Source organism: Gilliamella sp. X-23, from assembly GCF_057063545.1.
This window is the reverse complement of the sequence record NZ_JBXSQG010000004.1, coordinates 57,672-115,342: the sequence shown is the minus strand read 5'-3', so window position 1 is coordinate 115,342 and position 57,671 is coordinate 57,672. Positions and strand designations below refer to the sequence as shown.

Sequence of the window (57,671 nt, the reverse complement as noted above, 5' to 3'; positions counted from 1 at the left end):
AGGCGCAGGTGCTCGTGAGGTATATTTAATTGAAGAGCCAATGGCAGCTGCTATTGGTGCTGATTTACCGGTATCTGCGCCAACAGGTTCAATGGTCGTTGATATTGGTGGTGGAACTACAGAAGTGGCAGTTATTTCATTAAATGGTGTTGTATATTCTGCATCTGCGCGTATTGGCGGGGATCGCTTTGATGAAGCGATTATTAACTATGTTCGTCGTAATTATGGTGCCTTGATTGGTGAAGCAACAGCTGAAAAAATCAAACATTTTATTGGTAGTGCTTATCCTGGCGATGAAGTGCTTGAAATAGAAGTCCGTGGACGTAATCTTGCTGAAGGCGTGCCTCGCAGTTTTACTTTAAATTCTAACGAAATTTTAGAGGCGCTACAAGAACCTTTAAGCGGCATTGTCAGTGCAGTTAAAGTGGCGTTAGAGCAGTGTCCTCCAGAACTTGCTTCTGATATTTCAGAGCACGGTATGGTTTTAACTGGTGGTGGAGCTTTATTACGTAATATTGATAAATTATTATCGGCTGAAACTGGTATTCATGTTGTAGTGGCTGAAGATCCATTAACATGTGTTGCAAGAGGTGGTGGAAAAGCGCTAGATATGGTTGACATGCATGGTGGAGATCTATTTAGTGAAGAGTAATTGCTACCTTAATCGTTGCTAAATTTCATATTGGTGAAACGATTAGTAAGTAAATATCTCATATTTTCATCCGCCGACATTGTCGGCGGAGTCGTATCTTAAAATAATTAGATCTTGAGCATAAAACAGGTAAGTACTGGACAATGAAATTACTTTTTTCTAAACGTTCCCCCCTCAGTGTACAATTATTTACTTTTTTAGCATTAGCTTTAGTACTAATTGTATTAGATGTCAACTATCGACCATTTAAAGAAATTCGTTATTATTTAGATACTATCATTTCGCCTCTTTATCATGTGTCGAATGCGCCAAAGTCATCATTGGATTCTCTTTACGAGATGACAAAAACAAGAGAAACCTTGATCAGTGAAAAAGAAAAATTGCGTGCAGACTTGTTGCAACAAAAAAATGATTTATTATTGCTTGAACATTTAAAACATGAAAACACTAGGCTTCGTGAATTACTTGGTTCTCCATTAAGGCCTGATGAGCATAAAATGGCAGCACAAGTATTGCTTGCTGATACAGATCCTTATGTTTATCAATTCGTTGTAAATAAAGGTAAACAAGATGGTGTTTATGTCGGCCAGCCAGTAGTTGATGAAAAAGGGATAGTCGGACAAATTTATGAAACTGCTCAATCAACTAGTCGCGCTATTTTAGTGTGTGATTATCAGCATGCAATACCGGTACAAGTGCTAAGAAACGATATTGGTATGGTTGCTGTGGGTAACGGATGTAGTAATGATTTAACATTAGAGTTTTTGCCTAATAATGTTGATATAAAAGTAGGAGATGTTTTAGTCACCTCAGGACTTGACGGTCGTTTTCCAGAAGGTTATCCAGTAGCAATAGTAAGTTCAGTAAAACTTGATATTACTGATTCAACTCCAATTATTTCGGCTACACCAACAGCAGATTTAAAACGTTTACGCTATTTATTGTTATTGTGGGGAAATCAAGGGGTAAAACATGAGGGGTCGTAATCGGATATTGATTATTTGGATAACGCTATTAATTGGCTTATGTTTGCAAATTATTCCATGGTCACCATCATATAGTATGTTTAAACCGCATTTGCTGATTCTTATTTTTGCTTATTGGTTAATTGCTCTTCCTCATCGAATTGGAATTGGGACTGCTTTTATATTTGGAATCGTAATAGATCTGTGTTCCGGTTCAATCTTGGGGGTACATGCTTTTATTTATTCATGTATTGCTTATTTACTTGTTTTTAAATTCCAATTGATACGTAATTTAGCTTTATGGCAACAGTCGTTTATTATTTTTGGTATTTCGGTGTGCTACAATTTACTTGTGTTTGTATTTCAAGTTAGTATTTATCATACTATAACAATATCGCCATTGATTTTACTATCAAGCTGTATTGATGGCTTATTATGGGTTGTGATCTATTTATTTTTACGATTAATAAGACGAAGTTTTGCCATCAATTAAAAGGAATTTTATGTCTGTTGAATTATTAATGAATGTAACGCCATCCGAAACTAGAGTCGCTTATATTGAAGATGGTGTATTACAAGAAATCCATGTGGATCGTGAATCTAGGCGAGGTATTGTTGGGAATATCTATAAAGGCAAAGTGATCCGTATTTTACCTGGTATGCAGGCTGCTTTCGTAGACATAGGTCTTGAGAAAGCAGCTTTTTTACATGCATCTGATATTATGCCCCATACAGAGTGTGTATCAGATACTGAACAAGAACAATTTCAAGTAAAAGACATATCTGAACTTGTTCGTCAAGGACAGGACTTAATGGTGCAGGTGGTTAAAGACCCTCTGGGAACAAAGGGAGCGAGGCTAACAACTGATATTACTTTGCCGTCGCGCTATTTAGTATTAATGCCAGGACCTAATTCTGCTCATGTAGCTACTTCGCAAAGGATAGAAAGTGAACAAGAGCGTGAAAGACTAAAAAGTATTGTTGAACAATATGTGACAGCCGAAGGTGGTTTTATTGTTAGAACGGCTGCAGAGGGCGCAAATGCTCATGAATTAGAGCAAGATGCCAATTTTTTAAAACGTCTTTGGAGTAAAATCCAAGAAAGAATGGCTCGACCAGTAAGTAAAAATCTAGTTTATGGTGAATTGGCATTATCACAACGTGTATTACGTGATTTTGTGGGTGATCCTATTGAACGAATTCTGGTAGACTCAAAATTAACTTATGATTTATTAGTTGAGTTTACGCAAGAATTTATGCCCGAAGTGACTAGTAAATTATCACATTATCGAGGTAATATTCCGATTTTTGATCTTTATGATACCGAAAACGAAATTCAAAGAGCATTAGATCGTAAAGTAAAATTGAAATCTGGCGGATATTTAATTATTGACCAAACTGAAGCTATGACGACAATTGATATTAATACTGGTGCATTTGTTGGTCATCGTAATTTAGAGGAAACTATTTTTAATACCAATATTGAGGCAACAATAGCAATTGCTCGACAATTGCGTTTGCGTAATTTGGGTGGCATTATTATTATCGATTTTATTGATATGCAAGAGGATTTGCATCGTGAGCGAGTATTACAATCGCTCCAAGATTTTTTATCTAAAGATAGAGCTAGAACTACTGTTAATTTATTTTCTACTTTAGGCTTAGTAGAAATGACACGCAAACGAACGCGTGAAAGTATAGGACATATTTTATGCGAAGAATGTCCTGCATGCAAAGGCCGTGGTATGGTCAAATCTGTAGAAACAGTTTGCAACGAAATTTTACGTGAAATAGTTCGTGTTTATAAAGCACATCACTCAGAGTATTTTTTGGTTTATGCATCTGCTGCTGTGGCTAATGCTTTAACTAATGATGAGTCTCACGCTTTAGCTGAAGTTGAGGTGTTTGTGGGTAAACGTGTTGAAGTAAAGATTGAACCACTTTATATTCAAGAACAATACGATGTGGTATTAATGTAGTTACCAAATGTTTGATTATAAAAATATTAAAGGCAAAAAAATATTATGATCAAATACTTGTATGATCATCAAAAAAACTTGCATCCACAATTAAAATTTAAGGAATTTATGACACTAACTCAAGTGAGTGAACGATTGCTCAATCCAAATAATCTAAACCAACAAGATCTTTTGCATTTACTTGATATGCTAAGTTCAAGGCAAATTTGTTTTGGTGATTTGTATTTTTTATCTGGCTATTATGAAAGCTGGTTACTTGAAGATGGCATTATAAAAAATGCTTCATTCCATCGAGATCAAGGTGTTGGAGTTAGAGCTATTGTTGGTGAAAAAACGGGATTTGCTTATACTGATCAGCTTTCATTAGCGCGTTTGGAACAAAGTGTATTAGCGGCAAGCTCAATCACCACACTACAAACATCCATCGCTGTGACTCCATTTAGAACTACTCAAACAGTGTCAATATATCCATCAATCAATCCGATTAATTTGTTTTCTCAAGAGCAAAAAATTTCGCTGTTGCAACATATTGATCAATTAGCTCGCTCACTTGATCCTAGGGTTATTGAAGTCTCTGCTAGTTTAACTGGAAGTTATGAAGATATTTTAATTGTGGCAACAGACGGTACATTATGTGCTGATATTCGCCCTTTAGTTCGTTTATCTGTTTCTGTTTTAGTTGAAAAAGAAGGTAAACGTGAACGTGGCAGTAGTGGTGGTGGTGGGCGATTTGGATATGAATATTTCTTAACAATCAATCCAAAAACATCAGAAAGTTACGCTGATAGTTATACGCGAGAAGCCGTACGCCAAGCACTCGTATCCCTTTCAGCGAAAGCTGCACCTGCTGGAACAATGCCTGTTATTTTAGGGGCTGGTTGGCCCGGGGTATTATTACATGAAGCTGTAGGCCATGGGTTAGAAGGTGATTTTAATCGTAAAAATAGTTCAGTTTTTTCCAGAAAAATTGGTGAACAAGTTACCTCAGAATTTTGTACCATTGTCGATGATGGTACGATCGAAAATCGCCGAGGATCACTCTCTATAGATGACGAAGGTACACCAAGCCAAAAAACAGTCCTTATTGAAAATGGTATCTTAAAGGGCTATATGTTTGATAAACTCAACGCAAAATTGATGAATACGCATTCAACGGGCAATGGGCGTCGTGAAGGGTATGCTTACTTACCTATGCCAAGAATGACAAACACCTATATGCTGGCGGGGAATTCATCTTTTGACGATATTATTAGCAGTGTTGATTACGGGCTTTATGCACCTAATTTTGCTGGTGGTCAAGTTGATATCACTTCCGGTAAGTTTGTTTTTTCAACCTCAGAGGCCTATTTGATTGAAAAGGGTAAAATAACAACGCCAGTAAAAGGTGCAACACTAATTGGTTCTGGTATTGAAACCATGCAACAAGTATCTATGGTAGGCAATGATCTTGAACTAGATTCAGGTGTAGGCGTTTGTGGTAAAGCAGGCCAAAGTGTTCCTGTTGGGGTTGGGCAACCTACTTTAAAAGTGAATAATTTGACCGTTGGTGGTACCATTAATCACTAATAACGATACATTAATGGGATTTCAAAATAGATGGAAACAATAATTACACTTTATCATGCGTTTATTAATTTGGATATTGCAACGCTCTCAAATCCTAATGTGCTATGGGCACTATATGGTATGTTGTTTGTTATTATCCTTTTAGAAAATGGCGTTTTACCAGCAGCTTTTTTGCCTGGAGACAGCCTATTATTCTTAACAGGTGTACTAATTAGTCAAAATGTATTTCATTTTGGTCTAATTAATCTTATTTTAATTGCTGGCGCAGCTTTAGGAACTTGGTTAGGTTATGCACAAGGTTTGTGGCTTGGCAATACTAAGCTTGTACAAGGTTGGATGGCGCATATTCCTGAAAAATATCATCATAAATCTGAAGTATTATTCCATAAGTATGGATTACAGGCGCTATTTATTGGACGATTTATTGCTTTCGTACGTACATTATTACCAATGATGGCAGGATTATCAGGATTACATAGTCGAAAATTCCATATCTATAATTTGATCAGTGCAACATTATGGATTTTCTTGATTGTGACGTTAGGTTATTTATTTGGATTATCGCCAATTTTCAAAGAGTATGAAAAGCAAATTATGTCTTTGCTAATGTTAATACCTGTTTTTTTATTGGTATTAGGATTGCTATTTTCAGTTTTTCTTGCTGTCAAACGCTCGATAAATAATAAAAGACAATCTAAAGCGACATCAAACCACAATAAAAAATAGAAAGTGAAATTAACCGATAAGCCGGGTTCTGTCGTGGACAATCATTCCTCTAGGCTAATGCTCACGCATTAGCTCAAGCAGTCTACCCGGATTCAACGCGGGCCGCGCCAATGAATCCCTATTTGACCTTGCTCCGAGTGGAGTTTACCGTGCCACAACTGTTACCAGTTGCGCGGTGTGCTCTTACCACACCCTTTCACCCTTACCTGATCTTATAAAATAAGCCATCGGCGGTTTACTTTCTGTTGCACTAGTCGTGAATTTTAGCTCTCGCCAAAACTCCCCAGGCGTTACCTGGCACTCTGCCCTATGGAGCCCGGACTTTCCTCCCCTCTGTTTATCTCCACTAATAAAGAACAACAAAGCAGCGATTGTCTGGTTAATTTCATCAATAAGTATAAACTAAAGCACAATTTTGTCCAGAACTGTATGATCATTAGAGAATAAATGAATGATGTTTAAATGTTTTTAAGATAAATAGAATTATATAATAAAGATGATACATGAAATGAATAGCACATCTTAATGATGTGCTATAGTAATAATATTACTTTAATTTAATTACCATTTTTTTTGTTTTTGATTTTCGTCATAATTAAACCAAGTTACAACGCCTTTAGAAATAATAATATCGAGCTTGCCTTCAAGAATATTGTATTGTGTTTCACCAATTAACATATGACTGGTTGAGCTTTTTTTAGTATATTGGTATGTCCATTGTGTTTCGTTATTATTAAGGATTTTTTTACTTGTAGGTTCTCCAAATATAGATAAAATTTGAGATTCGGTGGACGAACCTTCAACAATTTTGCTTACTTTTTCGTTATTAAGTGGAGAGCCTTGTTCAATAAAATTTTTTTGTGCGCATGCGGATAGGGTAAGTGTAGAGCATAGAATTATAATAAATTTTTTTATATTTTTCATGGTATAGTTGCCTGTTAGGTTATTAAAAATGTGAGTTGATAATATCATATGTTTGATAACGTTCAATATGGAGTAACTAAGATGTGCTTAAAAAAGATAATTCGGCTAATTGTTATGTTTTTCTTTTTTTAATCTCTCTTAGTTTATAACCATAAGTATCTATGTTATGCTTTTCTAATACTAAAAACAGTAAGTTCAATATTTCATTGTGTATTCTAAAATAGAATGTTTTTATAATAGTATTTAGGATGTTATAACAATTATTAATGAACGAAAAAAAGATAGTTAGTGTTATTATATAAGCTGCGATATACTTTAACGCTAGTAAAATTTAGTTGCTATGGGATAACCAATGGAAAATCAGTTTCAATTAACAAATAGTAAAGAGATTATTGCTTATTTAGCTCAACAATTCCCAAATTGTTTTACCCTTGAGGGTGAAGCAAAACCATTAAAGATTGGGATTTTTCAAGATATTATTTCTCGTTTAGATGGTTGCCAAATATTAAGTAAAACTAAACTTCGTGTTGCATTGCGTTCATACACAATGAGTTGGCGTTACTTGTATAGTATAAAAAAAGGCGCTAATCGTATTGATTTAGATGGCAACCCTGATGAAATCATTAACCAAGAACAGATGGATCATGCTCAACAACAATTAAAAGAGAGCAAAGAAAAGGCTAAAGAACGTTTTAAAGAACAAGCAAAAGGAAAACGTAAAACTACTCAAGCGCCTTCTAAAAAAGTTAAATCTTTAAATAATGGTGATTTTGTTAAAGTTATAGTAGGTAATAAACCTATAAAAGTACAAATAATTAATATTGAAAAAGAACATATTAAAGTAAAAATTGGTTCAGGTATGGAATTAACGGTTAAACCTGAATATATTATCAATAAATAGAGAATTTGAATGAATAAATTACTGAAAGGTATTATTACATTTAGCCTTGTTTTGTGTATTTTTGACCAAAACGCTCAGGCAAAAACGCAAGCAAAAGAACAAATACCTATTTTAAAGCAAGATGAGATTCACCAAGTTGTTGCTAAGCGTGTGACAAATTTTTTTACTCAGTCACATTATCGTAATTTTGCTTTAGATGGTGCTTTTTCTTCTAAGATCTTTGATCGCTATTTCAAATTATTAGATAGCAATAAATCTTTATTTATTCAAAGTGATGTTGATAGCTTTCGAAATAGACAAGAATCTTTAGGTCAGGAATTAATTGATGGTAATCTAAAAACGGCTTATGACATTTATAACCTCTTTTTGCAAAAACGTTATAACCGTTATCAATACGCTCTTGAAGTTTTACAACAACCTATGGATTTTTCTACTAGCGATGAAGTTGATTTTAATCGTGAAGAAATTGCATGGCCTACTTCTGAAACTGAACTCAATGTCTATTGGGATAAACGAGTTAAATATGACGAGTTGAATTTATCTTTATCTGGAAAAAACGAAAAAGAGATCCGTGAAATATTAACTAAACGTTACAATCGCGTTTTAAAAACAGTAATGCAATCAAATAATGAAGATGCTTTTCAAATATTTATGAATGCATTTGCAAGAGAAATTGACCCTCACACTAGCTATTTAGCGCCACGCAAAAAACGAGATTTTGATTCTGAAATGAGTTTGTCATTTGAAGGTATTGGAGCAACATTAAGCCAGCAAGATGACTATACTGTGATTATGTCTTTTGTGACAGGAGGACCAGCTGAAAAAAGCAAACAGTTGACAGTTGGAGATAAAATTATTGGTGTAGGTCAACGTGATTCGGCGATTGAAGATGTTATTGGTTGGCGTTTAGATGATATTGTCGATAAAATTCGTGGACCAAAAGGTACTATAGTTAAGTTAGAAATTTTACCTGCAGGTAATAATAGTAAGGCCAAAGTCATTGAGCTTACTCGTGATAAAATTCATTTTGAAGATCGTGAAGCGAAATTGAAGATCATGGATAATCAGCGCGGTAAAGTAGGGGTTATTGAAATACCTAGTTTCTACATGGGATTAACCGAAAAAGTTGAGTCTCTTTTATCAAAAGCGAATAAAGAAAATTTGCAAGGTTTAATTATTGATTTACGTGATAATGGTGGTGGTTCATTAGCTGAAGTTATTACTTTAACTGGTTTGTTTATTGATAGTGGGCCTGTAGTTCAAGTTCGAGATAATTTGCAAAAAGTCATTACTTATGATGATAAAAATAAAGGTATTGAATATACTGGTCCACTTGTTGTGATGATTAATCGCTATAGTGCATCAGCATCAGAAATATTTTCTGCCGCTATGCAGGATTATGGACGTGCATTAATTGTTGGTGAAACGACTTATGGTAAAGGTACCGTACAAACATCTCGTAACATTTCCTATCCAGTTGATGCAAGGTTACATCCAAATTGGCCTGAACTAGGTGGTGCTCAATACACTATACAGAAGTTTTATCGTATTAATGGCGGTAGTACACAATTAAAAGGTGTTGAGCCTGACATTGAAATGAATAGAGTGAAATATGTTGATGAGACAGGTGAACGATTCTTAGATAATGCGTTACCTTGGGATAAAATACCATCAGCTAATTATTTGACTCTTGCCAATATCAAGTCGTTGTTACCTGATTTAGAATCGCAACATTTGGCTAGGATTTCAAAAAATCCTGAATTTATTTATATTGATGAAGATATTAAAATGTTTAATGATAAAAAAGATCATCAATATATTGTTTCGTTGAATAAGAAACAAAGAGAAGCAGAACAAAAAATTAATGATGAACGTAGTTTAAAAAGAATGAATGAACGTTTAAATAAAGCAGGTTTACCATCGATCTCTAAATTAGATGATTTACCTAAGGATTATAAACAACCCGATGCTTACTTAGATGAATCGATCGAGATACTTCTTGATTTTGCGTCTAAATATCCAAAAATTGAAAGTAATGGTTCTATTAACAATATTATTTCGTTTGATTTGCCAATCGAAAAAGCTAATTAATAAAAAATAATTGGAGATAATAAAATGTGTTCAGATTTAAAATATGCATTGATCGCAACAGCGGGGGTGCTAGCTGTTTTGGTAACTTTTGGTATCATTGTTTGTATGAATTAAAAAAGCTTGATTAATTATTTCGTGATTATTATAGTATGCAACCTGCTTAAAAAAGCAGGTGCTAATAATTAGGTGAGGTGTCCGAGTGGTTGAAGGAGCACGCCTGGAAAGTGTGTATACGGCAACGTATCAAGGGTTCGAATCCCTTCCTCACCGCCATATTTAGTCATTAAAGGGTCGAACATCAGGTTCAATATTGTTGTTAGAAGTATATTGTCAAGGTTACTTTAGCAAAACCCCATTGAAGGCAGTCGCCTAGAATGACAAGTAACGCCTTCCTCTCCTAAAGCATTTGGAGTCATTATGGAAAACTTACGCACAGTTCAGGACTTTATACGCTGGACAGCATCGCAACTTAATCTATCGGATGTCTTTTTAGGGCATGGTACGGATAATCCTATTGATGAATCTAAACAACTAATTTTAGCAACATTGGGGTTGTCGTTGTTTATCCCTACGGAATTTTATTCCGCAAATTTGACTAATGACGAAAAAAATCAACTTTTTGATGTTATTCAAAAACGAATTAAAGATCGTGTACCAACCCCTTATTTGACTAATCAAGCTTGGTTTTGTGGCCATTCTTTTTACGTTGATGAACGTGTATTAATTCCTCGCTCTCCTATTGGTGAACTCATCAATAAACATTTTGAACAGCTAATATTCGCTGAGCCTAAAAATATTTTAGATTTGTGTACAGGCAGCGGTTGTATTGGTATTGCTTGTGCTTATGAGTTTGCTGATGCTCAAGTTGATATCACCGATATTTCATTAGAAGCATTAGATATTGCACAAACAAATATTGAAATGCACGAAATGGATTTTCGAGTTACGCCTATTTTGTCAGATTTATTTAATGATGTGCCTGTAAAACAATATGACTTAATTGTCACAAATCCACCTTATGTTGATAGTGAAGATATGAGTGATTTACCAGATGAGTTTTTATATGAACCTAAATTAGCATTAGAGGCGGGTTTTGATGGTTTAGATTTGGTAAAAACAATTTTACGAGATGCGATAGATTATTTAGCACCAGCGGGTATATTAGTCTGTGAAGTTGGCAATAGCTGGATTAGCTTACAGCAACAATATCCAAATGTCCCATTTAATTGGATTGAATTTAAGCATGGTGGTCTGGGCGTGTTTGCGATCACTCGTGAAGAGTTGATTCAATATCATTACTGTTTTAAATAAGCTGCTTTCAATAATTGGAATAAATTTATTATGGCTGGAAACTCAATCGGAAAATTATTCAAAGTGACCACATTTGGTGAATCACACGGTGTAGCATTAGGGTGTATTGTCGATGGTGTTCCACCTGGACTTGCATTAACTGAATCAGATATGCAACATGACCTTGACCGTCGTAGACCTGGTTCATCTCGTTATACTACTCAACGCCGAGAAGCCGATCGAGTCAAAATCTTATCAGGTGTATTTGAGGGTGTGACAACAGGTACAAGTATTGGATTACTTATTGAAAACACCGATCAACGTTCTCAAGATTATAGCAAAATTAAAGATATCTTTAGACCAAGCCATGCAGATTATACTTATCAAAATAAATATGGTATACGCGATTATCGTGGTGGTGGTCGTTCTTCTGCTCGTGAAACTGCCATGCGTGTTGCCGCTGGCGCGATTGCAAAAAAATATCTGCAAGAAAAGCTTGGCATAACCATTCGTGGTTATTTGGCTCAGATGGGCGATGTAAAATGTGAATTAAAAGATTGGCAACAAGTTGAAAAAAACCCATTTTTTTGCGCTGATGAAAGCAAATTAGAAGCACTTGATCAGTTGCTCAGAACACTGAAAAAAGAAGGTGACTCAATTGGTGCTAAAGTCTGTATTGTTGCCGAAAACGTTCCAGTAGGATTTGGTGAACCCGTATTTGACAAATTAGATGCTGAACTTGCACATGCGTTAATGAGTATTAATGCAGTGAAAGGCGTTGAAATTGGTGATGGTTATGCGGTTGTTAATAAACGAGGCAGTGAAAATCGAGATGAAATAACTAAGCAAGGTTTTTTATCTAACCATGCTGGTGGTATTTTAGGGGGGATTAGCTCAGGACAAACGATATTAGCCAGTATCGCCTTAAAGCCAACACCAAGCATTGAAATTGCAGGGCAATCAATCAATATCCATGGCGAGACTGTTGAAGTATCGACCCATGGTCGACATGATCCATGCGTAGGAATACGAGCTGTGCCCATCGCTGAAGCGATGGTTGCTATAGTGCTAATGGATCATTATCTTCGCTATCGTGCTCAATGTAATGATGTCAATTCGCTATGACTTATGAGTTAATTATTTTACTGTTTTTTATTGCTATTTTAGCTGGTTTTATTGATTCAATTGCAGGTGGCGGTGGTTTATTGACTGTGCCCGCTTTACTTGCTGTTGGATTGCCGCCAGCCAGTGCCTTGGCGACCAATAAATTACAAAGCTGTGGTGGTTCATTTTCTGCTAGTTTATATTTTATCCGTCAGCGAATGGTCGATTTAAAGCAGCAAAAGTGTTCAATCATGTTTGCTTTTGTTGGATCGGCAGTTGGAACATTGTCGGTTATGCATGTCCAAGTTGATTTTTTAAAGCTATTACTGCCTATTTTAACCATTGGCGTGGGACTTTATTTTTTACTTTCTCCAACCATTGGTGAAAACGATTGTAAAAGTCGCTTTTCACTTATCCAATTTGCACTAATACCAGCTTTGGGAATTGGTTTTTATGATGGATTTTTTGGTCCTGGCGCGGGTTCATTTTATGCGTTAGCTTATATTACACTGGCTGGCTTTAATTTAACTAAAGCGACAGCGCATACCAAAGTATTAAACTTCACTTCAAATTTAGCCGGTTTACTGTTTTTTATTGTTGGTGGCGAAGTGATATGGTCAATTGGACTTATCATGTTAGTTGGTCAATTTATAGGTGCAAGACTTGGTGCTAAGATGGTCATTGCTAAAGGTCGCAAATTAATCAGACCAATGCTAATTACTGTTTCAACGCTTATGAGTATAAAATTAATTTACGAAAACTTCTTTTAATTGCTCACCATTTTAATTATTAACATTTGTTTTTAATCACTATTTTACAGAAGTGCAATAAAGTCGTTGTTAAAAATTTTCATAAAAGTATTTGTTTAAGTATAAAAACGATAACAATTATTTACTTCACTTTAATATCATTTAGTATATATTTGTGCTCAGCAAGATAGTTTGTGTTAAGGCATTAACTGATATTATGAAACTTCAACAACTACGTTATATTTTAGAAATTGCACGTTCAGGCTCAATTAATGAGGCAGCTAAAAATTTGTACATTACACAACCGAGTTTATCAACGGCGGTAAAAGATTTAGAAGCTGAATTTGGTATTGAAATTTTTGTACGTACCTCCAAAGGCGTTTCTCTTTCGACCGATGGTGTTGAGTTTTTAGGTTATGCTAAACAAGTTTTAGATCAGGCTGAGTTATTGGAACAACACTATTCAAAAAAAGCACCTTCTAAGCAGCTATGTAGTATATCTACCCAACATTATGCTTTTGCGGTCAATGCTTTTGTTAATTTAATAAAAAAAAATCATACGGATGAATACGAGTTTACACTCAGAGAAACAAGAACATATGATATTATCACCGACGTCGCCAATTTACGCAGCGAAGTTGGCATCTTATATTTGACTGATTTTAACCAAAAGGTAATTTTGCGACTACTGAAAGAACATCGATTAACATTTAATCCACTTTTTGAAGCGCATCCTCATGTATTTATTAGTACTCATCATCCATTAGCGGGAATGAAGTCATTAACATTAGATGATTTAGAGGATTATCCTTATCTCTCTTTCGAGCAGGGAGAATATAATTCGTTTTATTTTTCAGAAGAGATTTTAAGTACGGTGTACCATAAAAAAAGTATTCATGTGAGTGATAGGGCAACTTTGTTTAATCTATTGCATGGACTTAATGGTTATACCATTAGTACAGGGGTGTTAAGTACGGATTTAAATGGTTCTGATATTTTATCAATACCTTTAGATGTAGATGAAAAAATCTTAATTGGTTGGATCACATCACAAAAAGCTCAATTGAGTCTATCTGCTCAAAATTATATTGAGGCATTAAAAAAACTCATTCAAGAGGAGTATGGTTTTGAACTAAAGTAAATCTTGTGGTTAACTAAGTAAATCAAATTGCTATTTTAACAAATTTCAGTATAATTATGCAGTTCATATATTTCTATATGAATATTGAGGAATGTCTGAATTAGAGATCGGTCATTCCATATTTTATATTTATTTGAAGAGGTTTATTATGTCTCTAACTGTAGAAGCTAAAGCGAAAATCGTTGCTGAATATGGTCGTGGTACTAACGATACAGGTTCAACTGAAGTTCAAGTTGCTCTTTTAACTGCACGTATTAATGATTTACAAGGTCATTTTTCTGAGCACAAAAAAGATCACCATAGCCGTCGCGGTCTATTACGTATGGTGTCTAGCCGTCGTAAATTATTAGATTATTTACGTCGTAAAGATATTGAACGTTACAGCCAATTGATTAAAAAGCTAGGTTTACGTCGCTAATTCATCATCTACTTGAAAAGAGGCTTAGGCCTCTTTTTCGTTGTGAAAAATTGGCACTCTGATATAATACAGAGCTCGAAAAAATTAATATTTTATGAAGTCAACAAAGTAAAGATTGTATCTCATGTTTCGCGCGACTAATGAGAGCTCTATAATTTATAGATTTGTCATTAGTCGTGACAGTGAAATAATCTTTTTGTTGAATTTATCCCCACATTGTTGAAGAGAATATCAATAAGTGCAGCATAATGCTGCTTCCTGTCGAAATATCAAACTTCAACATAATAAATAACAAGAGGACATTATTTTGTTTAATCCGACTTATCAAAAATTCCAATATGGTCGTCATACTGTTACTTTAGAAACAGGCATTATGGCTCGTCAAGCAACTGCCGCGGTTATGGTTAATATGGATGATACCGCCGTATTTGTTACCGTTGTTGCCAATAAAAAAGTGAAAGAAGGTCAAGACTTTTTTCCACTAACAGTCAATTACCAAGAACGTACCTATGCAGCAGGGCGAATTCCCGGTGGTTTTTTTAAACGTGAAGGTCGCCCAAGTGAAGGCGAAACATTAATTGCACGTTTGATAGACCGTCCACTTCGTCCATTATTCCCTGAAGGATTTGTTAATGAAATCCAAATTATTGCAACCGTTGTTTCAGTAAACCCAGATGTGAGCCCAGACTTAGTTGCTATGATTGGTGCTTCTGCTGCGCTTTGCTTATCAGGTGTGCCATTCCATGGCCCTATTGGTGCTGCGCGTGTTGGTTTTATTAATGATGAATTTGTATTAAATCCATCTGTAAAAGAACTTGCTACAAGTCGTTTAGATTTAGTGGTTGCTGGAACTAAAAGTGCAGTATTAATGGTTGAATCTGAAGCTGATTTACTTACTGAAGATCAAATGTTAGCGGCGGTGGTATTCGGTCATGAACAACAACAAGTTGTTATTGATAATATTAATGAATTTGTAAAAAAAGCCAATTGTGAAAAATGGGATTGGGTAGCACCAGCTAAAAACGAAGTATTATATAATGCCATTATTGAACTCGCTAAAGAACGTTTAGGTGAAGCTTATCGTATAACCGAAAAACAAGCGCGTTATGCTCAAATCGATTTAATCAAAGAAGAAGTATTAGCCGCACTAAAAGAACAAAATGAAGAGATTGATGAAAACGAAGTGCTTAATATTATCGTCGATTTAGAAAGCCAAATTGTTCGTAAGCGTGTTATTGCGGGCGAACCTCGTATTGATGGTCGTGAAAAAGATATGATTCGTGCACTTGATATCCGCACGGGTGTTTTACCAAGAACGCATGGTAGTGCACTGTTTACACGTGGTGAAACACAAGCATTAGTCACGGCAACATTAGGTACAGAACGTGATGCACAAATTATTGATGAACTAACGGGTGAATATACTGAACGTTTCTTACTTCATTACAATTTTCCTCCATATTCTGTTGGCGAAACAGGTATGGTTGGATCACCAAAGCGTCGTGAAATCGGTCATGGTCGCTTAGCCAAACGCGGTGTTGCGGCAGTAATGCCAAGTCGTGAAGAATTTCCATATACTGTCCGAGTGGTATCAGAAATTACTGAATCAAATGGCTCATCTTCAATGGCTTCTGTTTGTGGAGCTTCACTTGCGCTTATGGATGCTGGCGTGCCAATTAAATCATCTGTTGCTGGTATTGCGATGGGCCTAGTCAAAGAAGGCGATCAATTTGTGGTATTGTCAGATATTCTTGGTGATGAAGATCATCTTGGTGATATGGACTTTAAAGTAGCAGGTACGCGTGAAGGTGTTAGTGCATTACAAATGGATATCAAAATTGAAGGTATCACTAAAGAGATTATGCAAGTAGCGCTTAATCAAGCAAAAGGTGCACGTTTACACATTTTAGGTGTAATGGAGCAAGCAATTAATAAACCTCGTCAAGAAATTTCTGAATTTGCACCGCGCATTTATACGATGAATGTTAATCCTGACAAAATCCGCGATATTATCGGTAAAGGTGGGGCAACTATTCGAGCTTTAACTGAAGAAACAGGGACTACTATAGAAATCACTGACGATGGTACAGTTAAGATTGCAGCTTCAGATGGCAATAAAGCTAAAGATGCAATGGCACGTATTACTAATTTAGTTGCTGATGTCGAAATTGGTAAAATTTATACAGGGAAAGTTACTAGAATCGTTGATTTTGGTGCTTTTGTATCTGTTATTGGCGGAAAAGAAGGACTTGTCCATGTTTCTCAAATTGCTGATCATCGAGTCGAAAAAGTGGCTGATTATTTAAAAGTAGGCCAAGAAGTGAATGTGAAGGTACTCGAAATTGATCGTCAAGGCAGAATTCGGTTAAGCATGAAAGATGCTGTTGAGTCGGCAGAAGACTTAGCTCCGACTGCAGAATAAAACTGTGATTCACTCTAGGGGGTAAAAGTGAAATTATTCAACCTGAGGATTGTATACTGCTTTTTGCTAGCTGTTATTCTTTTGTCGGGTTGTTCTAACTCTCAGCCTTTGCTGGCTGTTCCTGAGCAAGTTTCATATGATGACGAATTAAAAATTGCTCAGATCAGCCAACAGTTATCAAGAAAAGATCTTGATACTGTAACGCGAATGCAACTTATCTTTGAGCGTGGTATTGTTTACGATTCATTAGGTTTTAAAGCTTTTGCACAAAGTGATTTTTCGTATTTGTTAAATTTTAATCCAGAAATCCCGGATATTTATAATTTTTTGGGTACTTATGCGCTCAGAGAAGGTAATTTTGATGAAGCTTTAACATCGTTTAATACAACGTTAGAGCTTGATCCTACTTATGCTTATGCTTACTTAAATCGTGCAATTTCATTATATCGTACAGGGCATTATCAAGCCGCTAAGCGCGATGCATTACAGTTTTATCAATATGATGTGAATGAACCCATCAGGATTTTATGGCTTTATTTGATTGAGAAGGAAATCAACAATAAAGTTGCCCAAAATGAGCTACAAAAACGTTATGATCTGATTAATGATAAAACGATTTATAGTGGCAATATTATTGCATTTTATTTAGGCAAAATAAGCGAGTCTAAATTAATGCAGAATCTTCAGCAAGGTGTTGAAAATAATCGGCAGTTAGCCGAACGCCTTTGTGAAGCCTACTTTTACTTAGGTAAGTATTATCAAAGTAAAGGTGACAATGAGCGTGCCAAAATGTTATTTAAATATGCTTTAGCTAATAATATTTATAACTATGTTGAACATCAACAGGCACTCTATGAAATAAAGTTACTTGAAGAGAAAGAAAAGTAACAAGGGTCATGCCAGTTTTAAAAGTGAAAATATTGTTATAGCGTAGTTCTGATTTGCCAATAATATATTCTTAATATTTGATAATGTAGTTAGCTTTATCTTAGATATATCAATTATCTTAAAATTTATATTGTTTCTATATTGGATAATTGTTGGAGTTATATTGGCAGTTAGTTATTGGGGTGAGTTGTAAATTTTCAATTTAGTGAGCTGGCATAAATTTATATCTGCTTTCTTTATTTGGTTTAGCAAAAATAAGACATATTAAAATTGGTGTTAGTTAATAATCATCAATCTTTTTGTTAACTAAATAAGCAAGTTTATATATTCAAAATTTATAAGCGAGTTTACATGACAACAGAAGTTTCTTTTATTGACCTTGGTTTATCCGAAGATATTCTTAACGCATTAAATGATCTTGGTTTTAGCAAGCCATCACCAATCCAAACAGAGTGTATTCCTTTATTATTAAAGGGGAACGATGTATTAGGAATGGCACAAACGGGTAGCGGTAAAACTGCTGCGTTTTCAATTCCCTTTTTAATGAATATTGATGCAAACTTAAAAGCACCACAACTTTTAGTTCTAGCACCAACGCGTGAATTGGCTATGCAAGTTGCAGATGCCTGCTCTGAATATTCAAAATATATGAAGGGAATAAAAGTACTTGCTTTATATGGTGGTCAACGTTACGACGTTCAGTTACGCGCGTTGAAACAAGGTCCACAGATTGTAGTCGGTACACCTGGTCGTTTGTTAGATCATCTTAATCGTAAAACACTAGATCTTTCTAATCTGAAGGGTTTAGTGCTTGATGAAGCTGATGAAATGCTAAGGATGGGGTTTATTGATGATGTTGAAAGCATCATGGCAACGATTCCCGAAAATCATCAAACAGCATTATTTTCAGCAACGATGCCAGCACCTATTCGTCGTATTACTAAACGATTTATGAATAATCCAAAAGAAGTTCAAATTAAAGGTACTAATCAAACAGCACCTGATATTGACCAAAGTTATTGGCTTGTTCGCGGTATGCGTAAAAATGAAGCGATTGTTCGTTTTTTAGAAGCAGAAGATTTTGATGCTGCTATTATTTTTGTTAGAACAAAATCAGCTACTTTAGATGTGGCAGAAGTACTTGAAAAACACGGCTATAGTTGTGCTGCATTAAATGGTGATATGACACAACAATTACGTGAGCAAACATTAGATCGTTTACGGAATGGGCGTTTAGATATTTTAATTGCAACAGATGTTGCTGCTCGTGGTTTAGATGTTGAACGCATTAGCTTAGTGATTAACTATGACATTACATTGGATTCTGAATCTTATGTTCACCGTATTGGTCGTACAGGACGAGCTGGCCGTGCTGGACGTGCTATTTTATTCGTTGATAGTCGTGAACGTCGTTTGCTTAAAAATATTGAGCACACCATTAAAAAGCCAATTCCAGAAATTGGATTACCATCAAAAGAATTACTTGAAAAACGTCGTCTAGCTAAGTTTACCCAGCAAGTTCAAAAACAGTTAGAAAGTAGTGATTTAGAACAATATCAAACCTTATTATCACAAATACAGGCTAATAGTGGTACTGATCTGGAAACATTAGCAACAGCATTATTAAAATTAGCTCAAGGCGAACGTCCACTCATTCTTCCACCTGATCCTGTATTTAAACCATCACGAGATACCCGTGATTTTGATGGTCGTGGAGGAGAACGTCGTTTACGTGGGGATAACCGTGAAACACCAAAACGTCGTGAACGTCGCGATGTAGGCGACATGGATATGTATCGTATCGAAATTGGTAAAGAAAATGGTGTAGAAGTTCGTCATATCGTTGGCGCTATTGCTAATGAAGCCGATATTAGTAGTCGTTATATTGGTAATATTAAGCTTTATGAGACTTACTCTACAGTTGAATTGCCAAAAGGGATGCCAAAAGACATATTAAAACACTTTGAAAAAGTAAGAGTGCTTAATCAGCCAATGAAAATGAGTCTTGTTAGCGGAGCATCCTCTGATGCTAAGCGTGGGCGTAAAAGCAATAAATTTGATGCATCAGATAAAGCGGGCGCTAAAAAACGTGGTCGCCCTTCAGCACCTAAATTTTAGTTCGACTAACCTTTGCCCAAGTGGCAAAGGTTTTTTTATTCATTTCATACGTATTATTACCAGTCCCTTCCAGTAGAGTCATATAATCAATGCTAATCAAATATTGGTTCTATTTAACTTATAGTTATTAAAAAATAGAGGTTCTTAATTGTATTACTTTAACTGAAATAATAGCATTTTGCCCTAAGTTATGATTGAGAGTATACTGTTAGCAATATTAACTAGGAAATTGAGGTATAGAATGACAGATTCTTTAAACAAATGTAAAGCAAACGAAACTGCAGCGTGTTGTTGTGTGGATGTTGGCACAATCATTGACAACGAAGATTGTAGCGCAGAGTATGATCACGTTTTTGCAACAGAGTCAGAAGCTCAAGCCAAATTAGCTTTATTGACCCAAGCAGCCGAAGATGTTGCAACTGAACCATGTGAAATCACAAGCCGCCTTGAAAAGGTTAACAATGGTTTTAAATTAACTGCTAAATTCACTTTTTGTTGTGGTGCTGAATGCATGATTTTTCAATTAAAATTACGCTAATTAAATATTTATGAAAGTTTGTATTATGAGACACGGTGAAGCAGGATTTTCAGCTTCATCGGATTCAAGTCGCACGTTAACGAATTATGGTATCGAGCAGTCAAATCAAGCAGGAATATGGCTTAAACAGCAAAACTATCGATTTGATTTTGGTTTAGTTAGTCCTTACCTACGAGCTCAACAAACATTAACCGAATTATCGTCACACGTTAGTGTTGCAAGCGTTGAAACTCATTCGTTTTTAGTGCCCGGTGGTAGTCCATCTGATGTTGCCGATGTGTTAACGCTGTTGTTAAATGATGGTGTTGAAAATGTGATTGTGGTATCGCATTTGCCTTTAGTGGGCTATTTAGTTAATGAACTGTGTCCGCAAGTTTCTCCCCCTATGTTTCCTACTGCTGCAATTGCTTGTATTAGTTTATCGCCCAACTCTGCAGGGAAGTTTGAATGGTTTCATCAAGCGGAGTAAAAAAACTTAATCTTTTTGATTTACCTTTAACTGGTCGAACTTTGATTGAAGCATCAGCTGGAACAGGTAAAACTTATTCGCTTGCCTTCATTTACTTAAGGTTATTACTTGGCATTGGTCAAAATAGTCACCCAATACCTTTAGAAGTTAATGAAATTTTAGTGGTTACCTTTACCAAAGCGGCAACTCAAGAACTACGCTCGCGGATAAGACAAAATATTCAAGAATTGCGAATTGGATTGCTAAAAGGGCAACATCAAGATCCTATTTATCAAAAATTAATTGATTTAATTGTTGATCGTAAGTTGGCTGTACAACAACTTACAGTAGCTCAACAATCAATGGATGATGCAGCAATTTATACTATACATAGTTTTTGTCAGCGAATACTTACTAGTCACGCCTTTGAATCTGGCGTTTTATTTGAACAAACGCTTATTTCTGATGAGAATCAACTAAAATTGCGAGTGGTACAAGATTTTTGGCGACACTATTTTACTCCACTTGATAAACCGCTTGCTCATTTAGTACTTGCTACATGGCAAGATCCAACCTCATTATTGAAAGATATTAGTCCATATTTAGGCCTAAATCTTAACGATGATACCAAGGTAAACTCAGATATTAGTGTAACAATTAAGGCATTCTACCAAAAGAATTATCAAAAGATTGAAGATATTAAACAGTCGTGGTTAGCATCGACAGATGAATTAGTTGATATCATCATTCAATCGGGCATCAGTAAACAATCTTATAGTAGTCGATATTTGCCTAATTGGGTAAATAAGGTGTCTACATGGGCTAGCAATCCAACGCTAACGTTTGAATTACCAAGCGAACTTGAAAAATTTAAGCAATCAGTTTTAATTGAAAAAACGAAAGAAGGAAAAGTTGCGCCATGTCATTTTGTTTTTGAACAAATTGACAACCTATATCAACAGCCATTTAATTTACGCAGCCAAATCTTAATGGATATTGTTAGTGTGATTCAAAAAGGGATCTATAATGAAAAAATCAAACAAGGAAAAATGAGCTTTGATGATCTTATTTGGCAACTTAACCGAGCATTACAAGCAAAAACAGGCGAACGATTAGCGAAAAGTATAGCTTCGAAATACCGTGTTGCCTTGATTGATGAATTTCAAGATACCGATCCTGCGCAGTATCAAATTTTTAATCGTATTTATGGCAACCAACAGTCTGAACAAGGTTTGCTGTTTATTGGCGATCCAAAACAAGCGATTTATAGCTTTCGGGGCGCTGATATATTCACTTATTTAAAAGCCAAGCAATCAACGGGAGAAAATTATTTCACTATGGATGTAAACCATCGTTCATCTGCTTCGATGGTTAAAGCTGTTAACCAATTATTTGCTAATAATGATAATCCATTTATATTTAAAGATATTCCTTTCTTACCCATGGATGCTGCAAAACGAAACCAGCAAAAATCTTTACAAATTAATAACCAAGAAGTTGCTGCATTAGCTGCTTATGTATTGCCTGATGATATTGTAACAAATGATGATTATCAAGAACTCATAGCAAGCTGTTGTGCCAACCAAATTGTGACTTTGTTATCTAACTCCTCGCTATTAATTGATAATGAAAAAGAACAACGTCCTGTAACTACTGCTGATATTGCAATCTTAGTGCGTACAGGGCGAGAAGCTAGCATTATTCAGCAAAAATTAGCCAATTGTGGTGTTAAAAGTGTTTATTTATCAAATCATAGTAGTGTCTTTTCTTCAATTGAAGCAAAAGAGGTGTTGAATCTATTACAAGCCGTCTTAATGCCTGAAAATGAAACAAAACTAAGATTAGCATTAATGACCTCGCTCTTGGGGCAAACGATGACCGAGCTTGAGCAAACCAGCGATGACCAAGATAAGTGGGAAAGCTTAGTCGAAGAATTCAAACAATATCAAGCAATTTGGCAATACTATGGTGTATTAGTGATGTTACGCAGAATGATGAGAAAACGTCATTTAGCTGAAAATATCTTAGCTCGCCAAGATGGTGAACGAACATTAACTAACTTAATGCATTTAGGTGAATTACTTCAAGACGCTTCTGACGAATTAGATAGTCCTCATGCCTTAATTCGTTGGTTGACCAAACAAATAGTTAGTCCAGATCTGGATCTAGAAAATCATCAGCAACGGCTTGAAAGTGACGAAAACCTTGTCAAAATAATTACCATTCATAAATCCAAGGGGCTGGAATTCCCAATTGTTTGGTTACCATTTATTTCGATGTATCGTGTGTCTGACAACCAGTTTTATCATGATAAAGATAATGACTATCAACCAACCTATGCATGGTTATTAACTGATGAAATTAAGCAACAAATAGAAGATGAACGCCTTGCTGAAGATTTGCGACTATTATATGTTGCAATGACGCGTTCGGTTTATCATTGTAGTATTGGGCTTGCTTCTTTGAAAAAAAACAGATCGGCTATTAATCATTTATTAAAAGGTGAGTTAAGAACAATTGCCAATATGGCTCATTTAGTTGATGTTCAGTTGCCGATAGAGAGCAAACAATATCTTCCTCCAATTTTACCAAATCAATCATTATCGGCTAACGCATTTACACGTAAGATATCAAACAGTTGGCGAGTCACAAGTTATACAGAATTACAAAAAAATAATCATATTGTAATGGCTTATAATTCCGATATTATTAATGATTGGGATGAATCTACACTCGAATCTGATAACGTTGAACCAAACGATTTACCATACGATATTCACCATTTTCCTAAAGGCGCATATGTCGGTACATTGATGCATAGCATGATGGAAAATATCATGTCAGATAACCTTGATGAACTCTCTGATAAAATGATAAAAAAACTCAATTTAGATTTAGCATGGAGTTATGTAGTAACAAACTGGATGCAACAAATACTTTCGACTCAATTGCATGCGCCGAATTTAATATTGTCACAAGTGCTAAAAGGGAAGTGCATTAACGAATTACAATTTTACCTACCGATACGGAAAACTGTTACTAGCCAGCAATTAGATAGCTTATGTAAACAATATGATTGTTTATCAAAATTATGCCCTGAGTTAGATTTTGACTCCGTACAAGGCATGTTAAAAGGATTTATTGATTTAGTCTTTGAATTTGAAGGTAAATATTATGTGGTCGATTATAAATCAAATTGGCTAGGTGAGAGTGTTGATTCTTATACTCCAAAAGCACTAGAAAAAGTAATGTGCGAGCACCGCTATGACTTGCAATATCAACTTTATAGTTTAGCATTACATCGTTTTTTAAAAAGTCGTTTATTAAATTATCAATACCAAACGCATTTTGGGGGTGTCTATTATCTCTTTTTGCGAGGTATGCCCAAGAATGGTATTTTCTACCATCTACCTGAACAAGCATTTATTGAAGAACTTGATAAGCTATTTGATGGTGAAATGTCGTATAAAAAACACGATTAAATAACTAAAAATGAGCAATCAATACTAGGTTGCCTGTTTTTATTCCTTTAATTTTCTAACTAATTGTATAAATATTTACACTTTTAATAAATCATGGAATGTTGAATTGTTTTTTACAATTACCAATATTCGATTTCTCTTGTTGTTATTACAGTTTCAGTTTCAGAGGAACCTTGATTTTTTCTATATGTGATGGCCTTAGTCCAATCACCATACTTGTTGTACTCATCAAAAGTCGTTTCCGAACTAACAATTTTTTTATCTGGCAAAATTGAATACATTTCTAATTTTATTATTTGTTTTTTTAAGTTATATGAATAATTAAATTGGGTATAAATTTTTAATTTGTCATTTTTAAAAATTTGTTTTTCCAACTTTACGAGTTGAAAATCTTGCCAATGCATTTTAGTTTCAGTTTTTAGTTTACCAACTTCTGTAACAGAAAGAATAATTTTGCCATCTTTAAAAGTATTTATTTGGTTATATTTAAAGTCATTCTCGAAAAGCGTACCATCGTTAACTCCTGATAATTTAATAAAATCATAATTATTATTATCTAATATGAAGTCCCCACCAGTGATATTAATTTGATATAAATGATTATAGTGATTAAATTTTTTATTTTTATAATCAAACTCAAAACTATTTTCAAGCGCATTTGAATTAGTATATTTGGCATGACTTGATAATATATTTCCTGATTTTGTGTATTGATAAGTTTGAACACTTTCTAATTCACCATTAGCTGCTGTTTTAAGCACTTGTTTTTTTATATAACGAGAGTATGGAGCTATCATAGGTTCTTCATTCAAACCTTTAAATTGCTTTGTTGTTGAATCGCAACTGCAAAGGAAAATAGATAAAATTAAATAACAATATGGAATAAAGTGCTTCATTTCTATACCTTGGTGAAAGTAATCATATATAAGTAATAACGCGTATTAACTAAAATCTGTATTGCTTTGTTGATTTAGGACTTTTTGGGAAAATTGAAATATGTGATGCAATTTCAATGTTGGCTAACAATAAGTCCGCTATATTCATAATCTCATCATAACTTAATTGACCATTTTTAATTGCTAGCAATTTATCTCAATTAGCAAGTTTATTGATGATTATACTTTATACCATAAATTTATCATAGCATTAGTGTAAAATAAGACCTAGATATGTCTAAAAAATATCATTAATTTCATATTTTATAGTTAAGATCTCATGAAATTGTAACCGATTTCATTTTAGGATCTAAAACGATTTATTATAAAATGACGATGCGAATTGCCGTTTATTTATGATATTATGTACCTATCTATGGGTGATTGTTGGAAATATAATGAAAAAACAAAATATTATTGCGCTACTTTCGTTTTTTGCGATGGCTTTTGATACTTATGCTATAGACAAATATGTAACTGATAATGTTGATATTTATTTGCGTCGTGGCCCAGGGGCGCAATATGCGTATTCTAATGCTGTTAAAGCTGGAGAAAAAGTTGTTGAGCTTGAAAAAAGCGCAGATGGTAAGTACACCCACATTCAACTTAATAATGGTAACACAGCTTGGATTGAAACAGCTAAACTAAGTGAGCAACCTAGCTATAAAGAGCGCTTTCCATCACTAGAAGCAAAACTTGCAGAATATCAAGACAAAGTTGATAATGCCGAAGCAAATCAACAAAAATTGGTGAGCGACTATATCGAAAAGCTACAATTGGCTGAAAAATCAATAGAAACACTACAAAATAAGAATGCAGCCTTAGAACAGCAAGTCAAAGAGCAGGGCTCACAGATTGAATCGATGCTAAATCAAGTGGATGATAAACGTCGTGATCTTATTACCACTTGGTTTACCTATGGTGGACTTGTTGCTGGTGGTGGACTTATTTTAGGGTTGGTATTGCCAAGTATAATACCTAGACGTCGCAAAAAAGATCGTTGGATGCGATAGATGAGTAAAATCTATCTGGTAGGTGGAAGTGTACGTGATCGATTGTTGCATCTGCCTGTTGCCGACCATGATTGGGTTGTTGTTGGTGCTACTCCAGATGAGCTTTTGAATTTAGGGTATCAACAAGTTGGTAAAGACTTCCCCGTATTTTTACACCCAATCACAAAAGAAGAATATGCTTTAGCTCGTACTGAACGCAAGTCGGGTAAAGGCTATACTGGATTTATTTGCGATTTTGGTCAAGAAATCACGTTAGAACAAGATCTGATTCGTAGAGACCTAACCATTAACGCTATTGCCATGGATGAAAACGGCAATATCATTGATCCTTACCATGGTGTTGATGATATCAAAAAAAAGGTTTTGCGCCATGTCTCGCCTGCTTTTCGTGAAGATCCACTACGTATTTTACGCGTGGCACGCTTTGCTGCTCGTTTTCATCAACTCGGTTTTACAGTAGCGCCACAAACCCTAGAACTAATGAAACAAATGGTGTTTGCTGGCGAAATGAGTTACCTAACAGCCGAACGCATATGGAAGGAAACCGAAAAGGCCTTATCAGCGGCAAATCCTGAAATTTACTTTCAAGTGTTGGAACAATGCGGAGCGTTTACATTACTCTTTCCTTCACTAGAATTATCAAGCAATATTATTGATGCATTAAAACGATCCGCTTTATTAACTGACGATTTGACTATCCGTTTTGCGGTATTGTGTGCGCAACTATCTAACAAGCCAGTGGTTGAAGCCTTATGTAAAAAAATCAAAGCACCTAACAACTACACTAAAATTGCCGTTATGGTTCAGCAATATCGTCACGATCTTGAATGTGTGCAAACGCTGACTGCGGAGCAAATTGTTTCTTTACTCAATAGTATAGATGTTTGGCGTAATCCGTTACACCTTGACCAACTAATTATTGCAAGCCAAGCGTTTGCTAAAGCAACCTCATTTTCACAAGCAAATTATCTAAAAGAAGCTTATAACATTGCTAGTCATGTCAACGTACAACGCATTCTTGCAGAAGGTTATACGGGAAAACAAATTCATATTGAACTACAAAAAAGGCGAATTGAAGCGTTATTAAACTGGATTTGATTGCATCTTAATCAATTGTCACTTTTTTTCAAAATATCTAAAAAAAATAGTTGACGATTTTGCGTAACACAAGCATAATGCGCCTCGCAGTGTTGGTTATGACGTTGCGAATGAATGGCTACGTAGCTCAGTTGGTTAGAGCACATCACTCATAATGATGGGGTCACAGGTTCGAATCCCGTCGTAGCCACCATTAAGATTAGGTAGTATTTTTACCGAAAATATTCAGTGCGGGTGTGGCGAAATTGGTAGACGCACCAGATTTAGGTTCTGGCGCCGCAAGGTGTGTGAGTTCAAGTCTCTCCACCCGCACCATTTAATCTTGATGATTATCCTTTATTGGGGTATAGCCAAGCGGTAAGGCAGCGGGTTTTGATCCCGCCACGCCCAGGTTCGAATCCTGGTACCCCAGCCATTCCAACTGCTCAAATTTTTGATATCTGATTATTCAGTCTATCTTTGTTATTACAATTTGCTTTTTCGATTATTCCTAACGGGTATGGCGGAATTGGTAGACGCGCTAGATTCAGATTCTAGTTCCGAAAGGTGTGCGAGTTCAAATCTCACTACCCGTACCAGATATCATATATCCTTCATTGGGGTATAGCCAAGCGGTAAGGCAGCGGGTTTTGATCCCGCCATGCCCAGGTTCGAATCCTGGTACCCCAGCCATATCTACACTCATAGATAACCTTCTTAACGGTTGCTGTCTGTCTAAGTACCATTTCTAATTAAACTAAAATACTGATTTGCTATCGTTGAATTGAATTTGAGGAATATTTTTTGTTTGCTTAATTGAGCAGAACTGTTTGATTTAATTTAAAACATAAAAAATTAAATAAAATCAATGTCTTACCTGACTGACTTTTAAAGTAAAGCCCACGCGGCAAACGGGTTATCGCGTGGGTGTTTTTTGTAAAGAACGAGTTTATTTATGCTTTATTTATATAAATTGACAAAAATAGTTTGTGCTGTGCCTGCTGAGTTTGCTGACACTTCTTTTACATAATAAAAATGTGCACCATTAGCAATAGCATGTTTTTGTGCTGCATCGCTGATTTCGGAAGTATTGTTGAAGCTTCCATGGAAGCTAATTGTTTTGTATGGTGTCATGCGTTTAAATGCATCGCTACTGATTTCGTAAGCATCTTGACCTTGTATTGCGGTTGCGACGATATAATCCCTAACAGGTGCGTCTTTTTTGTATAAGGCAACGTCAATATCTTGTGCTTGATTTTGACTATCAGCAGATAAAATAGAATCGATATAAAACGCATAGGCATTTTTTTCAGCGGCTAATTTACTTGCAGCTTCAGTAATTTCAGACGTGTTATTGTAATTGCCTTTCAATTTTGCAACTTCAAATGGTACATAGTAAAGCGCTTTTGAACGGCTATAGGAAACAACACCATTATAAGTAGTTGTATTTTGTTCCACGGCGATTGGTGCATTAGAGCTATAAATGTTGGCATAAACAATAGCACGATCTGACGAGGTTCCATTAGCAGGGTTTTCCATTGCTGTAATATAGTAATATTTAGCACCTGCTTCATCGGCAGCGCGCGAAATATCATTAGCGGCGTTATTGGCTTGTAAATAACTTCCTGTCACTGAGATTTCTTTTAATGGTACTAAGTGACGACTTTCTTTTGCTGTTAGTGGTTGAGCTGCGTAAAGATTAGCAACAGGTAAAGATAAAAATATGGCTAAAGCAATAGAGGTTTTGGTAAAACGTTTCATGATTGAATCCTTCATTTTGAATTATTAAAATAGAAAATCACTGTTTAACGCTTATTTAATTAATAGATTTGTAATGGTATTGCTTCGAGAGTATTCGAACTTGTGGAGCTCCTGAATGTTTTGTCCTTGTCTACTTGTTAAAAGCGTTAAGACATATTGTTGTTTTAGTAGAAATAAAAAGTAAAACAACTAACTATCTTTATAAGACGTTCAGCAATAATCCTCAAGCTCTTTTAACAAAATAGCAAAGGTCTAGCACAAATTGCTTAAAATAAATTATTTAAAAAAAATGTTAATTTTGTGCCAATTAAGCCTATTGGCAAGCTTTTTTGAATTATTGGGTTGATAATATTATTCGCAAATGGTTTCGATGAATCGCTTAAGGATTTGTGCGGTTAATCCCCAAATAACCCAATTATGATACCGATAAAAATAGACGGTATGTTCTGATCTTTTTTGCCAATTTGGTGAACGATTAGCAATGATATCAAAAGGGAAATCATTGGCAGGTTTATGTCCTACCAACATTGTTGCATGCTCTGGTGGATGATGAATAAACCACTCAACAGGAACGGTAAAAATCTGTTCAACCTCGTCATGGTTTAGTTGTAAATTATCTAGTGAGTTTATTGTGCCTACAAATGGATAAATAATCATGCCTAATGTGGCAATAAATTTGGGTAATTGTCCTAAAATCTTTATTCGATCAAAGGCTATACCTAATTCTTCAACCGTTTCACGTTTAGCTGTGTATTCGGGGGTGATGTCAGTTAATTCAACACGTCCACCAGGAAAGCAGATATCCCCCGGTTGCCATCTTAATTTTTTCGATCTAACTTGAAATAAAATATGCAGTTGATGATCAATATCCACGATAGGTAATAACACCGCAGCTTTGTTATCAGCAGATTTAGCGTTTTCTTGTTTTTTAATCTGTTTAACTATATTTTCAATTGTGATCATAATAATTAACTTTACTCAGTGTTTAAATTTTAGCCCTATTTACCTTGCATCAATAACATGCTAGATTTACTAAATGCGTTAATTTAATACGCGTGTTTTACCTAATTGAAGCCATGCAATATTATATCAATAACATAAAAAAAGAACTTGAAGATCTTGCCGATTTAAAACGAGAGCGAGCTCTATGTGGCATGCCTGATGAATTTCGACAGGTATTTTTGTTACTTCCAGCTCTTTTTCATTATCATACTCCTGAGTTACCAGGATATATGGAGGGTAACATACCTTCAGGCATTGCTTGTTATCAATTATCCGATGATGTGAATAAACTACTTAAAAGTAAATTCAATTTTATTGCAACCAAAAATGAAACTCTAACCTCTACGCTTCCAACAATATCTGCTTTATATTCGATGGGTAGCACCTGTTCTATTGGGCAATCGATCCAATCAGATCTTGATATTTGGATATGTATTGAAAACAGCTTAACAGAGCAACAAAAAGAAGCCTTACAGAAAAAATGTCGTTTAATCGAAAACTGGGCAGCTAATTTGCAAGTCAAATTAACGTTATTTGTGGTTGATGCTGATCGTTTTATCAATAAGCATCATGAATGTCTAATGGGAGAAAATTGCGGATCTGCACAGCATATATTGTTGCTTGAAGAGTTTTACCGTTCAGCAAATTTATTAGCGGGTAAATTTTTATTGTGGTTTGCGGTACCTTATAATTTCACTGTAAATAACGTCACTTATCCAACTTATGAAGAGTGCGTTAACGCAATGGTTGATCTTAAGTTAATTGAACGAGAACAATGGATTGATTTTGGCCCGCTAACCGGCTTATCGGCTGAAGAGTATTTTGGCGCAAGTTTATGGCAACTTTATAAAAGTATCGATTCACCTTTTAAAGCAGTTCTTAAAACCCTGCTATTAGAAGCGTATTCATGGATTTACCCACAAAATAAACCAGTTGCTTATCAAATGAGAGAACTTATTCAAAACGGTGAAATACATAAAGGCATGTATCTAGATTCGTATTACATGCTGTTAGACAGAATTAGTAAATATCTCATTGAAATTAATGATTTTCAGCGGCTTGAGTTAATCCGTAACTGCTTTTATTTAAAAGTGAATGAAAAACTGTCCATTCCAATGCAATCACCGTCATGGCGTCGTACTATTTTGACTAATTTAGTAAACGATTGGGGATGGAATGAGCAACAAATTACAAAATTAGATGCCTGTCAAACTTGGAATATAGGACAAGTACGAGAAATACATGAAATCTTGTTACACACCATGATGACAGGCTATCGAAATTTACTTAATTTTGGTCGTCGTAATAATTTAGACTCATTGATTAGCCCTCAAGATCTTGCGATCTTAACGCGCAAGCTCTATGCCGCTTTTGAAGTATTACCGGGTAAGATCACCACTTTAAAGCTCAACATATCAGATAATTTGCAAGAAGATGCATTAACGTTTATTCATGTGGCAGAAGATCGTATCAATCGAGCTGGATGGTATGTTTATAATCAAAAACCGATAATGCAATCAATCATTGGTCATCAATATTTGGAATACAGCAAATACCTAGTGAAATTGGTGGGATGGTGTTATTTTAACGGATTAATTGCGGATACTACTCACTTTTATTATCGTGATGGTGAAAATCGAAATAACTCAAAAATTAATAAATTGATCGAGGATCTAAAAAATTACTTTCCTATTGATGTGCCTGCAGCAACTGAAGCACAGTTATATGGTCCTTGCGAAATTCGTCACTTAGCTATTATTTTAAATATAGAAGATGATCCTACAGTTAATATTGACTTAGACGATGGGGTTAGCAATAGCGTACTTAATTACAGCAAAGACGAGCTAAGTTTGGTGGGATCAATTGATCTTCTTTATCGCAATTCTTGGAATGAAATTCGCGTACTCCATTTTAGTGGTGAATTATCCATGCTCGAAGCCATTAAGGCATTATTAAATCGCATGCACAAAGATGCAGACTTGCCCAATTCAATCGAAATTTTTTGTTATAGTGAATATTTAAGCGGCGAAATCAAACAGCAAATGAAAAAGCTCATGGATGAATGTATTGATCTACGTTTAACTACGACTCAAAATAACTCAACTCAAGTCAAACCATTAAGAATAGGGGGTTCTTCTTGGTACCTATTTTTTGAACGGCTAGGTGTTTCCAGCCATCAATTTGAAAATGCGATCGATTTTTATGGAGCGGTATCAAATAATAAAGTACAAGGCAGACCACTGAACATTTTAGATGAAACCAATGAACTACCGATAGAAGTCGACAGCGTTGCTTACAGAGGGATCATTCAATTCTTTTTTGAAGATACCGATTCAGGTTTTGATCTTTATATCCTAAACGAACACAACCAAGTCGAAATTTACCGTAATTGCAACGGATCAAAAGATAACATGGTTAAAGATATCAACGAATTTTATGCCCTATCAGACGATCGTTTTACTTTTACGACTAGCAGCTCAGTTAATTTTAATCTACCTCAATTTTATCAAATCACTTATAATGACTGTGGTGAACGAGATATCATCCCACTTAATTAAATGATCGAAAACGATCTTAGTTAGACAGGATTATGTCTAAAAGTTTCAGGAAACGATCCGTTTTAGTATAAAAAGAATAAAAATTTACAATTAATAAGTAAAATAATTAAATTTCTATTAAAATAATGGGAACTTTTTTTCAATTTAAGAATCTAACTGTTAGAGTGCACAAATATGGGCCGATAGACAGTTATTAACATAATAAGGAATGGCCTTTAATGGGGGAGCAAGTAACAGACCAAGTATTAGTTGATCGCGTTCTTAACGGAGATAAAAACGCATTTAATTTACTTGTGGTTCGTTATCAAAACAAATTAGCTCATTTGGTTTCTCGTTATGTATTAGCGTCCGAAGTCCCCGATGTTGTACAAGAGACTTTTATTAAGGCTTATCGGTCGTTAAGTCTTTTTAAAGGTGAAAGTGTTTTTTATACATGGTTGTATCGAATTGCGGTTAATACGGCAAAAAATTTTTTAACCTCTCAAGGGCGAAGGCCGCCGTCATCAGATATTGATGCTAGCGAAGCTGAAAGTTACGAAGGTGCGGATTCATTAAGGGATTTTGATAACCCCGAAAATCTAGCTCTTTCAGAAGAAGTAAAAAAAACCGTATTTGCAACGATTGAAGCGCTACCTGATGATTTAAAAACAGCAATTACTTTGCGGGAAATTGACGGTTTAAGTTACGAAGAAATCGCTGAAATTATGGATACACCTGTTGGGACAGTGCGATCGCGGATCTTTAGAGCACGTGATGCAATAGATGAAAAAATAAAACCATTACTCAGTTAATGGTTACAAACTAATAAAGAGTAGTCATACATTTAAGGTATTTACTATGCAATTTACTACGCAAACAGAGCAGAAAGAACAACTTTCATTACTTATGGATGGTGAGTTCGCAAACGATCATATTATTGATGAAGTATCACAAAATGAAAGTTTGCAATCATGCTGGCACCGTTACCATATTGTAAGAGACACAATGCGAGGTGAGTTGCATAGTAGTGTATTGACGTTGGATCTTTCTAATCAAATCGCTCAAGCTATTGCAAGCGAAGATTTATACAATCAACTCCCTGATCAGCCTAATACCAAAACAACCACATTACCAAAAGCTGAAAATCTAATTTGGATTCACATTAAAGACTTTTTTGCTAAAGCAAGTCAAGTTGGACTTGCGGCGTGTGTAACGCTTGGCATTATTGCTGGTGTACAATATCAGCAAAGCCAACCGGATAATACCAATGGAAGTCCTACATTAAACACCATTCCTGTGGGTGTTAATGTTGCGCCTGTGGGTGGGATTCATCCACAAAATGATCAACAACTACTTGAAAAAAGACAATACGACAAAATCAGATTGCTTGTACAAGATTATGAATTACAAAAAAGACTTAATGCCCGTTAATTCAAAATGAAATTACTTCATTATAATTTCTTGCTACATTGTATAAAACAGAGTGGAAACATTATTTTCACTCTGTTTTTTGCGTTTTTTTCAGCGTCGATTTATGCAGATGACACAAACGATGCCTTAGCGCTATTAAACAAAATGAATCATGCTGCGCAAACGCAAGATTACCGCATTCACTTCTTATCTCAAGATAAAGATCAGTATGCAACCACATTTGAATATAGCCATTTAGGTGCTACAAGCAAAGATGCTGTTAACGCATGTCTACGTTATCTTGAAGGTCCAGACAAAGAGATCATCCTGCATAAAGGCATAACTAGCTATTTTCAACCAGACAGCCCATCGTTTTCGATTACAAGTTCCCGTATTATCGAGGTTTTCCCTGATGTTATTTATAATAATTTTAATGATCTAAAAGATATTTACGACTTTATTATATTAGGAAAAGCAAGAACCGCGAATCGCAGTGCACAACTGGTCAAAATTGTTGCGAAAGAAAAAGATCGTTATAGCTATGTGATTTGGATTGATGATGAAACTTATTTACCAATTAGGGTTGATTTATTAGATCAAAATAACGATATCATTAGCCAACTAAAAGTCATTCAGCTTGATGATAAATTTGATAAAAAACAGATTATTAGTTATATAAACGGCCGAACTTACCCCATTTTACTATCGATCGAAAAACAAAGTAATTTGCTCGACCAATGGCGACTAGCTTGGTTACCACAAGGCTTTAAAGAAATAGCTGCCTATAATTTGAATTTTTATAGCTCTGATATTGCCACCAAATTGTATTCAGATGGTGTATTTTCGTTTACAGTCAATATCTCGTCAGAACAAGCGAAGCAATCAAACCAAATCATTCAACAAGGCGGACAAACTATTTATTCAACTAACTTAGGCCACAAAAATATTATCGTCATTGGCAATTTACCGCGGGCTACAGTTGAACGTATTGCACAAAATATTATTCAGAAATGAGTGCAAACTTCTCGATAACGCTATGCTTGGCAGCGATAAATGTGTAAAATGTTCCCTTTATGACTATGTAATTATTAGCAATGTTGGTAACAACCAAAGCCATTTTAGATAGTTAACCATTAATAACGAAGATACTTATTATAATTTATTAATATGAATAAAAATATCCGCAATTTTTCAATTATTGCACATATTGACCATGGCAAATCAACACTTTCAGACCGCATCATTCAGATTTGTGGTGGACTGTCAGATCGCGAAATGGAAGCCCAAGTGCTCGACTCAATGGATCTTGAGCGTGAGCGAGGGATCACAATTAAAGCACAAAGTGTCACGCTTGATTATCATGCTAAAAATGGCGAAACCTATCAGCTCAATTTTATCGACACACCAGGCCATGTTGACTTTTCTTACGAAGTCTCGCGCTCGCTTGCTGCTTGTGAAGGGGCATTATTAGTTGTCGATGCAGGGCAAGGTGTTGAAGCACAAACGCTAGCAAACTGCTATACCGCGTTAGATATGGATCTTGAAGTTGTTCCTGTTCTTAACAAAATTGACTTACCGGCGGCTGAACCAGAGCGCGTAGCGGCCGAAATTGAAGACATTGTTGGCATTGATGCAAGCAATGCCGTTCGCTGTTCGGCTAAAACTGGTGTTGGTGTTATTGATGTACTTGAACAATTAGTTAACGACATTCCACCACCAGAAGGCGACTCAACAGCGCCATTACAAGCACTAATTATCGACTCATGGTTTGATAACTACTTAGGTGTTGTCTCATTAATTCGCATAAAAAATGGCGAATTAAACAAAGGCGATAAAATCAAAGTTATGAGCACAGGCATGACTTATAACGTTGATCGACTTGGCATATTCACCCCAAAACAAGTTGACAAACAATGCCTACATTGCGGTGAAGTGGGCTGGGTTGTTTGTGCTATCAAAGATATATTAGGCGCTCCAGTAGGTGATACTTTAACTTTAGCAAAAGCACCTGCACAAACCCCATTACCGGGTTTTAAAAAGGTTAAACCGCAGGTTTATGCTGGGTTATTCCCAACTAGTTCTGACGATTATGAAGCTTTTCGTGATGCGCTTGGCAAATTAAGTTTAAACGATGCTTCACTATTTTATGAGCCTGAAAATTCTGGCGCTTTAGGTTTTGGATTCCGCTGTGGTTTTCTTGGCTTACTGCATATGGAGATCATCCAAGAACGTTTAGAGCGTGAATACAACCTTGATCTTATTACTACTGCGCCAACAGTTGTTTATGAAGTACTAACCACATCGAACGAAACAATTTATGTTGATAGTCCAGCTAAATTACCGGCAGTAAACAACATCCAAGAATTACGCGAACCAATTGCTGAATGTAACATATTAGTTCCGCAAACTTATTTAGGTAACGTCATCACACTATGCGTTGAAAAACGTGGCGTGCAAACCAACATGGTTTATCATGGTAACCAAGTTGCTTTAACGTACGAAATTCCAATGACTGAAGTTGTATTAGACTTTTTTGATAAACTCAAATCGACTTCGCGTGGGTATGCCTCGTTAGATTATAGTTTTAAACGATTCCAAGCTGCCGATATGGTAAGATTGGATGTATTAATCAACGGTGAGCGAGTGGATGCATTAGCTTTAATCACCCATAAAGATAACGCACCATATCGAGGGCGGGAATTAGTCGAAAAAATGAAAGATCTTATTCCTCGTCAACTATTTGATATCGCCATTCAAGCGGCTATCGGCAATCATGTCATTGCACGATCAACGGTCAAACAGCTACGTAAAAACGTATTGGCCAAATGTTATGGTGGTGACGTAAGTCGTAAAAAGAAACTTTTACAGAAGCAAAAAGAAGGTAAAAAACGCATGAAACAAGTGGGTAATGTTGAATTACCACAAGAAGCGTTTTTAGCGATTTTGCATGTAGGAAAAGATTAACTAATTAAAACGAATCCATAAAAAGATTCATTTAAAGAGGGAAAAAAATGGCTGGAACATTTGCCATCACATTAACAGTAGCAACTTTTATTACCGGGATATTTTGGTTTTTAGAAAAATTCAAATGGAAACCCGCAAGGCAGCGAAAAGTTGAAGAAATTCGCACCCAAAGCAATGGCGAAATAGATGGAAAGATACTTGCTGAAGTTGGAAAACCCAAAGGTTGGGTTGAAAACTTATCATCGTTTTTTCCCGTTTTGTTTGTGGTATTTGTTATTCGCTCATTTTTATATGAGCCGTTTCAAATCCCATCAGGATCAATGATGCAAACGTTGCTCGTTGGCGATTTTATTGCTGTTGAAAAATACGCTTATGGCTTGCGTGATCCTATTACTAACACCGTCATCATTCCAACGGGACAGCCTAAACGCGGTGATGTAGCGGTATTTAAACACCCAAGTATCCCAAAAATGGATCTTATCAAACGTGTAGTTGGTCTACCGGGTGACAAAATCGTCTATCTTGTTAAAGAAAAGAGAATCGTCATTTACCCTGCGTGCCAAATTACCGATACCAATTGTGTAGGGCAACAAGCACAGCCGCTTGATTTACATTATAGTGAACTCAAACCAAGCAATTGGAAAGAAGTTCATGAACAGTTTAAATCTGCCCCTAGCTTCTATACTTTAGATCAATATACCGACAAAGGTATTGTCGATTCTGAATCTATCGTGACATTGAATGTAAATATTCAACAAGAAACTCTAGGCAACACACCACATAATATTCTAATCACTCAAGGTTCCCAAGAAGATCCAAATTACTATTACCGCCAAAATGGTCAGCCTATAGCCACTTGGGTTGTGCCACAAGGTCATTACTTTATGATGGGCGACAACCGCGATAACAGTGGCGACAGTCGATACTTTGGTTTTGTACCTGAAGGTAACTTTGTTGGTAAAGCAACTGCTATTTGGATGAGCTTTGAAAAACAGCCTAATCAATGGCCTACTGGAATTCGCTTTAGTCGTATTGGTGGTATACATTAATAGCTATAATTATGAAAAAATTTAGTCAAATTCAACAATCAATTGGTTATCAGTTTCAAGATCTATCACTACTTGAATTAGCGCTTACTCACCGAAGCGCTAATAAACAACATAACGAACGCTTAGAATTCCTTGGTGACTCTATCTTAAGTTTTGTTATTGCAGATGAGCTCTATCACCGTTTTGTCAAGCAAGACGAAGGTGACCTAAGCCAAATGCGTGCAACACTGGTTTGTGGGCAAACACTTGCTGAAATTGGCAAGAACTTCCAATTGGGTGAACACATCATCTTAGGCCAAGGGGAATTAAAAAGCGGTGGATTTCGTCGGGAATCGATTATTTCTGATACGGTCGAAGCTATTATTGGTGCTATTTACTTAGATAGCAATATTGAAATCATTCGACAGTTAATCTTATCGTGGTATGAAACTCGCTTAACCCAGATCCAACCCGGCATAAAACAAAAAGATGCTAAAACAAGACTACAAGAATATTTACAAGGCACTCACCGCCCAAGGCCGTGCTATCTTATTCTTGAGGTCACGGGTGACAACCACGAACAGGAATTCTTAGTCCAATGCAAAATCGACAATGATAACCACGAATATTTAGGTCGTGGCTTAAGTCGTCGAAAAGCAGAACAACTAGCTGCACAAGAAGCACTCAACCAATTAGGTATAAAATGACAGAAACAACACAACATTGTGGATTTGTCGCCATTGTTGGGCGACCAAATGTAGGTAAATCAACGCTATTAAACCAATTACTTGGACAAAAAATCTCGATCACATCACGTAAAGCACAAACCACAAGGCACCGTATTGTCGGTATTGACACACAGAATAACGACCAAATTATCTATATCGACACCCCTGGACTTCATATAGAAGAAAAAAGAGCCATAAACCGCTTAATGAATCGTGCTGCAAGCAGCTCAATTGGCGATGTGGAGCTAGTGATTTTTGTGGTGGAAGGAACTCATTGGAATGACGATGATGAAATGGTCGCCAACAAACTCAAAGACTGCAAAAGTCCAGTTCTGCTAGTGATTAATAAGATTGACAACGTCACTGACAAAACACAACTATTACCGCATATTCAAACGATCAGCCAAAAAGTTAACTTTCTTGATGTTGTACCAATTAGCGCTGAAAAAGGAGAGGGTGTTGATATTATTAAAGATATCGTCAAAAAACACTTACCTGAGGGGGAACACCATTTTCCTGAAGATTACATAACCGACCGCTCGCAACGCTTTATGGCATCAGAAATCATCCGCGAAAAACTTATGCGTTTTTTAGGTGATGAATTACCTTATTCCGTGACTGTTGAAATCGAACAATTTAAAGTAGACGAACGCAACGGAATGTATCGTATTAATGGATTAATCTTAGTTGAACGCGATGGACAAAAGAAAATGGTCATCGGCAATAAAGGCGAAAAAATCAAAAAAATAGGCATCGAAGCCCGCAAAGATATGCAGTCATTTTTTGACAACAAAGTGCATCTAGAGCTTTGGGTAAAAGTCAAAGCGGGTTGGGCGGATGATGAGCGAGCATTGCGCAGCTTAGGATATAGTGACGATTAATCACCATAATTAGCATACAAACAAAAATCAGGTATCAACAACTACCTGATTTTTATGAATATGACCACAAGGTTAGCATTATCTTGTAACTACTTCTTATTATCATTTTCTTTTTTACTCAGGTATTCTGATTCGCGAACTTTATCGACAATGATACCATGATTAATCATATACCTTACCGCCTTGCCACTTATCGTCAAATCAGAACGATTATAATCAAAAGAGGGAAGCTTAATTTTAGCCTCTTTTAACGACGTATAACCTGAGTTTGAAACAGCAAACTGATAATCATCGTTTCTTAAACTGTAAAAATCCATCCTCATACCAACATAGATCTTCTTACTCTTATTCTTCGCGTCTTTATTAAAATCGTCTGTACTTACGCCATCTATATTAGTCAGGTTTTGTTGATAGATATCATCCTGATTAAACTCATTACTGTATTTATAATTAAAGGTATTAAATTTAGCTAAATCAATTAAATACACATCATGTTTCATCGGCTTAAACACAGAATAATAAGGATCCTTCTTAGCGGATTTACCTAAAGATCGACGAATGACATCGGTCATAATATCGTTTTGACGCAAGTCAGCCATTTCCCGATCATCAAGTGAATTATGCTGCCTAGTATAAGAAGACGACAAAATAAGATTTGATTTAGCTTGGCTTAATGAAGTATAAGCCACATTCGAAAGTGCAACAGAGTAGACATAATTGCTTGAATTATAGCTTAACAACTTCATTCCCACATAAAGGTCTTGATATCTACCAATCTTATCAGTATTGAAGTTATCAATATCAGAATCATCTATTTTAATGATCTTCTCTTGATACAGATCATAAATAAAATCATTAGAATCATCGTTACCGTTTCTTCCGACATTCGCTAAATTAAACAAATAGATATCCCCCACTTTAGGCGTAAAAAGGAGATAATCGCCTTTATTTCGGTAGGCTCTTTCTTGCGCAAAGCAATGGGTTAATGGAACAAAAACAAGAATGAAAATAAAGAGTAGCAATATAATCCTAGCACAGCTTTTCGGATTTCCATCCATTGACGTAAACCGACTACCTCGGCATATCCATGTTATCAACATAATTCCTATCATTGTATTAATAAGCAGCAAGATAATAACATCAATTTAACAACAAATCGACAACCTCCCCACCAAACAAACTTCTCAAATTTAACCAAAAGTTGGTCAGGAAAGGTATTGATTTTATTGAAGTTTTTATTTGGTGCTTTTTATCCAAAAAACATCACCAAAACCACTCCCCAAAACACGCCACCAAAAGTTTAACCGCCCACAATTAACAAAACTTTACAAATTTTTAACAAAAAAGGTAGCGCATTATTAATCAACCGGTTATAATTTAATCGCCCTTAAAGCAAGGGAATGCTCGTTAGTCGAGCGGACAATTATAAAAAGTGTAAATAAAACAAAAAATTACTTGACAGGACAATCGAAATGCGTTACCATTTATGGCATCTGGCATCTGGCATCTGGCCTGCCAAACCTATGCCCAAAATCTTTTTCAATTTCACCGTAGTCTAAATCAGACACAGTTCTTATTTTCATCACCGAGGTCATTTCGCGTAGCGAAATCGGCGCCGTCATCGCGGTTTTTTCAGGCGATGTTTTCGGCGGGTCCTTCGACAACATTCTCGGAAACCGCTTTGGTCAGGTCATCGGCCACCTCTTCGGCAAAATTATCGTCGATATCCAAGTGGTTATTAAGACTGCCATTAGTATTCAAACCGCCATTATGGTTTAGACCTTCATTGTTATTTAAATCGGCATTATTCTTTGCGTCATTGTTGTTATTGTCATATACACAGAGTTCAGTGGCATTAACGGCACATACATCAAGAGTCATTGAAGGTACTCCGCCGTATTTAACATTCGACGGAGGACAGACAAAGGCAACTAATATGGATACTTTTTTGGCAATCGAGTTGCCAGATGGTAGAACTATCACACCTTCAACTAACACATCGAGTCCTACAAATCCGATAATGTTACCTAATGGAAATTTCACATTTAATGATATTCATATGGTGATACCGTCGGGTACAACATCTACCGGTTTAAATAGTCTAATTAGCCAAGGGAAGTGGGGGGATGATGATGGGGATGGTCAGGGTACAAATGGTGTTACTGCATCAGGGAGTATATCGGTAGATATTACTGATAAGAATGGCAATATCGTTAATCGTCGTGTTACATTAAGTAAATGTAGTGCCCCTTATAAAGTAAGCTTAACTAGTACAGGGGGGAGTTTAACTACACAGTATGGTGTGCCAAATAGAAGTACATTTAGTATGAGTACTGTAGAGTATTACATCAAGCCGGATTCTTCTGGTAGTTGTTACTTTGTGCAGTCGGCAAGGCCGAATTTGTTATATGGTGGTACTACTGGCATCATTTCTAATGATAATCTTCGCTACGCAGGCCCATCTGACATATGGAATCCTAAGAAGGGCTTTCTAACTCAATTGACAAATCCATCATCTTATGGCCAAAATTTTCCTACAACGGGTGCTGATGGGTTGTATTTTGACTTAGAGATGCCTGCAGGAGTCGATGGAAGTCAGTTGACATGGTCTGTTTTCACGTATGGTAATATATGGGCAACGGTGAGTTGGAGATTACCAAACCAAGGTACAAACGAAGATAGATGGATTACTGATAAATCTAGTTATGTAACACGGGTAACGTTAAATGGTCCTAGGGCAACTGATGCTCAAATAAACTCAAGTAATCCTGGTCCGCTTACTCCGTTGCGAACTTTACCGCAGACCTTTGAGTTGGTAGGTAGGGATGGTCGAGGTAGTGAGGTGAGGTATGGATTTGTGTTAAAGAAGTGGTTCGTCCATCGGGGTAATAAACTTGATACCTTTTCTCACCAATCCGCTTGGTGTAGAAGTGTGGGTTATCGTCTTGTTAATTTAGGTGAATTAACTAATGCGGAGGAAACTTTTGGTTATTATCATGTTGAGGGCGCTCCGCCGTTGTCTGGTTTTAATGGTTACATGCGTCACATGGGTGCAGGTTTTTTCGCGGAGTGGGGCAACCTGCACCACTACGCTGATGCGGGCTTCATCGGAGGATCTTGGACAACCCGAAAAGTCACTTGGGATGGCTACACTTGGGTCTCGTACAGTGGCAACATCGACCTCCGACACGATCCCAACAATGACCCCAACTTTAAGCGGAACGTTGTTTGCGTCAAGAGTCAATAGAGGACAATCTAACAAAGAATAACGCCCCCGCGCAAGTTGGGGCATTTTCCCTTAGGGTTGCGCTATTGCGGCGAAGCCACAATCGCGCCGCCCCCCACCGGCGACGCTGGAAGTGTCGATGGCAATTCTAGTGATTACGCTGTGGCGGTTTAAGTTTGTGGTCTATTTATAGTACGGCAAGGTTTCGGACGTTTTGACCTTTGGTGAACAAAATAGCCACAGTGACCACGTCCGAGTTAGGGAATTAAAGCGAATTCCCTAACAACCCACGCTTTGGCTACAGAATGTGGCCTACGGCTACGCTACTCGTATCATCCTGATACTCGCCTCTACGAGGCCATCTTCGCTGTGCTCAGATGTTCAAATTTGTTCCAGACAAATTTGTCCGCCGTTGCTCGGTCTTAACGCACCGGCTATTATCCGTTCCTGACGGAGAATAGCCTCGCCAAACATCCCTGTTTGGCGTGCTAACCTCGCTCTGTTGTCGGCACATTCTGACGCCGGAACAAGACAAACAACATAACCTTAGGTGTTTTTTGTGAGTTGTTTTTGTGTAAAAAAGCAATGTAATTGTATCCAAAAAGTGGTCAGGAAAGGTATTGATTTTATTGAAGTTTTTATTTTTGTATTTTCAAGGAAAATCAACCGCTTACACAACCTAAGCAAAGCGTCGACATACAATAAATTAACAAAACTGCGAATAGAGCGCTTTAATAACAACTATTTAATCACCTAAAAACCGGTCAGAAAAGGTACTGATTTTATTTGATTTATTTTTTAAGCATCTTTTTGAATAAAAACTGCTCCGAACCCTTTTTTTTACGACAATTTAAAATTAAATAAAATCAATAAATTATAAAACACCTCAAAAAAAGGGTTTTCAAAGATGAAATTGTTGTTTATCTTTATATAGCAAGATTTATCAAATCTTGAGTTCTACTTTAACGCCGTGTAGGCGGTTTAGAAATTTATCTCGCACTTTTTCCGCAATCTTACCGACTTTAACGCCGTGTAGGCGGTTTAGAAAGCCCAAGCGACACCCAGTGCTATTATTGCATTCTTTAACGCCGTGTAGGCGGTTTAGAAATCCTACAGGGCCTTCAATTTGTCCCTCTCCAACTTTAACGCCGTGTAGGCGGTTTAGAAAATTTACTTGTTCTGCTTTAAATAGTTTAGGGACTTTAACGCCGTGTAGGCGGTTTAGAAAAATCACATGGGCAGACACTAAAAGACGGTGAGCTTTAACGCCGTGTAGGCGGTTTAGAAATACCCAATTCGATGACATCAATTTAATTCTGTCTTTAACGCCGTGTAGGCGGTTTAGAAATTGCATCATCCATCCAAAACCCTTTAACTTCGCTTTAACGCCGTGTAGGCGGTTTAGAAAGGCGTCATCGGCTGCGAATTATTGATCGTGACCTTTAACGTCGTGTAGGCGGTTAATTCAAATAAAATCAATTATATAACTATAAAAACATAATATCTTCCAAAAAACGATGGTTATGTTGTTTGTCCTATTCCGGCGTCAGAATGTGCCGACAACAGAGCGAGGTTAGCACGCCAAACAGGGATGTTTGGCGAGGCTATGCTTCGCCGGGAGCGAATCATAGCCGGTGCGTCAAGACCGAGCGACGGCGGAGGGCAGCCGTAGGCCACATTCTGCAGCCAAGCGCGGGATTGCTAAGGGAATTCGCTTTAATTCCCTTAGCTCGGACGTGGTCACTAGCGCTATTTTGTATACCCAAGGTCAAAACGTCCGAAACCACCGCACCTAATTCATTCTATCCACCAATCCAAAAAGGCCTGATTTTCCGCCAAAAAATCGGTCAGGAAAGGTATTGATTTTATTAAAGTTTTTTCTAGCTGTTTTTTAACAAAAACCGCCTTATAAAAACACAATACCCATCCCAAAAACAATGGTTATGTTGTTTGTCCTATTCCGGCGTCAGAATGTGCCGACAACAGAGCGAGGTTAGCACGCCAAACAGGACGTTTGGCGAGGCTATGCTTCGCCGGGAGCGAATCATAGCCGGTGCGTTAAGACCGAGCGGCGGCGGAGGGCAGCCGCAGGCCACATTCTGCAGCCAAAGCGCGGGATTGCTAAGGGAATTCGCTTTAATTCCCTTAGCTCGGACGTGGTCACTGTAGCTATTTTGTCCACCCAAGGTCAAAACGTCCGAAACCACCGCACCCAATCCATCCTATTCACCAAAACAAAAAAGGCCTGATTTTCCGCCCAAAAATCAGTCAGAAAAGGTGTTGATTTTATTAAAGTTTTTTCTTGGGTGTTTTTAAACAAAAACCACCTTATTCATACATGATTTATTCCTTCAGATAATATCATTTCATTTAAAATTAATTGTTATTATCCCACCAATATTTTGCCGTGGCGCCGCCATCAATTAATATGTCACTGCCCGTTATGTAGGTGCCTTTGTCTGACATGATGAATTCGGCAAGATTGGCAATTTCGTCAGGTGTGCCGCCCCGACCTGCTGGGAGTTGTTTTAGCATATTGCGATAAAAATCTTTTCGGTCACCATTGAGTTCGTCGTTTGCTAAAGGGGTGTGGATTATGCCTGCGCTAATGCAGTTTATTCTGGCACCATGATGTCCCCATTTGACCGCTTCCACTTGTACTTTTATGGCGTTGCCGCGTTTGGCTAGTTGATAGGCTTTTAAGGTATCGTTGACGTTTTTTATAAATGGTAAATCAAGCAAAGCTTCGGTCGGGGTTAAGGCTAAAGCTTTAGTTTGTTCTTGTGTTAGAGGTGCTAGGCGGTGTGAAGATTGTGATCCAATGACTAACGCTGAACTGCCTTTTGCCATGACAGGACTAAAAGCGTCCAATAATAGGGCGTTGCCGTATAAGTCAACGTTGAAGATTTGTGCGGCAGATGCTTGCGATGGCGATACCCCAGCAGTGTTGACTAAGCCCATTATTTTGCCTAGTTTTGTGGCTGTTTCGACTAATTTGTCGACCGATTGTGGGTTTGACACGTCGCAAGCGGTGGTGTGTACATTAAATCCCGCATTGCGCAGTTGTTGTGCTTGCTTTTCGGCGTGTTCTGGGTTTAGGTCGGCTAATAGGAGTTGTTTGCCTATTGCTATGCGTCTGACAATCGCAATACCTATAGCACCGGATCCACTTAATACAATCACTTCTTTTGTCATGCTCCTCTCCTATTTTGCCTGTTGCTTACTCTTTGGCTATGATTTGTTGATAGTTTAGCGAGGGCTTTTATTGAGATAAATGGGGAGGTATTTTATAGTGTAGTGAATTAAATTCACTAATAGGGGCTGATTGTGTATAACCTAAATGAGTTAAATTACTTTATTATTGTGGCACAGACTTCTAGCTTTGTTAAAGCAGGGCAATTATTGGGGATTACTTCATCAGCGCTAAGTCATAGTATGCGAAATTTAGAAACTCGCTTAAACCTGCGCCTATTTAATCGTACCACGCGTAATGTGTCACTCACCGAGGCCGGAGAACAGTTATTCCGGAAAATTTCACCGTTATTTGATTCGATCCATCAAGAGGTTGATGCGTTAAACCATTTTATTAATACACCTTCAGGAACGATCCGAATTAATGCTCCAAGTATTGCTGTTGAACAGATTATATACCCTAAATTACGCGATTTTTTACCTCGTTATCCACAAATTAAAGTTGAAATTCAAGCTGATAATAGTTGGGCGGATATTGTTAAGCAGGGATTTGATATGGGATGCCGTTTAGGGAGTGATATTGCTAAAGAGATGATCGCTGTTAAGATATCGCCTCCTTTAAAAATGGCTTTAGTAGCTAGCCCCAACTATTTACAAGCGAAGGCTTTACCAATATGTGTTAAAGATTTGGACAAGCATCGTTTAATTGGTATGCGGATATCTTCTGAGCATGGTACAGAATTGCCATGGGAGTTTTTGGAAGCAGGCAAAATGGTTAAATACCATCCACATTCGCAATTTATGGTTAACAATCATTTGCGTAAACAAGCAGCTTTAGATGGTTTGGGTATTACTTGGCTTGCTCGTTCTGGTATTGAACAGGAATTGGCGTCGGGCCAATTGGTTGAGTTATTAGCCGAGTTTGCCATTACATATGATTCTTTTTATCTTTATTACCCAAGCCGCAAAGGGCATTCGAATGTCTTTAAGTTGATTATCGATGCGTTAAAGTGTTAGTCTTCTATGATAACTTTTAAACGTAAGTTACGTTTTTTTTATGCTCACTTTTGGTGCAAATTAGTCTGTTAAGCGCTGTTTATTCATTTTTATGCCTCAATGATAGGCAATTATAATTATTTTTAATTAGTATTTTTGCTTAGAAACAGTGATGATAGTGCCTTTTGTTAATGGACAACATGTACTATGGCATGATGCTTGCATTATTTTTAAGCAAGCGTCATTGAAACTAACATAGTTGAAAGTCGCTAATAGGGCAGTTGTATTAATAATTGTAAGAACAAATCAAGAGGAGACATGCATATGCAAAATCATAACAGTAGTACCGTTGCTTTTGTTAAAGATCGGCGTGCTTCATTAATCAGTGCCATTTTTTTAATGGCGACATCAGCAATTGGCCCAGGGTTTATTACTCAAACGGCCACGTTTACCGTTACACTTGGCACTGCTTTTGGTTTTGGTATTTTAGCATCTATTATTATCGATTTTGTTGTTCAGCAAAATATTTGGCGAGTGGTGGCATTAACCAAAATGAATTCGTCAGATATTGCTAATGCAACGATTCCATTTAGCGGTTATTTGCTAGCGGTGCTGATTATCTTTGGTGGATTAGTATTTAATATTGGTAATATTGCTGGTGCTGGGTTAGGTTTAAATGCACTAGTTGGGCTTGATCCTAAATGGGGTGGGGCAATTAGTGCGCTTTTAGCGGTTTATATCTTTTCGTCACGTAAAGCGAGTAATTTTATTGATCGATTGATGATTGGTTTTGGTTTATTAATGATTATTTTGACATTATTTGTGGTGTTTGCATCACATCCGCCAGTTGGTCAAGCGTTAAAAGAGACAGTTTTACCTAGTGATGTTAATTTTGCCTCGATTACTACTATTGTTGGGGGAACGGTTGGGGGGTATATTTCTTATGCTGGTGCTCACCGTTTACTTGATAAAGGCATGGTTGGTGTTGAGCATATTGATTATGTTTCAGGTGCGGCAACCAAAGGGATTATTGTTGTGGGTTTGATGCGCTATATTTTGTTTTTAGCCATTTTAGGTGTAGTGGCAAGTGGTGTGACAATTGATATTTCAAGTTATGCCGCCAACCCAGCATCGCAAGCCTTTCAGGCTGCTTTAGGCGAGTTTGGATTACGTCTTTTTGGTTTAATTTTATGGGCGGCAGCTATTACCAGTGTTATTGGAGCGGCTTATACTTCAATGACTTTTATTACCCCTTTTAAACGAACAATTACAGACAAACAACGCCAATTTGCCACTATTATTTTTATTGTTGTTTCGCTTGTGGTCTATTTAGCTATGGGGACAGCACCAGCATCATTACTCGTTTTTGCCGGTGGCTTTAATGGTTTAGTGTTACCGCTTGGTTTGACTATTTTTGTGTATATTGGTTGGCGAAGAGCTGATCTTATGTCTGGATATCATTATCCAAGATGGTTATTGCTGTCAGGTGTAGTTGTGTGTGCAATTACTTGGTATATGGGCATAATGTCGGTCGCTACTATTTTTAACTATTTAAAATAGAGGACAATATGACAATCACTAAATGTATTGATTTAAACAGTGACCTTGGCGAGAGCTTTGGTCAATGGCAGATGGGAAATGATGAGGCAATGCTAAAAGTTGTTAGCAGTGCCAATATTGCTTGCGGATTTCATGCCGGATCGCCAGCGGGTATTTTAAAGACATTAAAAGCGGCCAAAGCTAATCATGTCGAAATCGGTGCTCATGTCGGTTATCCTGATTTAGTTGGTTTTGGCCGTCGTAATATGGATATAGCCGCCGATGAATTAACCGCAGATGTGATTTATCAAATTGGTGCACTAAAAGGGTTAGCCGCTTCAATGGGTGCTAAGGTGAGTTATGTTAAGCCTCATGGCGCATTATATAACACAATTGCGCATGATAAGCGTCAGGCAATGGCAGTGATTGATGCACTTTGTTCGGTTGATTCAACACTGATTTTAGTTGCGCTTGCGGGCTCAAAACTCATTGAGTGGGCCAAAGAAAACGGCTTGCGTGTGGTTGCCGAGGCTTTTGCTGATAGGGCATATCATGCCGATGGTACGTTAGTGTCTCGTAAAGAAGCGGGCGCTGTGTTGCACGATCCCGAGTTCGTTGCTGACCGTATGTTGCAATTGGTTAATGAGGGTGGTGTAACTGCTATCGAGGGGCAGTTTGTGCGTATTGATGCCGGTTCGATTTGTGTTCATGGTGATAGTGCCGGCGCTTTGGCTATGGCGCAAAAAGTCCGAGAAAAATTACAACAAAATGGCATCAATATAGGCCCGTTTGCTAAGGCTAATAATCGCTAGGTTAGTTAAATATTTGTAAAAATAAATTCAATTAACAACAAAAATTGAAATATGATTAGACAATATGTTGTTAAGTGGCTATAAATTTGGTCGCTAATATAACAAAACAACATAAAATAAGTGTTTTTAGTAATTGGATATTGACCATATATCGAGGTGTTTAATGCGATTTTTACCCGTTAATGTCGATGCGCTTATTGTAGAATTAAATAGCCTTGAGCAAACCATGGCTCTCACAGATGTGCTTCAAGGTGTTTTTGCTGATTGGCATATCGAAGAGATAATCCCCGCAGCGCGAACCGTATTGATCCGTTACAATCCCATTACGACTAATGCCAATACGCTTGCTAAGCATATTGCTCAACTAGATATTTCGGCAAGCGTGATGCAGTCTGGTGAGTTGGTGACAATACCGGTGCGTTATAATGGCGAAGATTTATCCCAAGTGGCAGACTACCTTGGTATAACCGTTGCCGAGGTGATTGCAAGGCACACCAATAACGAGTATCAAGTGGCGTTTTGTGGTTTTGCTCCAGGCTTTGCTTATATGGTATCTAAAACAGCTCAGCTTAATGTACCACGCCGACAATCGCCCCGCGTTCGTATTCCTGCTGGATCGGTTGCTTTAGCTGGTGAGTTTAGTAGTGTTTACCCACAGGCTAGCCCTGGTGGTTGGCAGCTGATTGGTATTACTGATACGGCAGTTTGGGACATTTATCGTGATGAGCCAGCGCTGTTCAAACCCGGTACTCGGGTTCATTTTGTGGATGCGAGTCAATCGCAGACTACTTATTATTTACCCAAATCGAAAAAACCGGATGATTTTGCTTGCCAACAACAAGATATAACAGTATTAGCAACAGGGCTGCAAACGCTGTTCCAAGACAATGGTCGAGTAGGGCAAGCTACATTAGGTATTTCTGAATCAGGTGCTATGGATAAAAGCGCATTACATAGTGCTAACCGTGTGGTAGGAAACCCCATTAATGAACCTGCGTTAGAAATTACACAAGGTGGTTTTAGTGCTCAAATAAACAGCGCCATGTTGGTTGCAGTGACGGGGGCTTTATGTGAGATCACAATAACCACCGCGAAAAACGAAACCTATACCGCACCGATGTATCAGCCGATTCAATTAGAATCAGGTGATATTATCCGTTTAGGTAATGTAAAATGTGGCGTTCGTAGTTATTTTGCAGTGCGCGGTGGTTTTCAAGTGGCGCCTATTTTGACTAGTTGTTCTTTTGATACCCTTGCACAAGTTGGGCCATTGCCACTAAAAGTGGGTCAAACACTGGCAGTTAAGCAAGCAAAAGTGTTAAACCCTGTTTCATTAACTGAAATACCTGTTATTAATTACCCTACTAGTGGTGATGTTGTGGTATTAGATATCGTGCTTGGACCGCGCACCGATTGGTTTACTCAGCAAGCTGTTGAACTTCTTATTTCACAGCTATGGCAAGTGACGCCGGCTTCTAATCGTATTGGCTTGCGCTTATCTGGAGAACAACCATTAAGCCGCGAAAAACAACAAGAGTTACCGAGTGAAGGGACTTGCATTGGGGCTATCCAAATTCCCGCTAATGGACAACCAGTGTTATTTTTAAATGATCATCCTTTAACTGGTGGCTATCCTGTTATTGGTGCTGTGTGTAAGTATCATTTAGATTTGGCCGGTCAAATTCCAGTCAATACCAAAATAAAATTGAATCCTATAGGGATGTTTAAAGAATTTGAAGGGAGTGATGTTGATCATGTCTGACAATAATCAAATAATAACGCATAAAGTCTTGATTGCTAACCGTGGCGAAATTGCCGTACGTATTATACGTGCTTGCCGTGATATGGGGTTTTTATCTATTGCGATTTATGCTGATGCCGATATTGATGCTCTTCATGTACAAATGGCTGATGAAGCTTATGGGCTAGCCGGTAATATACCATGTGAAACCTATTTAGATATCGATAAAATTATTGCAATAGCCAAAAAATCAGGGGCAACTATGGTGCACCCTGGTTATGGTTTTTTATCTGAACGCGTTGAATTTGCAAAAGCTGTACAAGATGCAGGCTTAATTTGGGTTGGACCCAATCCTGAAACGATCGAAATATTAGGCGACAAAGTTAAAGCCAGACAGCTTGCATTACAAGTGGGTGCACCTTTAGTGGTTGGTACCAAAGATCCCGTAAAAGATGTCAAAGAGGCAGTAGAATTTGCCCACACCTATGGCTTACCTATTGCCATTAAAGCCGCATTTGGTGGCGGTGGACGTGGTTTAAAAGTTGCTTGGCAAATGGATGAAGTTGAAGAACTTTATCATTCAGCAGTGCGCGAAGCTACAGCCGCTTTTGGGCGTGGCGAGTGTTTTTTAGAACAATTTTTGCATAATCCTCGGCATGTCGAAGCGCAAGTGATTGCTGATAAATTAGGTCATATTGTTGTGGTCGGTACGCGTGACTGTTCATTACAACGTCGTAATCAAAAATTAATTGAAGAATCTCCAGCTCCTTTTATCAGCGAGCAGTTAAACCAGCAAATTACGCAAGCATCAATTGCGATTTGTGCTAAAGCGAACTATGTTGGTGTGGGGACGGTTGAGTTTTTACTCAGCCAAGATGGTAAGTTGTCTTTTCTAGAAGTCAATACGCGATTACAAGTTGAACACCCAGTAACAGAAGAAACAACCGGCATTGATCTTGTTGCTGAACAACTGCGTATCGCTCAAGGTTTACCTCTTAGTATTGATAAAACACCGACCCCTCGATCACATGCTATTGAGTTTCGTATCAATGCCGAAGATGCCGCTAACGGTTTTTTACCTGCGGCTGGTACCATTACACGTTTTGATGCGCCATCAGGCCCAGGCGTACGTCTAGACAGTGGGGTGGTAACGGGCTCAACGATCCCTGCAACGTTTGATTCGCTGATGGCAAAATTGATTGTTGTTGGCAATAATCGTGAGCATGCTATAGCAAGGGCTCGCCGTGCGTTGGCTGAATTTGCCATTGAGGGAGTTGCAAGTGTTTTACCATTTGATCGCGCGGTTATTGAACATCCTGATTTTTGTGATGATTTTAATGTGCATACCCGTTGGATTGAAACAGAATTTACTGCAACAATAGAGCCAGCCAAAAGGCAAATACCACAAAAAGCAGTGACCTTAACACACACTTTTATCGAAATTGACGGTAAGCGTTGTAAGCTGGGTTTACCTGCACAGCTCTTGGCTGGATTTTCCTTGAAAAAGGATGATAGTTTAGATGCATCTTCCTGCGTGAAAGAAACATTATCTGATTTGATTGTCCTATCACCTGTTTCAGGTAACCTTTTTAAATGGGTAGTTAATGACCATCAAAGCGTAAATGAAGGGGATGTTATTGCGATTATGGAAGCTATGAAGATGGAAGTTCAAGTCATTGCACACCGAGGTGGCACGTTAAAAAGAACTATCCAAGAAGGCGATTATATTAATGCTGGGGATGCAATAGCTGAAATTAGTTAGCGCTTGTAGAGCAAAATAAAACGAGGGTGAAATTCCCTCGTTTGCATTGTTCAAATTTTACCTGTGTTATTAAAATATATACTTTATTTAAAAGTGACAGAAATTTGGGAGATCTACTTAAATTGCATGCTAAATGGTAAGATTTAGCTGATATTGTTTTTTTAAAGTCAATTAAGAATGATGACAATATTTTGAATGTAAAAACGAATAATTAAATTTAATCATCATACTAAGTAATATATAAAAAAAGCTTATTATTATGATTTTTTGTATAAATTTACTATTCAAATATGTTAAGGTTCTAAATTTGTCTTTAATAAACAGGAAAGTAGTATGACACAATCATCTAATCCTTTGATTCGTTTTTATTTTAAATTAGGATTGATACCACAGATTTTGTTGGGTTTAATTTTGGGCATTACTCTTGCTGCTGTATCTAAAGATACGGCGCTGAATATGTCATTATTGGGTGGATTATTTATTAATGCCTTAGAATCAGTTGCCCCTGTTCTTGTGCTTATCTTAGTCGTTTCCTCGATATCTAATCACCAACATGGTAAACAAGCCAATATGCGGCCGTTAATTTCTCTTTATCTTGTTGGCATGATGTTAGCTGCATTATTGGCAACCATTGTCAGTTTTTCGTTTCCGTCACAAATTTCATTTGGTGATACGCTAAATAATCTTGAACTTACTCCACCAAGTGATATTACCGCAGTATTAAAAACCTTACTTGGAAAGATGATTGACAATCCTGTCAATGCACTAATAAATGCGAATTATATTGGTCTTATTGTTTGGGGTGTTGGTATTGGTCTGGCACTAAGGCACGCTAGTGAAAGCACTAAAACAATGATGAATGATCTGTCTTATGCTATTTCATTTATTGTCAGAATTATTATCCGATTTGCGCCTTTGGGTGTATTTGGACTTGTCGCTTCAACATTAGCCGAAACAGGTTTTGATGAGCTGAAAAAATATGCTCATTTATTAATTGTATTAGTTTCTTGCATGGCGATTGTTGCATTGGTTATCAATCCATTACTAGCTTATCTAGTTATGCGAAAGAATCCATATCCACTAGTATTCACTGCTTTAAAAGAAAGTGCGATTCCTGCTTTTTTTACACGTAGCTCGGCAGCAAATATTCCTGTCAATATGGGAATCTGTAAGAAATATAACATGGATGAAGATACCTATACCGTTGCTGTGCCATTAGGCGCTGCAATTAATATGTCGGGTGCTGCTGTTACTATAACGGTTTTAACTTTAGCCACGGTTAATTCAATGCCGGCTAGTGCTGGTATACATGTTGATATCTATTCTGCAGTATTACTTTGTGTTGTAACTTCAGTATGTGCTTGTGGGGCATCGGGAATTGCGGGGGGATCTTTACTGCTTATTCCTGTCGCGTGTAGTATGTTTGGTATTCCTAACGAAATTTCAGCTAAAGTGATTTGCATTGGAATTGCTATCGGCGTGATTCAAGATTCGGTTGAAACTGCATTAAATTCGTCAAGTGATGTGGTTTTTATTGGCGCAGTTTCATCGGCAGCACAAAATAGAAAAATGAATATCAACGCATATTAAGTATTGAGTTCTATTTGCATTCATCTACATAACCAACTACATAATGATATGCAGATGGTTATTTAACTAAAATTCATGCATTGCAAACGGTGTAATATTTACACCGTTGTTATTTATACCACTATTTATTGTCATTGATAATGACTAAAATGTTAGCAATGAAACGATGTTTATCTATTTTTAATTGATTACTTGATTATAGCCGTCAATTACACTTTTAAGTTCCCCATTCAAAGAATCAACTTCTCTTTCTACAGTATTGGTCTGTAAATTTTTTAAAACTACTTTCATTTGATTAATCAATCCAGGTAAACGATCAACAAAACGGTCATAATACATATCGTTTAAACCTTGTTGTTTAATCAATTTATTTTTGCCTTTATTCGTCATTAATTCATTGGCTATGGATTCTATTTGTTGAATTTTTTGTTCAAGGGCTGATTTATCGAGATTTTTAAACTGGTTGTCTTCGTTAAAACTTTCATTGATTAAATCGATAACATCTTCAGATAAATCCATGATTTCCATGCAATTGTAGTTAAGTGTTAACCCTTTGTTTTTTATTTCTGATTTTTGAAATGCATGGATTTCTTTATATAATTTACCATAAGCTGCTAAAGCCACACTTTTTGCTTCAACATATTGGTTATAAAGCGTGTTCAAATTATTTAACAGTTCAGGTAATTTGGCAAAGTCATCCAATTTGTACTCATTATCTAAATAATATTTAGCTATCTGGTCATAAGCTAATCCTATTTCAACGTATTTATCACTTAATGCTTTGCCTGCGGCATCAAGTTCGGGTAACTCTGGTTTAAATGCTAATAACTCAGTAATCAATTGTTTATATTCATCAAGCTCCTTTGGTTCTGGGTGAGAGCCGATAAAAAGTTTCGTTGGATTTTTTTTCACTCGATTGACATCAATTTTACCGTTTTTATCACTGAGACCTCTTAAAAAATCCTTAACTCTGCTATCAAGATGATAAAGAGAAGAAGTCATCTTGCCACGCCCATTCCCTCTTAATTCATCTGCAGCTTGGGAGACATTAGCATTAAAAACCTCTAGCCATATATTACCTTTACGTGCTTTCAGTGCAAATTGCCGTGAAACATCTTCAGTCTTTTTAGAATCAGAAGGTTTAGCCTCTGAAGTTGCTGTGGGTTGTTGCGTTTTGTTTTCGGTTGGTTTGTCATCACAGCCAATCATCAAAAATCCAGCAATCAATACGGTTAAAAATTTTTTTTTCATTGTTTATTCCCTTAATTTTTTCATTATAAATTCATTGCGTTAATACTTTATTATCTTTTAATGATTATTTCTAATAAAATATAAAGTTCAAACAATGAATTGTTATGTTTATGCTCAATTTTTATAATAATTCAGGCATTGATTTATACGATGGTTATTACATGTATTAACAAATGAGATACGGTGAAGTATTAATTAACCACGAAACGGTATAGAATCCCGAAACTTTTTTACAAAAATCAGCTTTATTTAAACGGATTATGTTTTTTAAGGCAAATTATGTTAAGAAAATACATCATCCTTGACACCTCTTAATAACATTTTCCAGCAAATAATTATTTCTTACCTATGTTCAACAAATAAGATAGATTGGCTGCTCTATGTAGATGAGTTTTATTATCATCGATTGCATTGCATATTAAATTATCAGCCTCTATTGAGTAAAGCTGGCTGATCAATATTTGCTCAACATTTTTATTTTCTATGCTATATTGATGATTCCCCTTAACCGATTGTTACATGATTTATTAATGTGATTCATGTATTTTGCTGTTAAGTGGGTACGATAAATAATACTTTAATTAGGAGGTGCAAAATGTTTTATCTTAAACGTAAATTGATAAAGTATTGCTACTTTATTTTATTTTTACTGATAAGCCAACAAGTACTTGCTGTTGAAAACGTAACACAAAAATTAGAAGCTGGCGCAGTTGCTTCGCCCGATTCTTATGGTGCCATTGCTGCACAAGAAATTTTAAAAAAAGGTGGAAATGCAGCTGATGCTGCTGTGGCTACCGCATTTGCTCTTGCTGTTACTTATCCTGAAGCGGGTAACATTGGTGGGGGTGGTTTTATGACCCTTTGGATGAACGGTAAGCCTTATTTTATTGATTATCGTGAAGTTGCACCAAGCAAAGCTGATAAAGATATGTATCTTGATGATCATAAAAATGTGATCCCTAATTTAAGTTTATATTCTTACAAAGCATCGGGAGTACCGGGAACCGTTGCCGGTATGTGGGCGGTGCATCAACGTTTTGGTAAATTATCTTGGAAAGAGGTAATGGCACCAGCTATTCGATTTGCTAATGAAGGGTTTACCGTAGATAAACAGTTAGTTAAACGTTATCAAGAAGCTGCCGAGCTTGCACCTGCTAATGGTCACTTTAAGCAATACTTTGGTGCTATGCAAGCTGAAAAGGTGTTTAAACAGCCCGAACTTGGTAAAGTATTAGAGCGTATTGCAAACCAAGGTAGTGACGGATTTTATAAAGGCGAAACTGCTAAATTAATCGCACAACAGATGGAAAAAAATGACGGTTTAATTACTGAAAACGATTTGGCAAATTATCAGGCTAAATGGCGAGCTCCGTTAGTTGCTAACTGGCATGATATGCAGATTGTTACTGCTCCACCGCCAAGCTCAGGTGGCGTTGGTTTAATTCAACTTTTATTAATGAAACAAGATCTCGCTAATGATTTCAAAGATGTAAAAGTGAATTCACCACAATATATTCACTTATTAGCAGAAATAGAAAAACGTGTTTTTGCCGATCGAGCCGAATATATGGGAGATCCTGATTTTATCTCTGTACCTGTCACTGAATTGATTGATACTAATTATTTAGCGCAGAGAGCGAAACAAGTTAATCCAAAAGCTATTTCGATTACTGAACAAGTTAAACCTGGTTTAGACAATAATCGCGAAAAATTACAGACAACGCATTTTTCGATTGTGGATAAATGGGGCAATGCCGCATCGAATACTTATACACTTAATGGTTGGTTTGGATCTGCTGTTGTAATAGAAGGCACTGGTATCAT

45 protein-coding genes, 6 tRNA genes, 1 other RNA gene and 1 CRISPR repeat array (2 of these 53 cut by a window edge) are annotated in these 57,671 nt (G+C 36.8%); of the genes, 44 read left to right on the top strand and 8 right to left on the bottom strand.

Annotated features, from left to right (window positions below):
• From ACYH9I_RS04190 to ACYH9I_RS04165, 6 genes are all read left to right on the top strand, one after another.
• Positions 1-652 carry the 3' portion of a rod shape-determining protein gene (locus tag ACYH9I_RS04190; RefSeq protein ID WP_160400374.1) on the top strand. It extends 395 nt beyond the left edge of the window, so only the last 652 of its 1,047 coding nucleotides appear in the window; the start codon falls outside the window, past its left edge; it ends in the stop codon at positions 650-652.
• 143 nt (positions 653-795) lie between these two features.
• Positions 796-1,638, top strand: a complete 843-nt coding sequence (mreC, locus tag ACYH9I_RS04185) for a rod shape-determining protein MreC (protein ID WP_483559157.1) — start codon at positions 796-798, stop codon at positions 1,636-1,638.
• Positions 1,625-2,110 (top strand): rod shape-determining protein MreD, encoded by a 486-nt coding sequence (gene mreD / locus ACYH9I_RS04180; protein ID WP_483559156.1) that lies wholly within the window; start codon positions 1,625-1,627, stop codon positions 2,108-2,110. The genes mreC and mreD overlap by 14 nt, the downstream gene beginning before the upstream one ends.
• 10 nt (positions 2,111-2,120) lie before the next feature.
• Complete coding sequence (gene rng / locus ACYH9I_RS04175) at positions 2,121-3,596, top strand: ribonuclease G (protein ID WP_483559154.1); 1,476 nt, start codon at positions 2,121-2,123, stop codon at positions 3,594-3,596.
• Positions 3,597-3,704: 108 nt separating this feature from the next.
• Positions 3,705-5,162 (top strand): metalloprotease TldD, encoded by a 1,458-nt coding sequence (gene tldD / locus ACYH9I_RS04170; protein WP_483559220.1) that lies wholly within the window; start codon positions 3,705-3,707, stop codon positions 5,160-5,162.
• Between the two features lie 30 nt (positions 5,163-5,192).
• Positions 5,193-5,888: a DedA family protein gene (locus ACYH9I_RS04165; protein WP_483559152.1), complete on the top strand. Its 696-nt coding sequence runs from the start codon at positions 5,193-5,195 to the stop codon at positions 5,886-5,888.
• 1 nt (position 5,889) lies between these two features.
• Here the strand turns inward: ACYH9I_RS04165 and rnpB are convergent.
• Both rnpB and bamE read right to left on the bottom strand, forming a co-directional pair.
• Positions 5,890-6,275: RNase P RNA component class A (rnpB, locus tag ACYH9I_RS04160), an RNA gene on the bottom strand.
• Positions 6,276-6,449: 174 nt separating this feature from the next.
• The gene (gene bamE / locus ACYH9I_RS04155; RefSeq protein ID WP_483559150.1) at positions 6,450-6,812 is read right to left on the bottom strand and encodes an outer membrane protein assembly factor BamE domain-containing protein; all 363 of its coding nucleotides are present in this window, start codon (positions 6,810-6,812) and stop codon (positions 6,450-6,452) included.
• Positions 6,813-7,164: 352 nt separating this feature from the next.
• Here bamE and proQ point away from each other — a divergent pair, with 352 nt between their 5' ends.
• From proQ to recB, 15 genes are all read left to right on the top strand, one after another.
• Positions 7,165-7,713, top strand: a complete 549-nt coding sequence (gene proQ, locus ACYH9I_RS04150) for an RNA chaperone ProQ (protein ID WP_483559149.1) — start codon at positions 7,165-7,167, stop codon at positions 7,711-7,713.
• Positions 7,714-7,722: 9 nt separating this feature from the next.
• Positions 7,723-9,804: a carboxy terminal-processing peptidase gene (gene prc / locus ACYH9I_RS04145; RefSeq protein ID WP_483559147.1), complete on the top strand. Its 2,082-nt coding sequence runs from the start codon at positions 7,723-7,725 to the stop codon at positions 9,802-9,804.
• 24 nt (positions 9,805-9,828) lie between these two features.
• A complete protein-coding gene (cydH, locus tag ACYH9I_RS04140; protein WP_483559145.1) occupies positions 9,829-9,918 on the top strand; it encodes a cytochrome bd-I oxidase subunit CydH in 90 nt (29 codons plus the stop codon).
• A 71-nt stretch (positions 9,919-9,989) separates the two neighbouring features.
• Positions 9,990-10,077, top strand: a tRNA-Ser gene (locus ACYH9I_RS04135).
• Positions 10,078-10,221: 144 nt separating this feature from the next.
• Positions 10,222-11,115, top strand: coding sequence for a 50S ribosomal protein L3 N(5)-glutamine methyltransferase (gene prmB / locus ACYH9I_RS04130; RefSeq protein WP_483559143.1), 894 nt, complete (start codon positions 10,222-10,224; stop codon positions 11,113-11,115).
• Between the two features lie 30 nt (positions 11,116-11,145).
• Positions 11,146-12,219 (top strand): chorismate synthase, encoded by a 1,074-nt coding sequence (gene aroC, locus ACYH9I_RS04125; protein ID WP_483559142.1) that lies wholly within the window; start codon positions 11,146-11,148, stop codon positions 12,217-12,219.
• Positions 12,216-12,968, top strand: a complete 753-nt coding sequence (locus tag ACYH9I_RS04120; protein ID WP_483559140.1) for a TSUP family transporter — start codon at positions 12,216-12,218, stop codon at positions 12,966-12,968. The genes aroC and ACYH9I_RS04120 overlap by 4 nt, the downstream gene beginning before the upstream one ends.
• Positions 12,969-13,164: 196 nt before the next feature.
• Positions 13,165-14,088 (top strand): LysR family transcriptional regulator, encoded by a 924-nt coding sequence (locus ACYH9I_RS04115; protein WP_483559138.1) that lies wholly within the window; start codon positions 13,165-13,167, stop codon positions 14,086-14,088.
• A 148-nt stretch (positions 14,089-14,236) separates the two neighbouring features.
• Complete coding sequence (rpsO, locus tag ACYH9I_RS04110) at positions 14,237-14,506, top strand: 30S ribosomal protein S15 (protein ID WP_065567223.1); 270 nt, start codon at positions 14,237-14,239, stop codon at positions 14,504-14,506.
• A gap of 307 nt (positions 14,507-14,813) precedes the next feature.
• Positions 14,814-16,928: a polyribonucleotide nucleotidyltransferase gene (gene pnp, locus ACYH9I_RS04105; protein ID WP_483559135.1), complete on the top strand. Its 2,115-nt coding sequence runs from the start codon at positions 14,814-14,816 to the stop codon at positions 16,926-16,928.
• A gap of 27 nt (positions 16,929-16,955) precedes the next feature.
• Positions 16,956-17,816: a lipoprotein NlpI gene (gene nlpI, locus ACYH9I_RS04100; RefSeq protein ID WP_483559134.1), complete on the top strand. Its 861-nt coding sequence runs from the start codon at positions 16,956-16,958 to the stop codon at positions 17,814-17,816.
• Between the two features lie 351 nt (positions 17,817-18,167).
• Positions 18,168-19,934 carry a DEAD/DEAH family ATP-dependent RNA helicase gene (locus ACYH9I_RS04095; RefSeq protein ID WP_483559132.1) on the top strand — a complete coding sequence of 589 codons (1,767 nt, stop codon included), beginning with the start codon at positions 18,168-18,170 and terminating at the stop codon, positions 19,932-19,934.
• A gap of 241 nt (positions 19,935-20,175) precedes the next feature.
• Positions 20,176-20,472, top strand: coding sequence for a YfcZ/YiiS family protein (locus tag ACYH9I_RS04090; RefSeq protein WP_483559131.1), 297 nt, complete (start codon positions 20,176-20,178; stop codon positions 20,470-20,472).
• Between the two features lie 10 nt (positions 20,473-20,482).
• Positions 20,483-20,941 carry a phosphohistidine phosphatase SixA gene (sixA, locus tag ACYH9I_RS04085; protein WP_483559129.1) on the top strand — a complete coding sequence of 153 codons (459 nt, stop codon included), beginning with the start codon at positions 20,483-20,485 and terminating at the stop codon, positions 20,939-20,941.
• The gene (gene recB / locus ACYH9I_RS04080) at positions 20,920-24,402 is read left to right on the top strand and encodes an exodeoxyribonuclease V subunit beta (protein WP_483559128.1); all 3,483 of its coding nucleotides are present in this window, start codon (positions 20,920-20,922) and stop codon (positions 24,400-24,402) included. The genes sixA and recB overlap by 22 nt, the downstream gene beginning before the upstream one ends.
• 119 nt (positions 24,403-24,521) lie before the next feature.
• Here recB and ACYH9I_RS04075 read toward each other — a convergent pair whose 3' ends face one another.
• Positions 24,522-25,298, bottom strand: a complete 777-nt coding sequence (locus tag ACYH9I_RS04075) for a hypothetical protein (RefSeq protein ID WP_483559126.1) — start codon at positions 25,296-25,298, stop codon at positions 24,522-24,524.
• 437 nt (positions 25,299-25,735) lie between these two features.
• On the opposite strand from ACYH9I_RS04075, the gene ACYH9I_RS04070 reads away from it, so the two are divergent.
• The 7 genes from ACYH9I_RS04070 (at position 25,736) to ACYH9I_RS04040 (ending at position 28,120) form a co-directional block, all read left to right on the top strand.
• Positions 25,736-26,350, top strand: a complete 615-nt coding sequence (locus tag ACYH9I_RS04070; protein WP_483559124.1) for a TIGR04211 family SH3 domain-containing protein — start codon at positions 25,736-25,738, stop codon at positions 26,348-26,350.
• On the top strand, positions 26,351-27,448 hold the full coding sequence (locus ACYH9I_RS04065) for a tRNA nucleotidyltransferase/poly(A) polymerase-related protein (protein ID WP_483559122.1): 1,098 nt from the start codon (positions 26,351-26,353) through the stop codon (positions 27,446-27,448).
• Between the two features lie 116 nt (positions 27,449-27,564).
• A tRNA-Met gene (locus ACYH9I_RS04060) sits at positions 27,565-27,641 on the top strand.
• Between the two features lie 37 nt (positions 27,642-27,678).
• Positions 27,679-27,763, top strand: a tRNA-Leu gene (locus ACYH9I_RS04055).
• 25 nt (positions 27,764-27,788) lie between these two features.
• Positions 27,789-27,863 (top strand) — tRNA-Gln (locus ACYH9I_RS04050).
• Positions 27,864-27,941: 78 nt separating this feature from the next.
• Positions 27,942-28,026, top strand: a tRNA-Leu gene (locus ACYH9I_RS04045).
• A 19-nt stretch (positions 28,027-28,045) separates the two neighbouring features.
• Positions 28,046-28,120, top strand: a tRNA-Gln gene (locus ACYH9I_RS04040).
• A gap of 267 nt (positions 28,121-28,387) precedes the next feature.
• Here ACYH9I_RS04040 and ACYH9I_RS04035 read toward each other — a convergent pair.
• Together ACYH9I_RS04035 and ACYH9I_RS04030 are read right to left on the bottom strand one after the other, a co-directional pair.
• Positions 28,388-29,188, bottom strand: a complete 801-nt coding sequence (locus ACYH9I_RS04035) for a YdgH/BhsA/McbA-like domain containing protein (RefSeq protein WP_483559120.1) — start codon at positions 29,186-29,188, stop codon at positions 28,388-28,390.
• Between the two features lie 351 nt (positions 29,189-29,539).
• A complete protein-coding gene (locus tag ACYH9I_RS04030; protein ID WP_483559119.1) occupies positions 29,540-30,151 on the bottom strand; it encodes an NUDIX hydrolase in 612 nt (203 codons plus the stop codon).
• A gap of 113 nt (positions 30,152-30,264) precedes the next feature.
• Between ACYH9I_RS04030 and ACYH9I_RS04025 the strand changes: the two genes are divergently transcribed.
• The 8 genes from ACYH9I_RS04025 (at position 30,265) to era (ending at position 39,738) form a co-directional block, all read left to right on the top strand.
• Positions 30,265-32,748: a class I adenylate cyclase gene (locus ACYH9I_RS04025; protein WP_483559117.1), complete on the top strand. Its 2,484-nt coding sequence runs from the start codon at positions 30,265-30,267 to the stop codon at positions 32,746-32,748.
• 218 nt (positions 32,749-32,966) lie between these two features.
• Entirely contained in the window at positions 32,967-33,539 is a 573-nt protein-coding gene (gene rpoE, locus ACYH9I_RS04020; RefSeq protein ID WP_483559116.1) for an RNA polymerase sigma factor RpoE, read from the top strand.
• A gap of 46 nt (positions 33,540-33,585) precedes the next feature.
• A complete protein-coding gene (locus ACYH9I_RS04015) occupies positions 33,586-34,158 on the top strand; it encodes an RseA family anti-sigma factor (protein WP_483559115.1) in 573 nt (190 codons plus the stop codon).
• A 6-nt stretch (positions 34,159-34,164) separates the two neighbouring features.
• Positions 34,165-35,151: a MucB/RseB C-terminal domain-containing protein gene (locus tag ACYH9I_RS04010; protein ID WP_483559114.1), complete on the top strand. Its 987-nt coding sequence runs from the start codon at positions 34,165-34,167 to the stop codon at positions 35,149-35,151.
• A gap of 153 nt (positions 35,152-35,304) precedes the next feature.
• Entirely contained in the window at positions 35,305-37,101 is a 1,797-nt protein-coding gene (gene lepA, locus ACYH9I_RS04005) for a translation elongation factor 4 (RefSeq protein WP_483559112.1), read from the top strand.
• A 47-nt stretch (positions 37,102-37,148) separates the two neighbouring features.
• Positions 37,149-38,150 (top strand): signal peptidase I, encoded by a 1,002-nt coding sequence (gene lepB, locus ACYH9I_RS04000; RefSeq protein ID WP_483559110.1) that lies wholly within the window; start codon positions 37,149-37,151, stop codon positions 38,148-38,150.
• Positions 38,151-38,158: 8 nt separating this feature from the next.
• A complete protein-coding gene (gene rnc, locus ACYH9I_RS03995; protein WP_483559218.1) occupies positions 38,159-38,836 on the top strand; it encodes a ribonuclease III in 678 nt (225 codons plus the stop codon).
• Positions 38,833-39,738, top strand: a complete 906-nt coding sequence (gene era / locus ACYH9I_RS03990; RefSeq protein ID WP_483559108.1) for a GTPase Era — start codon at positions 38,833-38,835, stop codon at positions 39,736-39,738. The genes rnc and era overlap by 4 nt, the downstream gene beginning before the upstream one ends.
• Before the next feature lie 89 nt (positions 39,739-39,827).
• Here the strand turns inward: era and ACYH9I_RS03985 are convergent, their stop codons facing one another.
• Entirely contained in the window at positions 39,828-40,838 is a 1,011-nt protein-coding gene (locus tag ACYH9I_RS03985) for a hypothetical protein (RefSeq protein ID WP_483559107.1), read from the bottom strand.
• A gap of 386 nt (positions 40,839-41,224) precedes the next feature.
• Here ACYH9I_RS03985 and ACYH9I_RS03980 point away from each other — a divergent pair, with 386 nt between their 5' ends.
• The gene (locus ACYH9I_RS03980; RefSeq protein ID WP_483559105.1) at positions 41,225-42,985 is read left to right on the top strand and encodes a hypothetical protein; all 1,761 of its coding nucleotides are present in this window, start codon (positions 41,225-41,227) and stop codon (positions 42,983-42,985) included.
• A 939-nt stretch (positions 42,986-43,924) separates the two neighbouring features.
• Positions 43,925-44,432: direct repeats of the CRISPR family, unit length 28 nt; unit sequence CTTTAACGCCGTGTAGGCGGTTTAGAAA.
• Positions 44,433-45,340: 908 nt separating this feature from the next.
• On the opposite strand, the gene ACYH9I_RS03975 is transcribed toward ACYH9I_RS03980, so the two are convergent.
• Complete coding sequence (locus tag ACYH9I_RS03975) at positions 45,341-46,159, bottom strand: SDR family oxidoreductase (protein ID WP_483559104.1); 819 nt, start codon at positions 46,157-46,159, stop codon at positions 45,341-45,343.
• A gap of 132 nt (positions 46,160-46,291) precedes the next feature.
• On the opposite strand from ACYH9I_RS03975, the gene ACYH9I_RS03970 reads away from it, so the two are divergent.
• The 6 genes from ACYH9I_RS03970 to sstT all read left to right on the top strand — a co-directional run bounded on the left by ACYH9I_RS03970 (position 46,292) and on the right by sstT (position 54,596).
• Positions 46,292-47,173, top strand: a complete 882-nt coding sequence (locus ACYH9I_RS03970) for a LysR family transcriptional regulator (RefSeq protein ID WP_483559102.1) — start codon at positions 46,292-46,294, stop codon at positions 47,171-47,173.
• A gap of 297 nt (positions 47,174-47,470) precedes the next feature.
• Positions 47,471-48,712 (top strand): NRAMP family divalent metal transporter, encoded by a 1,242-nt coding sequence (locus tag ACYH9I_RS03965; RefSeq protein ID WP_425337782.1) that lies wholly within the window; start codon positions 47,471-47,473, stop codon positions 48,710-48,712.
• Positions 48,713-48,726: 14 nt separating this feature from the next.
• The gene (locus ACYH9I_RS03960) at positions 48,727-49,503 is read left to right on the top strand and encodes a LamB/YcsF family protein (RefSeq protein ID WP_483559216.1); all 777 of its coding nucleotides are present in this window, start codon (positions 48,727-48,729) and stop codon (positions 49,501-49,503) included.
• Between the two features lie 163 nt (positions 49,504-49,666).
• Complete coding sequence (locus ACYH9I_RS03955) at positions 49,667-51,265, top strand: 5-oxoprolinase subunit B/C family protein (RefSeq protein WP_483559100.1); 1,599 nt, start codon at positions 49,667-49,669, stop codon at positions 51,263-51,265.
• Entirely contained in the window at positions 51,249-53,006 is a 1,758-nt protein-coding gene (locus ACYH9I_RS03950) for an acetyl/propionyl/methylcrotonyl-CoA carboxylase subunit alpha (protein ID WP_483559099.1), read from the top strand. The genes ACYH9I_RS03955 and ACYH9I_RS03950 overlap by 17 nt, the downstream gene beginning before the upstream one ends.
• A 333-nt stretch (positions 53,007-53,339) precedes the next feature.
• Positions 53,340-54,596, top strand: coding sequence for a serine/threonine transporter SstT (gene sstT / locus ACYH9I_RS03945; protein ID WP_483559098.1), 1,257 nt, complete (start codon positions 53,340-53,342; stop codon positions 54,594-54,596).
• 180 nt (positions 54,597-54,776) lie between these two features.
• On the opposite strand, the gene ACYH9I_RS03940 is transcribed toward sstT, so the two are convergent.
• Positions 54,777-55,847, bottom strand: a complete 1,071-nt coding sequence (locus ACYH9I_RS03940) for a DUF3829 domain-containing protein (RefSeq protein WP_483559097.1) — start codon at positions 55,845-55,847, stop codon at positions 54,777-54,779.
• 595 nt (positions 55,848-56,442) lie between these two features.
• Here ACYH9I_RS03940 and ggt point away from each other — a divergent pair.
• Positions 56,443-57,671 carry the 5' portion of a gamma-glutamyltransferase gene (gene ggt, locus ACYH9I_RS03935; protein ID WP_483559095.1) on the top strand. The gene runs 475 nt beyond the window's last position, so only the first 1,229 of its 1,704 coding nucleotides appear in the window; its start codon is at positions 56,443-56,445; its stop codon lies off the right edge, out of view.

Excerpts from the sequence above, each read along its gene's own strand:
- rpoE (WP_483559116.1), top strand. The coding sequence starts at position 32,967 with ATGGGGGAGCAAGTAACAGACCAAGTATTAGTTGATCGCGTTCTTAAC.
- ACYH9I_RS03950 (WP_483559099.1), top strand. The coding sequence starts at position 51,249 with ATGTTGATCATGTCTGACAATAATCAAATAATAACGCATAAAGTCTTG.
- prc (WP_483559147.1), top strand. The coding sequence starts at position 7,723 with ATGAATAAATTACTGAAAGGTATTATTACATTTAGCCTTGTTTTGTGT.
- ACYH9I_RS04030 (WP_483559119.1), bottom strand. The coding sequence starts at position 30,151 with ATGATCACAATTGAAAATATAGTTAAACAGATTAAAAAACAAGAAAAC.
- ACYH9I_RS03965 (WP_425337782.1), top strand. The coding sequence starts at position 47,471 with ATGCATATGCAAAATCATAACAGTAGTACCGTTGCTTTTGTTAAAGAT.
- mreC (WP_483559157.1), top strand. The coding sequence starts at position 796 with ATGAAATTACTTTTTTCTAAACGTTCCCCCCTCAGTGTACAATTATTT.
- ACYH9I_RS04095 (WP_483559132.1), top strand. The coding sequence starts at position 18,168 with ATGACAACAGAAGTTTCTTTTATTGACCTTGGTTTATCCGAAGATATT.
- lepA (WP_483559112.1), top strand. The coding sequence starts at position 35,305 with ATGAATAAAAATATCCGCAATTTTTCAATTATTGCACATATTGACCAT.
- mreD (WP_483559156.1), top strand. The coding sequence starts at position 1,625 with ATGAGGGGTCGTAATCGGATATTGATTATTTGGATAACGCTATTAATT.
- ACYH9I_RS04115 (WP_483559138.1), top strand. The coding sequence starts at position 13,165 with ATGAAACTTCAACAACTACGTTATATTTTAGAAATTGCACGTTCAGGC.
- ACYH9I_RS03940 (WP_483559097.1), bottom strand. The coding sequence starts at position 55,847 with ATGAAAAAAAAATTTTTAACCGTATTGATTGCTGGATTTTTGATGATT.
- sstT (WP_483559098.1), top strand. The coding sequence starts at position 53,340 with ATGACACAATCATCTAATCCTTTGATTCGTTTTTATTTTAAATTAGGA.
- ACYH9I_RS03980 (WP_483559105.1), top strand. The coding sequence starts at position 41,225 with ATGGCATCTGGCATCTGGCATCTGGCCTGCCAAACCTATGCCCAAAAT.
- ACYH9I_RS04090 (WP_483559131.1), top strand. The coding sequence starts at position 20,176 with ATGACAGATTCTTTAAACAAATGTAAAGCAAACGAAACTGCAGCGTGT.
- ACYH9I_RS04015 (WP_483559115.1), top strand. The coding sequence starts at position 33,586 with ATGCAATTTACTACGCAAACAGAGCAGAAAGAACAACTTTCATTACTT.
- ACYH9I_RS04065 (WP_483559122.1), top strand. The coding sequence starts at position 26,351 with ATGAGTAAAATCTATCTGGTAGGTGGAAGTGTACGTGATCGATTGTTG.
- rng (WP_483559154.1), top strand. The coding sequence starts at position 2,121 with ATGTCTGTTGAATTATTAATGAATGTAACGCCATCCGAAACTAGAGTC.
- rpsO (WP_065567223.1), top strand. The coding sequence starts at position 14,237 with ATGTCTCTAACTGTAGAAGCTAAAGCGAAAATCGTTGCTGAATATGGT.
- ACYH9I_RS04075 (WP_483559126.1), bottom strand. The coding sequence starts at position 25,298 with ATGAAGCACTTTATTCCATATTGTTATTTAATTTTATCTATTTTCCTT.
- ACYH9I_RS04165 (WP_483559152.1), top strand. The coding sequence starts at position 5,193 with ATGGAAACAATAATTACACTTTATCATGCGTTTATTAATTTGGATATT.
- era (WP_483559108.1), top strand. The coding sequence starts at position 38,833 with ATGACAGAAACAACACAACATTGTGGATTTGTCGCCATTGTTGGGCGA.
- proQ (WP_483559149.1), top strand. The coding sequence starts at position 7,165 with ATGGAAAATCAGTTTCAATTAACAAATAGTAAAGAGATTATTGCTTAT.
- bamE (WP_483559150.1), bottom strand. The coding sequence starts at position 6,812 with ATGAAAAATATAAAAAAATTTATTATAATTCTATGCTCTACACTTACC.
- ACYH9I_RS03955 (WP_483559100.1), top strand. The coding sequence starts at position 49,667 with ATGCGATTTTTACCCGTTAATGTCGATGCGCTTATTGTAGAATTAAAT.
- ACYH9I_RS04035 (WP_483559120.1), bottom strand. The coding sequence starts at position 29,188 with ATGAAACGTTTTACCAAAACCTCTATTGCTTTAGCCATATTTTTATCT.
- lepB (WP_483559110.1), top strand. The coding sequence starts at position 37,149 with ATGGCTGGAACATTTGCCATCACATTAACAGTAGCAACTTTTATTACC.
- aroC (WP_483559142.1), top strand. The coding sequence starts at position 11,146 with ATGGCTGGAAACTCAATCGGAAAATTATTCAAAGTGACCACATTTGGT.
- recB (WP_483559128.1), top strand. The coding sequence starts at position 20,920 with ATGGTTTCATCAAGCGGAGTAAAAAAACTTAATCTTTTTGATTTACCT.
- ACYH9I_RS04120 (WP_483559140.1), top strand. The coding sequence starts at position 12,216 with ATGACTTATGAGTTAATTATTTTACTGTTTTTTATTGCTATTTTAGCT.
- cydH (WP_483559145.1), top strand. The coding sequence starts at position 9,829 with ATGTGTTCAGATTTAAAATATGCATTGATCGCAACAGCGGGGGTGCTA.
- tldD (WP_483559220.1), top strand. The coding sequence starts at position 3,705 with ATGACACTAACTCAAGTGAGTGAACGATTGCTCAATCCAAATAATCTA.
- ACYH9I_RS03975 (WP_483559104.1), bottom strand. The coding sequence starts at position 46,159 with ATGACAAAAGAAGTGATTGTATTAAGTGGATCCGGTGCTATAGGTATT.
- ACYH9I_RS04070 (WP_483559124.1), top strand. The coding sequence starts at position 25,736 with ATGAAAAAACAAAATATTATTGCGCTACTTTCGTTTTTTGCGATGGCT.
- ACYH9I_RS03985 (WP_483559107.1), bottom strand. The coding sequence starts at position 40,838 with ATGTTGATAACATGGATATGCCGAGGTAGTCGGTTTACGTCAATGGAT.
- ACYH9I_RS04010 (WP_483559114.1), top strand. The coding sequence starts at position 34,165 with ATGAAATTACTTCATTATAATTTCTTGCTACATTGTATAAAACAGAGT.
- sixA (WP_483559129.1), top strand. The coding sequence starts at position 20,483 with ATGAAAGTTTGTATTATGAGACACGGTGAAGCAGGATTTTCAGCTTCA.
- prmB (WP_483559143.1), top strand. The coding sequence starts at position 10,222 with ATGGAAAACTTACGCACAGTTCAGGACTTTATACGCTGGACAGCATCG.
- ACYH9I_RS04025 (WP_483559117.1), top strand. The coding sequence starts at position 30,265 with ATGCAATATTATATCAATAACATAAAAAAAGAACTTGAAGATCTTGCC.